We start from the raw sequence: 57671 nt of genomic DNA on the forward strand, positions 1-57671 counted from the left end.
CAAATATCAATATCTGAATCATCTGCCATATCTTCTAAAATTTCATCTAACCATTCTTTGGGTTACTTCACAAAGAAGAATCTGGTTTGTGATGACTACTATAAAGAATACGCAATGAAAAAAGTCAAAACTGGGGTTTGGTCTCCCGATACTAAACGTGGGAACGATGCTAACTGGAAAAACCACCTCTCTCCTGTTTTCGGTCACCTTCCAATGGCGAAGCTAAACCGGAATACTTATGAACTTTGGATTGCTGAAAAACTTGAAAGTCATGCATGTTCCAGTGTCAAAGCGTATCACAATACTTTTATGAATATGCTTAATGATGCTGTCATTTTGGGAGTAATAGATAGGAATAGATTACTTAGAGTTCATATTGGAGAATCAAAAATAGAGCCCAAAAACAAACATTTTAGTTTTGAAGCATACAAGAAGTGGATGTCCTCTGCTGAAAAAAACCTTTCAAAATACGATTTCACCTTTGTGTATCTCAGTGTTTTTGGGTTAAGACGTGGGGAAATTCTAGGTTTAAAGAAAAGTTCAGTATATGCACATTCTGATATGAGGACGAAACTAGATATTAGTGATAGTAGAACCAATGAACAACCAAACGGTAAAGGTTCCACAAAGACCGGTAAAAGCAGATGGATAACGTTAGATGATCGAGGTACTAAGTTGATCGAATACGCTATTGAAGAAGCCGCTGAAATAAAAAAAGACTTTGGCAGAATACTTCATCAAGACGATTATCTTTACATGAATCCACGAACCGCAAATCCTTACGATGTTGGGCAGTTGAATAGGTTATTCACTCAAATTAATGAGATTACTGGACTACATGCCTACCCACATTTATTAAGACACTATTTTACTTCTCAAGCTGTGATCGTAGGAGTACCAAAAGAACAGGCTGCAGCTGTTTTAGGGCACACAACGATTCATATGTCTGAGAAATACACTCATATAGAGGACGAAGTTTCAGACAACGTCATCAACTTGGTGGAAGATCGCTTAAAATTCGACTAAAAAGAAACGCTGAAATTGCAGTAATCTCAGCGTCACAAGCGAACATGCGTTGTCGTCGGGAAGTTTTTAAAAACCTGCCAAAATATCCCGACATATTCCCGACAAACTCTCTTTTCTTATCGTTTATTGTCCTTTTTAGATAAAAATTTTATCATAAAAATACTGCTATTAGAGGATTGAAAACTATCCGGAGCTAAAGAAAAGCCTAAAAGAGCTTATTTAACAAACATTGCATCGCCAAAGCTGAAGAAACGATACCGTTCTTCAATCGCATGATGGTAAGCAGCTAATGTTTCTTCGCGTCCCGCAAATGCACTCACTAACATTACTAAAGTTGATTTAGGTAAATGAAAGTTCGTCGAAAAGGCTTGGACAATTTTAAACTCATATCCCGGCGTAATAAAGATATCGGTCCAACCGCTGTCGGCCCTAATCTCGCCATCGAATTTCGTTCCGATTGTTTCCAAAGTACGGATCGAAGTGGTTCCAACCGCAATGATTTTCCCGCCAGCAGCACGAACATCATTCAATTGAGACGCCGCTTCTTCCGTCAAACGATAGAATTCACTATGCATTTGATGTTCGGAAATATTGTCTACACTGACAGGGCGGAAAGTTCCCAGTCCAACATGCAATGTCAAATAGACCAACTTCACACCCTTTGCTGCGATTCTTTCTAGTAGTTCGGGGGTAAAATGCAAACCTGCAGTCGGAGCTGCTGCCGAACCGTTCTCTTTTGCATAAACAGTTTGATAACGTTCTGGATCTTCCAAGCGCTCTTTGATATAAGGCGGCAACGGCATTTCACCTAGTGATTCCAAATTCTCTAAGAAAATACCTTCATAAGTAAATTCCACGATTCGTCCGCCGTGTTCCAGTTCCTCCTTAACTTCTGCTCGCAAACGACCATCACCAAAGACGATCTGAGTACCGACTTTCGCCCGACGTGCAGGCTTGATCAAGGTCTCCCATTCATCTCCCTGTGTGTTGTTCAGCAGCAAGACTTCTAGATGTCCTCCCGTTTCAGGCTTTTCTCCATACAAACGAGCCGGTAAAACGCGTGTGTCATTCATGACTAGAGCGTCCCCAGGATTCAACTCCTCAATAATCTCATCAAAATGCTTATCTGAAATATGACCCGTTTCTCGATCTAAGACTAGCAATCGTGAACTGTCGCGCTTTTCTAGAGGGGTCTGGGCAATTAATTCTTCTGGTAAATCAAAATCAAAATCTTCTGTGGTTAACATAGCTTCTCCTCTTTTCCTCCGCTATTCTATCACGGAGCATTCCCATTGAAAAGTACAGCGGCGTTTCCTTTCTCATGAATGGATTAAAAAAAATGATCCCATTTGAAAAGAATTCTTTCGATTATTAAAAAATTGTTTTTTTATTCTCTCATTCAATCTTCCTTTATGATAAACAAGCCATGTAAACGCGTCAAAGAAAACGTTATTTAATGATCAAAAATAATGATTTCCATCGCGATGTATTGACCAAAACAAATCAGTCTATTTGTTTTTAATCGTTCTTTGTTGCATACTTAAATTATAAGTATGTTAAATTTTTTACATTCAAGATGCCGTTTTGCTAGTTTCAGGATGCACCTTTCGCCGCATATTTTTACAAGATTCGTTGGATTATATGCAATCGATTTTGAGAATAAATTTTGTAAAATCCTTTCTCATTTTCGCAGGTGCAGACCTTGTTCAGCCGAGAGAACATTTCAGCATACGGATTGGAATCAGGAATAATTTTTCATTAGAACGACTAGTTTTTTAATATGAAGAAGGAGTGAAAAAATGATTGAATTTGACCACGTTTCCAAAATATACAATGGAAATAAAGTAGCAGTTGAAGATATTACACTCTCTTTTGATAAGGGAGAATTCATTTGCCTAATCGGAACCAGCGGTAGCGGAAAAACTACGACAATGCGGATGATTAACCGCATGATCGATCCCACAAAAGGCACAATCACTATCAATGGTGAAGATATCCAAAAGAAAAACCCGGTTGAATTACGCCGTCAGATCGGTTACGTCATCCAAAATATTGGTTTAATGCCGCATATGACGATTCGTGACAACATTACTCTCGTACAACGTTTGTTGAAAGTAGACAAAGAAGAGCAAAACAAGACGGCCGAAAAAATGATTGACTTAGTTGAATTACCGCGCGATATGCTGGATCGTTATCCCCATGAATTATCAGGTGGACAACAGCAACGTATCGGGGTTGTTCGTGCGCTCGCTGCGGACCAAGACGTCATCTTGATGGACGAACCTTTCGGTGCCTTAGATCCGATAACCCGTGATTCTTTACAAGACCTTGTGAAGGACTTGCAAGAACGTCTAGGAAAGACGATCGTTTTCGTTACTCACGACATGGATGAAGCGCTGAAATTGGCCAACCGGATCGCTATCATGGACAACGGAAAAGTGATCCAATTTGATACGCCGGAAAATATTTTGCAGCATCCAGCCAATGAATTTGTAGAAGAACTTTTAGGTGAAGATCGATTGCTGCAAGCAAAACCAGATACCACAACAGTGGGTGAAATCATGATGCATACTGCCGTCTCTATTACACCAGAGAAGAGTTTGCAAAATGCGATTCGTTTGATGCGGGAAAAACGGGTAGATACCTTATTGATCGTCGATGAAGACAATGTTTTAAAAGGCTTTGTTGATGTTGAAACAATCGACCGCGAACGCCGTCATGGCAAGGCCACCAGTATCGGCGATATTATCAATCCAAATGTTTTCTATGTGAAAGAATCCGCACTGGTCCGTGATAGTTTGCAACGGATCCTAAAACGCGGCGTAAAATATGTTCCCGTCGTAAATGACAGCAAACATTTAGTCGGCATCCTAACGAGGGTATCGCTCGTGGATATCATCTATGATGTTCTTTGGGGTGAAGAAGATACTTTCGGAGATGCGGCTGAAAGCATAACAAGTGAGGAGGCGTAATTATGCAAGCATTCATCAATGAATATGGTGGGCAAATGCTGACAAAAAGCGCTGAACATTTGTATATTTCTGCTATTGCGTTAGGACTTGGAATTTTAGTCGCCGTCCCTTTAGGAATTGTCTTAACTCGGCTGCCTAAAATCTCAGGACTCGTGATCGGGATCGCCAGCGTGTTACAAACTGTCCCATCACTCGCTTTACTAGCATTAATGATTCCATTCTTCGGTGTCGGAAAACTTCCTGCGATCATCGCTCTGTTTATTTATTCTTTATTGCCGATTTTACGTAATACGTTTATCGGGATGAAAAATGTCGATCGCAATTATCGTGATGTCGCTAAGGGTATGGGAATGACCAATCTGCAATCCATTTTTACGGTGGAATTACCGATCGCGGTCCCAACAATCATGGCGGGGATTCGTTTAGCTGCCGTGTATGTTATCGCGTGGGCTACTTTAGCTTCTTATATCGGCGCAGGTGGTTTAGGTGATTTAATCTTCAGCGGGCTGAACAACTTCCAACCGCCGTTGATTATTGCCGGAACTGTGCCGGTCATTTTGATGGCTTTAATTGTCGATCTGTTATTAGGTCTCCTAGAAGATCACATGACCCCTGCAGCTTTAAGGAAGGAGGAGTAATGCATGAAAAAATTAAAAACATTCGCCTTACTCGGTCTTTCACTCCTATTTCTAAGTAGCTGCTCCTTTCCTGGTTTAGCTTCTAACGATAGCGAAAACACGATTGGGATCACCGGCGGAATTACTTCTGAGACACAAATTTTAGCGAACTTGGTTTCTGGAATGATCAAGCATTATACCGATCTAGATACTACGATTATTAATAATTTGGCCACAACAACGATCAATCATCAAGCGATGATGAACAAAGACGCTTCCATTTCAGCAGCTCGTTATACCGGAACAGACTTAACAACTACCTTAGGCTTGCCAGCGGAAAAAGATCCGAAAAAAGCCTTTGATACGGTTAAAACAGAATTCGAAAAACGATATCATCAAACTTGGTTTTCTTCTTACGGCTTTGACAATACCTATGTTTTCTTAGTTCGTAAAGACACGGCTGAAAAATACAACTTGAAAAAAGTCAGCGATTTGAAAAAACATGCCGGCGAATTGAAGGCCGGGGTCGATACTGCTTGGATCACTCGAGAAGGCGATGGCTATGATGGTTTTAAAGAGACCTATGGTTTTGAGTTTTCTTCGATTTTACCGATGCAGATTGGTCTCGTTTACGATGCCGTTGAAGCAGGCAAAATGGATATTGTTTTAGGCTACTCAACAGATGGACGGATTGCCAGCTACGACTTGGTTATGCTGGAAGATGACTTGCATTTCTTCCCGCCTTACGATGCAGCGGCGATCGCCACCGATGAGGTATTAGCGAAAAATCCAAAAATTCGGACAGCTTTAAAACGTCTGGAAGGAACAATCAATACTAGAGAAATGCAAAAACTAAACTATCGTGCAGATAATGATTTAGTGGAACCTTCTGTTATTGCTGAAGATTTCCTAAAACAACACAACTATTTCGAGAAGGAGTGAAGCAACAATGGAAAACATGAATACGTTCCAACAATTTATTGACTATTTCCAAACCAATGGTGCCTATGTTTTCAGTCAGTTTGTGCGCCACTTCCTGATTTCGATCTATGGGGTATTGTTTGCGGCAATCGTCGGAATTCCAATAGGCATTTTTATTTCTAAACATTACAAGTTGGCTAATTGGGTGATCCGGATCGCTAATGTGATCCAAACAATCCCTTCACTAGCTATGATCTCAATTTTGATGATCGGATTAGGTCTCGGAGTAAACGTCGTAATCTTGACCGTCTTCTTATACTCGCTACTGCCAATCATCAAAAACACCTACACCGGGATGCGCCAAGTCGATAAAAACGCCTTGGATGTCGGAACTGGTATGGGAATGACTTCTTGGCAGCGGCTTTATATGATTGAATTGCCGCTTTCTGTTTCAGTTATTATGGCTGGGATTCGAAACGCTTTAGTGGTCGCTATCGGGATCACTGCTATCGGGGCTTTCGTCGGCGCTGGCGGCTTGGGTGATATCATCATCCGCGGTACCAACGCGACAGATGGAACATCCTTGATCTTGGCAGGTGCATTACCAACTGCCTTGATGGCTATTTTGACTGACTGGATTTTAAGTATCGTTGAACGAAAACTGGACCCAGCAACTAAAACAAGTAAGTAAAAAAAAGCGACGCCGCTTGAAGAATTTTTCTTCGAGCGGCGTCGCTTTTTCTATTCGTCTAACTATTCAACAATTCGTAGCCAACTTCTTCGTCACAGATCAAGACATTGATTAATTTCCCATTGATTGCACCCAACGTTGCCGTTGCCCGTTTTTTCGAACATACAGCGCCGATACTGATCGGTGCTAAGCGCAGCGAATCTAATCCGCTGGAAATCGGGAACTGATTACGGTATTGAATTTCTTTTCCTTCAATATCAAAGGCCCGGCCAATCATCGTTCCCACGGCTCCTTCAGCCACTAGATCATTCAGATCACGATTATCTAAGATTCCCGAAGAAACTAGCGTATTTCGTGTCGTCTCAATGTTGCCGACTCCGCTAAATGCGACATCGATTTTTCGCCCTAGCGAAATATTCAAATCGATTTGCGGTTGAGCCAGCAGCTCTTCTTGCAACTTCCGTGAATTAACGAATGCTGGCGCATTGAAAAATTCATGCCGACCATTTAATTTTTGGGCTAAACGAAAAACCAATTCATTGCCGTCCATCACCGTACGATTTGGACCTAAACTTCCCGTCAACTGAACAACATGAACATTTTTTAAATCATGTGCTGGAAAGTTTTTTACCATTTTTTCAACGGTCGCGCCCCATGAGATCCCTAGTATTTTATCATCAGATAATGCACTGCTGATATAATCTGCCGAAGCTTTCCCCACATTGTCTAAATCATAATCATATTCGCCTAACCCTTTGACAACGATGACCTCTAGCAAATCAAACTTTTCTTTTAGTTGCATCATCAATGTATTGTTGCGCTCAAAAGGTGCTTCGATTGAGATTTTAACAATTTGTTTTTCTCTTGCTTCCTCCAGCATTCTGGAAATCGATGGACGTGATACCCCAATTATTTTCGCAATATCGTTTTGGTTCATCCTATCTAAATAGTACAGTTCTGCTACTTTTAATAATTTAGAAATATCATTCGCCATTTTTTCCTCCTAGTTCAAATACTGGACTGACATCCTATAAGCCTATAATAAAGTCATCAATAATTTCTAACGCTTTCACTACGCCGTCTTCATCATTGGTCGGGCAGTGCCACCTAGCCGCCCGTTTTAATTCACTCGTTGCATTTCCCATTGCGATGGATTGGGAAAATAATTCAAAAGATGAGAGGTCGTTCCCATTATCCCCAACTACAAATACCTCATTTGCAGATAGGCCATAATAACGAGCCAACTCAGCCAAAGAATTCCCCTTGCTCACATTTTTCTTAGAAAATTCAATCATGGTCGGGTATCCTTGAACACACGAATATTGTTGCGAAAAACGTTGTTCTATTTGACTTTTATTCTGTTTTATTATATCTGGGTTATCACAAATAAGCAATTTTGAATATTTTTCATTCTGTGCATTTTTTTCGATTGGACAAACCGTCAGCTGATTGTTTGTCAAAAAACAAAATTCTAAGGTTCCAAGATTTATCGTAGGAAACGAAGTCTGCGCTCCTTGTTCATTTACCGCTATGCAAGTCAGACCTACCTCTTGACAGAAGGCGGTTAATTCTTGATACTCCGAAAAATCAAGCAGCTCTTCTACTAGTTTCTCACCGCCCACATTTTGCACTAATGCACCATTAGCAACAACATGATAACCATCGGCTATCCCAACCGCTTGAGCGTGTGGACTTACCCCCGACATTGGACGTCCTGAACAAAAAGCGAATGTATAGTTTTTGCTTTCTGCTCTTTGGCGGATCGCTTCAGCTACATTACGGGTCAACCTTCCACTAGAATTCAGTGCTGTTCCGTCAAGATCTAAAGCCACTAAAATCATCAGAATTTCCTTTCAAAAAAAGACTGGACAAGCTATCCAGCCTTTCAGTTATTATTTTCCCATCTCTTTTAACGCTTTCAAGGCAGCGTCTAAAAATGTTTCTTCATCAAGTCCGGTTAATAATCCAACCGAATTAATTTGAGGAATTCCTTCCGCATCCGCAGGATCAATTGGGCTGGTAAAAGCGATAATATCAATATCACCATTAGAGACCGCACCTTTGACCATACCAGGATTTACTTCTTGGATTTCTACTTCGTACCCATGTTCCTCCAGTAATTCTACAATTCGTTCACCAACCATAGCCGAACTTACCGTACCTGAACCGCATACAGATAAAACTTTAATTTCTGTCATCTCTAAACCTCCTATTTTTAAGTACCATTTATCCTTGCACTCACAATTTTTTTAGTGCCTCAAAAAATTCGCGAGCATCCATAAGTCCTTTTATCCATTATAGTATAACGCTTTCATCTATTGTTGATTTTTAAAATTTAATTTTACTGGTCACGGCTAAAACTTCTTCCGGACTTTTAGCTCGGCAGATCGCATCCAAATCTTCTTTAGTTTTAAAAACACTCATCAATTGACGTAAAAGCGCCAATTGCTTCTTCGGATGTTCCATCGCTAACGGGAAGAAGATATTGCTTTGCAATTTAATCTCCGGACTTCCCATCATAGAAACTTCTATTGGTTCTTTCGTTACAACGACACCCATCCCCGGGCGCAAAACATGTTCCGGGTCCGTATGAGGAATCGCGATATTATGACCATCCGCTGCTAAACCAGTTGGAAAGACTTTCTCTCTGGCAATCACCGCATCCACATAAGATGGTTTTACGATCTGGGCTTTTTCAAATTCAGCTCCGATCAATTGAATGACTTCTTCAAATGAATGAAGATCTTGATCAAGCAAGACACAATTTTTTTCAACAAGATTTTTCTCTTCCATCGCTACCCCTCACTTTATTGTTTGTTCGGCTGCAGAACAACCTTTATTTCATTGCCAGCCATCACCTGTTCGATGGCATCTTCCCATTGCTCTAATGGATAGATCTTAGTGATCAAGCGTTCAGCATCGATCTGACCTTTTTTCATCAGATCCAAAGTCAAATGCCAGGTAGAAGGCTTTTGCGACCTTGAACCAATGACGTTCATTTCTCTTTGCACAATCGAGTTCATGTCTAACTCATTCAGATTTTTTGCAAAGACGCCCATCTGTACCAATGTGCCCTTTTGCTTCAAATAATCAAAAACACCTTTGATCGCCGGAGCTGCACCTGAACACTCAAAACAATAATCCGCACCTTTTCCATTGGTAAACTCTTTGATAATTCCGGCGGCATCTTCCTTCAGCGAATCAATTATTCGATCGGCCCCTAACTCGCGCGCTGTCTCTAATCGACCAGCATCTTGAGTAATTCCAATAACGATTACTTTTGCTCCGACACTTTTCAATACTTGACTTAAGCATAACCCAATCGGACCAGGTCCTACAATAACTGCCACGTCATTTTTTTCCACCTGAACTTTTTCCATACTAGCGTGAACACCGCAGGCAATCGGTTCCGTAATCGAAGCAGCTAATAAACTGATCTTATCATCCAGAACATGAACACTTTCTTCACGAGTTAATACATATTCAGCAAAGCTGCCATTCACTTGACTCCCTAAACCTTTACGATTCAAGCAAAGGTTGTATTCCTTATTTTGACAAGGTTCACATTCTCCGCAAGTCGCGAATGTCGTTTCACTGGTGACCAACGCCCCTTTTTGTACTTTCGTGACATTCTCTCCAATAGCCTCAACCACTCCAGAAAACTCATGACCCAGTACCAAAGGAGTCTTCAATCGGTCATATTCGCCTTTAAATCCGTGAATATCTGTTCCGCAGATCCCAGTATAAATTACTTTAATCAAAACCTCCTGATCTCTTGGAACAGGTTTTTCAATCTCTAACAATTTCATTTTGTTATAGCCAGGTTCTGTTTTGACTAACGCCTTCATGCAACCACCTTTTCTTTTGGAGCATCCTTTTTTTCGCCTTCCAAGAAGTTCCAAACAGCTTGTTTATTTTTCTTGAATAATACATACATCGCTAGGTAGAGAACAACCACGATTCCCATCAACAGATAATTGCCGGATAAGAACGCTAGGAAGATCAACGCCATTACTGGGTTGTATAGAATCCCGAAGCTCGTAATCATCATCGCACCTTCCGGAATATTCACCCCAACCTGAGCAGCAACTTCAGTAAAGTACGGAGCTGTTAAAGTACAAACATATAGGCCAATTGTGAACCAAATAACTCCCGAGATCACACCTTTAAAGATATTACCTTTTGAAATACAAATAATCATTTCGACCATATAAGGCAAAGCAATCAAATCAACTAGCGGCAATGTTTCGTTACCCGGTAAAATCATTGCCAATAGCACCATGATTGGAATCAAGATCAGACCTGTCATCAAGGTGGCTGGTTCACCATAGCCGACCGCATCATTCACTGACAACATCCATTCACGATTCTTATCACTGCCTTTTGCCGTCTTTTTACTCGCATTTGTCAGACTAGTAAATGCCGAAGCAAAGATACTCGCAACCCGCGGGAAAATCGCCATAACAGCGGATACCGCAAGTCCCATTGTCAGCACACTGCCCCAGCCATCCAACGTATTTAATGTATTCAAGTTCCCCATGATCCCAATCAACAAACCAAGAAATAGTCCTAAAGTGATAGGTTCACCTAAGAATCCGAGTTTCTTTTTCAATGTTGCCGGATCCCAATTGATTTTTCCAGCACCTAACTTATCTAAGATCCAATTCATTACAATCGCATAAGGTACCGAGCAGACATGGTGAGGTGCCGTTAAGGTCGTCCCAGGCAGATTGTAATAATTCGCCCAGCGTTTTGCGATCACTTCTCCAAACAGCATGACATACAAGTTCTGAACAATCATACACGCCATTGCTAAGGCCATATTACTGGTAATCAAGTAGATCATCGAACCCCAAACCATGAAAGAATAGTTATTCCACATATCACTTGGCATAAATACATCGGTCCATTTTAATAAGAATAATGCCACTTGCAAAGCCAAACCTACTACTAAAAAGATGACCCCTACTTGAGTAGAGTAGGCAATAACTGAAGTTGCTTGCCAACCTGTATCAAAAACTGGCAGCTTCACTCCTGTCTGCTCAACCATGTTATTGATAACTGGTGTAACGATTGGAACAAACGAATTGACGATCAAATTGAATCCAGTCAATCCGATCCCCGCATTCAAAGCAGACTGAAACGCCTTTTTCGGTTTGACCTTCAAAAACAAGGCCACGATGAACAACATCACTGGCACAACGACGGCGGCACCAAATGAACTCAAGATATTTTGTAACAACTCCACAATAATTCCTCCTTTTTCTCATGAACTTTATTTCACTATCAAGAACTTATGAAAAGTATCGCATGGGTTTTTGCTTATGTCAATACTTTTATTGAAAACGATTACACCTATAAAAATAGCCAAATTCAATTACAAAAGAAACACAACAGCCACAAAACATATTGACAATTGTTCTTTATGATGAAATAATGTAAAAAATGATATTGGAGGTAGAATTATGCTTGAACAACTAAAAGAGACTGTTTGCAAAGACAATAAAGCGCTTCCTAAAAATGGATTGGTTTTGTGGACGAGCGGAAATGTCAGTGCAAAAGATCCCGAAACAGAATATGTGGTCATCAAACCCAGCGGTATTCATTTTGATGACTTGACTCCGGACAATATGATCGTCGTAGATTTAGCTGGAAATATCATTGAAGGAGAGTTGACTCCTTCAGTCGATACGGAATCCCATCTATATGTATACAATCATTGTCCAGAAGTTCTAGGAATCACTCACACCCACTCTCCTTATGCCACCGCCTTTTCGATTGCCGGAGAACCGCTTCCTATATATACGACGACTTCTGCCGCCGTTTTCGGCAGAGAAATCCCGCTCTCAAAGGTGGCCGCCGTTGGAGAAAAAGCGATCGGGGCTGAGATCGTCCGTTGTTACAGAGAAACCAGCTGCCCAGCCATTTTATTGCGAAATCACGGCGTCTTCACTGTTGGAAAGTCTGCAACGAATTCGTTGAAAAATGCGGTCATTCTTGAAGAAACGGCTCAAAGTGTTTATTTTGCTAGAATGCTGAATGCTGGTATCCAACCGTTAGATACATCATACACAGATGAGGTATTTGATTTTTATCAAAATAATTATGGTCAAAAATAATTGCTAAATTTGAAAGGAGTTTTACCATGGCAAACAATTATACGATTGCTGACGTAGAAAAAGCTGCAAAAAATATCCGTAAACACGTACTAAAATTAACCCTTGAAAGAAATGGCTGCTACTTGTCTCAAGCCTGTTCTTCAGCGGAACTTTTCGCTACTCTTTACTTGCGTGTCCTAAACTTAAGTGAGAGTAAAGCCCCACGCCTACCTGAGAAATTTCCGGGAACCCCTTCGAAGGATAATATGGATTACATTCAAGGTGCGGAATATCATGGATCCTTAAAAGCCCCCTTCGATCGTTTCTTCATTTCTCCGGCACACTATGCAGCTCCTGTATATGCTGCCTTGATTGAAGCGGATCGCTTAGATGAAGAAGCTTTAAAAATGTTCAATCGTGATGGGTACTCCATGGAAATGATTGGCGCAAATCATACTCCCGGTTTTGAAAACGCTGCCGGAACACTTGACCAAGCAATTAGTGTCGCTGGCGGAACCGCCCATGCACGAAAACTTCGTGGTGAAGACGGTCGCGTATTCGTTATGATGTCTGATGGTGAAATGGAGGAAGGACAATTATGGGAAGCACTCCAAGCCGCCGCTTTCTACCAATTAGACAATTTGGTTTTACTTGTTGATATCAACGGACAACAAGTGGAAGGCGAAACCAAAAAAGTGATGAATATCGAACCATTAGCCGATCGCTTCACTGCATTTGGCGCAACAGCCGTCTCTGTGAACGGTCATGATATCCAAGCCATCGAAGAAGCAGCCAAACAAGGCGAAAAGAATAAGCCGTTAGCCATCCTTTGCTACACCGACCCAACACAAGGAATCCCTTATTTGAACGAAAGAAGACCAAACCTGCATTTTGTTCGTTTAAAGCAAGGCGAAGAATTCGATAAATATACTAAGTTCTACAACGAAATGTAAAAAAGATGCATGTACGTTAATTGTATGATTTTTTCTTTGAAACATTCATACCTAATTATGAGGAAGGAGTTTTATTATGAAAATTGAATCGGATGTTCATTCAAAAAATATGATCAAATTTGCACAGGAAAACGAAGATGTTTTGGTCTTATCCGCCGATCTAGGCACTTCTTGCGAGGTAAAAGAATTTCCCAAAGTCTTTCCCGAAAAATATTTATCCATGGGGATCGCTGAACAGAATATGCTAAGCTGGGCTGCCGGGCTGGCTCGCGAAGGCTTCCGTCCGTTTCTGCACACTTTCGCGGTTTTCCTTTATCGCAGACCATTAGATCAATTAGAAATGTCGATCGCCTATCCTAACCTGCCTGTTTCGTTATTGGGCTTCGTACCTGGAATTACGACGCCCGGCGGTGTGACACACCAATCGATCGAAGATGTAGGAATCTTGCGAACAATTCCCAATATGACGATTTTCGATTGCGGCGACGCGACAGATGTTGAATCTGCTTTGAACATTTGTAAAGAAGTTAATGGACCGATTTACGTTAGAATGCTTCGTGGTCAAATGCCTAGACTTTTCTCCCCCGATAAACCGACAGAGTTTAACAAAGGACGAGTAATTTCTGAAGGCGATGATGTCGCTTTATTCTCCAGCAGTATTTGTACAGAAGAAGCGATGCGAGCAACACAATGGCTTGAAAAGCAAGGAATCTCTGTACAGCACGTTCATGTCACAACGTTAAAACCATTCACTGACCCTTTGATAGCTGAATCAATCGAAAAAGTGAAGCACGGAGTCGTTACCATGGAAAACCATGTGACCATCGGCGGCTTAGGGACTGCTGTGGGTGAAGTAATGCTAGAAAATCAACTGCATAAACAATTGATCAAGGTTGGGATAAATGACGAATGGACTCACGGTGCGTCAAAACCTTACCTATTGAAGAAATACGGTTTGGATGCAGCCTCTTTGATCAGAGCAGTCGAAAAAATCTTGGATAAAGATCTTGGTTTCAAAGAAGAAGAATTAGAAGAGATTCGTTTAGAAGATTACGATCGCGTATAACTCAAAAAGCGTTCCTGAGAAATAAAAATTCTCAGGAACGCTTTTTTTAAATAAGAAATTCGCTCTCTCCAGTTTCCAGATATTCTGCGATTGTTTTAGCCAGTAAAAAGGGCGAGTTCGGAATGGCATCTACAGTATCGCCGGCAAGATGAGACGTAATCACCAAATTATCTAACTTCAATAACGGATCATCTAACTGCATCGGTTCCTCCCACACAACATCAATTGCCGCTCCAGCAATCTTCCTTTTCCTTAACGCTTCAACAAACGCCGCTTTAGCAAGAATCCCTGGCCGAGCAGTGTTAATCAGATAGGCACTAGGCTTCATCAGCGCCAATAATTTCTCATCCACTAGATTTTCCGTCTCTGGCGTTACCCGCATATGCAGTGAAACAATATCCGCCTTCGCAAATAACTCATCTATAGAAACAAAAGTTAATTTAAGTCCTGATTTTATCACCTGCTTCTCATCAATAAATGGATCGTAAGCAATCACCTTTATCCCTAAATTATTAAGTCGCTGGGCAACCATCTTACCAATATGACCTAATCCAACTAACCCGACAGTTTGATCAGAAAGAGTGGTCCGATACGCATCATTCGGGAAATTTTTAGGCCACTCCCCCTGCATGACTGCCGCGTGAGAAAGGGCGATGTTTCTAGTGACCGTATAGATTAAACCGATAGTATAATCCGCAACCGGTTCGGCGTTCCGAATGACATGAATGACTGGAATTCCCTTTTTCTGTGCTGAGTTTATATCAATATGTTCGACCCCGCCGCGACAAGTACCAATCAGCTTTAAATTTTTCGCGCTTTCCAGCATCTTACGCGAAATCGGCGCGAGATGCACAAACAAGTACTCTGCATCGCCTAATTCCTCCATGATCCCTTCAGGAATAGCTACTGCTTCAGGCCCATTTTGTTCAATCACTTTCAATTTTCGTTGAAATTCTTCTGGCGAGTCATCCGCATACCACTCCAATGAAATAATTTCTACGGGTTCTGGAATGCCCATCGATACGACAGATTCCCTTAAAGTATTGACTGAGACAAAAGCATCCCCAACCACAATTACCTTACTCATTTTTCCACTCCCTCACTATTTCTCAAATCAACTTATTGTCCATAACTTGGAAAACGTTTGTGCACCTTAGCCATATCCGCCTCAGCTAATATCACCGGATCGCCTAAAAGCGAAGCTCCCACGTGGAGTCCTGCCAAACGTTCAATTTCACTCGCCACTGAAAAAGCCTCTTTTAATGTCGGTCCGCATGTCAGCAGCCCATGATTTGCTAGAAAGCAGGCATAGCGATCAATCATCGCTTCAAAGGCATACTCTGCCAACTCCTCTGTACCAAACGTTGCATATTTTGAGCAACGAACATCATTACCTCCCGCAACCGCTATCATATAATTGGTCGCTGGCAGATCTTTCCGACAGGTGGCAAGGATCGAACTAAATGTCGAATGGGCATGGACTACTGCACGAATCTCATTTCCGCGTTTTTGATAATTGATCAAATGCATTTGCCACTCACTGGATGGTTTACGCTTTCCTTCAATGATTTCCCCCGCAAGATTCAGTAATACGACATCCTCCTCAGTCATCTCAAAATAATCGATCCCACTCGGTGTAATTGCCATCAATTGCTTTTCCGGATCATAGATACTAATATTTCCTCCAGTTCCCGCCGTCAGCCCTGTCGAGATTAACTTCTTGCCATACTCAACCAGCAACGCTTTTTCCTTATCCATCATTTCAAATAACTCCTTTCTGAAATTATGTTCTTTAATAAGAAATATTTCTCTACAAAAAGACTATCACGCTTATGTATATTCGTCAATCGAGATCATAGGTTCTTATTACAGAAATTATTATCATTACATTGAATTTGATTTTAATTTATCTAAAATACTTATTTCGTCTAAAATTTCTATTCTCTGCTTTTCCCAATCGAATACTCCGTGGTATCATTTACTGAAAGTTGTTGTTCTGATAGGATCAAAAACAATCCAGACACAACTGGAAGATCTAATTACTTTTTTAAAATGAAGAATGAACTTAGGGAGATAAAATGAAGGGGTTAGTTTGTAAGTATTGCGGCGGGAATCATTTTACCAAAACCGCTGAAGGTTACGAGTGTGATTATTGCCATGCCGTATATGAAACGGATAGCGTTCCAGAAATAAAAGAGCCACGATCGACTAAAAAAAATGTGATCATTATTGCACTGGCTAGTATTTTTATACTTGTTTTTGCTAGTAGTTTTTTTATATTGCATTCAAACGAAAAGATAGCGACAAAAACAAGTCCATCCATCACTACTAAAGCGGGCAATTCAAACTCTGCTTATTCTGTCAGTCAATTAAAAAATCCAGAACGCAATGTACGAATTGCGGAACTCACTTTGAATCAAGAGGAGATCAAGCTGGCTAAGGTTTCCGCTAAAGAATATGGCGGTGAGGACCGCGAAGCGTTTGAGAGGCGGATTGCGAATGCGCAAAAAGAGCACGATTCGTTAAAAAAGAAGCGTCCAAAAACCGCCCCGAAAGCGGATATGATCATCGAAAATCCGAATTCCGAATTTGCCGTAACAACCTATTATCGCGAGGCAGGATTCTTAGCGGCCTATGGCCCAGAATTTGATCAATACTCTAGTGCAGATATTTTACGGATTTGGGGACAGCCGGATGAGATCATTACTGATACTGAACAGATCGGAGAAAACCTCGCAATCAAATCAGAAGAAAAAGGCGATGTTGTTTCCTATGAAACGAAAGTTCTGAGGGAGCAATGGCAGCAAGGAAAAATGACTTGGAGAGAAGTTAGAGCTTTTATCGCGTTAAACATCGATAATAGATACGCCGCTTATACGAAGGAATTCGTTTACGAAAAACAGGGGAAACCAAATGTCTATTTTAAAGAAGATCGCGTTGGCTATGTAACGCCGATAGTGAAATACGTCTCCTTTACTCGATTGCCAGAAAAGTATCCGCGCGCCGGACTGGGCAAATTCCCAGACGACTTCCCCGAAAACTATGGATCGGATGGACTTTATCATGAAAAATAAAGAATGTATGAACTGCGGCAGCACTAAATTTCATCAAGTCGAAAATGGCTGGAAATGCGATTATTGCGGCACGCTTTATTTGAACCCGCAAAAAGAGACTCAAACAAATAAGAGCAGTGGTCAACCTGCGCCGTCAAAAAAAAGAAAGCGGGTCATGATTAGTTTAGTTATCGCAATTCTTTTTATTATAGGGCCATTAAGCTACCTGTCGTTCAAAAGTAACAATGCGAATACGACTTCTTATGAACCAATCAAACCGGGTACAAATAATTCAGCAACAAAAGATTATCCAGGGGAATGGACCCAAGAAATCTATGACAGTATAAAAGTTGCAACGGAAGAGTATGATGCCGATAGTGAAAAATACTCTTTTGAGGGTGGATCAAGTTACGAAGAATTGGAAAAACTAGTGGGTAAACCCGATACGGTGACCAGCTGGGAAAAAGAAAACTATGGTATGCCGCCAAGGGCCATGGCCACTTGGAATAAAAACAAAGACGGGGATTATGCTGGAAATTCGATCAGCATCACTTATGAAAAGAAAACGATGATGATCACTGATAAAAACCATTAATGATCATTGGCTGATATATAAAATCCAATTTTCGCAAATGAACTGCAAAAAAATGGACCAAGCCTCCTTTATCGGGGCTTGGTCCATTTCATTTACTCTATTCTTCAAATTGCGAGTTATATAAGGAAGCATAAAGACCATTTTGAGCCAGTAACTCTTCGTGGCTGCCTTGTTCTTTGATGTCTCCGCCTTGCATATAAAGAATCTTATCTGCGTCTTTGATCGTTGACAGACGGTGAGCGATGACGAACGAGGTACGGCCTTTCATCAGGTTGTTCATAGCTTCTTGAATCAACCCTTCTGTCCGTGTATCCACAGATGAAGTCGCTTCATCCAAAATCAAGATCGGTTTATCCGCTAAAATCGCACGAGCGATCGTCAGCAATTGTTTTTGACCTTGAGAGATATTGGATGATTCTTCGTTCAATTCCATATCGTAACCACCAGGCAATGTCTTGATAAAGTGATCCACGTGTGCGGCTTTCGCTGCAGCGTATACTTCTTCATCCGTAGCATCCAAACGGCCATAGCGCAGGTTATCCATAATCGTACCTTTGAACAGCCAAGTGTCTTGCAAGACCATCCCGATATTTTTACGTAGATCGGCACGGTTGAAATCCTTAATGTTATGACCGTCAATTTTGATTGCACCAGAATTAACATCATAGAAACGCATCAACAATTTCACCATTGTCGTTTTACCTGCACCAGTTGGTCCAACAATCGCAACTGTCTGACCAGGATCAACATGAGAAGTAAAATCTTGGATGACAATCTTATCTGGTGTATAGCCGAATTGAACATGGTCGAAATCAACCATACCTTTAGCTTTATCGATTTGGACAGGATTTTCAGCTAATTGATCTTCTTCGTCTTCAGCTAAGAATTCAAAGACCCGTTCTGCTGCTGCTGCCATTGATTGCAGCATATTTGATACTTGCGCAAGCTGCGCAATTGGTTGTGTCAAGTTACGAACATATTGGATGAAGGCTTGGATATCCCCAACAGTAATCGTGCCATTGTAGGCCATGATCCCACCAAAAATCGCAACGCCGACATACCCTAGGTTTCCGACAAAGTTCATAATTGGCTGCATCAAGCCTGAAAGGAACTGTGATTTCCAAGCAGATTTGAATAATACATCGTTTTGTTCTTTAAATTCTTTCAACGAGTTCTCTTCGTCATTGAATAAACGGACGATAGTATAACCGCCGATTGTTTCTTCGACTTTCCCGTTGATTACACCAAGATATTCTTGTTGTGTCTTGAAGTATTTTTGCGAATTTTTCACAACGATCATAATCAATAAGAATGAGATTGGTACGATCAAGATCGCGATACCAGTCATCTTCACTGAGATCGACAGCATCATCACGATAACTCCGATGATGGTGAATGTCGACGTGATTAATTGCGTCAAACTTTGGTTCAGTGATTGTCCTAACGTATCCACATCGTTAGTGATACGTGATAGAACTTCCCCTGTTGTACGGCTCTCAAAATAATTCATTGGCATGCGGTCGATTTTTTCAGAGATCTCTTTACGCATCCGATAAGTGATCTTTTGCGAGATCGTCGACATGATCCAACCTTGAATGATCCCAAATAAGGAAGCAACCACATACAGTCCTAACATGAAGAGCAGGATGCCGCCGATTTTATCAAAATCGATCCCGCCGGTTCCTTGATACTTTTTGATTAATCCATTAAATAATTCGGTAATCGCCTTTGATAAGATCTTTGGTCCCCAAATATTGAAGATCGTTGAAGCAATCGCAAAGACCATTACAAAGAATACCGCGATTTTGTAGGCACCTAGATACGAAACTAATTTTTTAAGTGTTCCTTTGAAATCCTTAGCTTTTTCTACTGGTGCGCCCACTCGTCCAGGTCCGCCACCACGAGGGCGATTTTGTTTTTGTTCTTCTGCCATTCTTTTCGCTCCTCCTAATCCGCTTCTTCTATGCCTAATTCAGCATTGCTTAATTGTGACTGGGCAATTTCTTGATAGACAGTTGATGATTCCATCAAATCTTCGTGACGACCTTGCGCTACGACGCGTCCTTCATCTAAGACGATAATGTTATCCGCATGCAGGATCGTAGAGATTTTTTGTGCCACGATGATTTGCGTTACGTCTTTGACATTTTCTGCCAAAGCTTTTCGCAATGTAACATCCGTCTTGTTATCAAGAGCAGAGAAGGAATCATCGAAGATTAAAATCTTAGGATCTTTCGCTAATGCACGAGCGATGGACAGACGTTGTTTTTGCCCGCCGGAAACATTCGTTCCGCCTTGAGAAATCTCACGGTCAAATCCTTTGTCATTGGCATTGATAAATTCTTCCGCTTGCGCGATTTCAGCGGCTTTTTTCATTTGTTCATCAGAGATGCTGGCATCGCCAAATTTAATATTCGAGGCGATATCTCCTGAAAATAGTACCCCTTTTTGTGGTACGAATCCCATAATTTCGTGTAATTTATGCAGGCTCATTTCACGAATATCGACGCCATCAATCGTGATACGTCCACCAGTCACATCAAAGAGACGAGGAATCAAATTCACGATCGTTGACTTCCCTGAACCCGTCGAACCGATTAACGCCGTCGTCTGACCTGGCTTAGCCGTGAAATTGATATGATGCAGCACATCCGCATCAGCGTCTCCATAACGGAATTGCACACCTTCAAATTTCACTATACCCTTGAAGTCATGGTCATCTTTTGGCTGTTCTGGATCTTTAATCGTTGGTTCGGTACTAAGCACTTCATCCACACGACCAGCAGCCACATTTGATCGAGGTAAAATAATCGATACCATCGACAACATCATGAAGGCCATAACGATCTGCATCGTGTACGTGATGAACGCCATCATATCACCAACTTGCAATTGGCCGTTATTCATATTGTGTCCGCCGACCCACACGATCAAGACTGAAATACCGTTCATCAAAAGCATCATGATTGGCATCATCAATGACATCGCACGGTTAACAAACATTTGTGTCTTCATTAAATTCGTATTGGCTACATCGAAACGTTCTTCTTCGTATTTTTCACGAGAAAACGCACGGATAACAGGTAGTCCTGTAATAATTTCGCGAGAAACCAAGTTCACTCGATCGACTAAGTTTTGCAGAGCTTTAAATTTCGGCATTGTTGTTAGTAATAACGTTAAGACTAGAACTAAAACGGCTGCTACCGCCACACCGACGATCCAACCCATACCGGTTCCTGTCTTGTAGACCCGATAAACCCCGCCGATACCTAAGATCGGAGCGTACAGAACCATTCGCATGATCATAACGATCCCCATTTGGATCTGTTGAATATCATTTGTATTCCGTGTAATTAACGAAGCCGGAGAGAATTTTTCCATTTCATTATTTGAAAAGGCTAATGTCCGTTCGTATTGTCCTACACGAAGGTTTTTACCAACGGTCGCTGCCACTAATGAAGCAATCAAACCAACGATGATCGCTGCCACTGCTGATAAAAGTGTCAACCCGATCATTTTAGTTCCCGTCTTGATCATATAATCCGTTTGAATTTGCTTCGTATTCACATTCAAGGCTTTGTATTCCGCCAGAGTCAATTGAATTCCTACAGTCTTCAATGAATCTGAGCCTAAGTCACCTAAGCTTTCTTTCGTTGCTTTACGAGCGGCTTCAACTTTGGCTGGGATCGCATCGTTCTTCGCTTTGATCGACTCACCCAGTTTTTGAGCTTCCGCACCTTTTGCTTGGGCTTGGGCAGCTAGTTCTTGTGCTTCTGCGCCTTTAGCCGCTGCAGTCGCACCATCCGTTGCAGTTGCGGCTTCTTGTCCTGCCGCCTGGGCTTGTTCACCTAGCGCTTTTGCTTCTTTTCCTAAGGCTTGTGCCTGAGCAGCTTCTTTGGAAATCGCTGTGTAATCATTGATCACTTCTTTCGCTTCTTTTGAATTGCTTGAGTCCTTTGAGCGAGTGGAAGCAATCATCATCATTGGCAGATTAAAGATTTTTGCTAATTTCTCTTTTGTCATGCCTTTTTGAAGGTCTAATTTATAAATATCAACTTTTTTACCATCAACGGTTTGAGTTGCTTCTTTATAATTATCTTTGATTGTCTGCTTCTCTTTATCGGTCATGAAAATCTCAATCCCTTGAAGCGTTGATTTTCTAATTTTGTCCGGAGTCGACTGTTCAAGTCCTCCTTGTTGGATACCAACATCGACGATATCCGATGTTAAGCTTGGCAAGCTCAGGTCGCTAGACGCTTGCACGATTAGAAGTAAAAATACGGCGAGAATCGCATACCAGTATTTACCAAGATATTTAAAAATCTTCACTATTGATCACTTTCCCCTTCCATAGATAATTTTTTAGAGTAGTCGACAAACTTAGCAGTTAATTCGAGGTATTTTTTGGTGTCATCTTCACCCATAAGTTCAAACACTCGAATGATTTTATTGCGCATTTCTTGCTTCTCAGCTTTCGCTGCTTTTCTTCCGCTGTCGGTTAAACTAACATTAATTCGTCGACGATCATCGGGATCCATCGTTCGACTAATTAGTCCGCGTTTTTCTAAGTTTCCCAACACAGCTGCGATCCGAGCGGTGGATAAATTCAACGTCTCAGCCAACTGTTTCGGATTGGTCGGCTCACCTAATCGATCAAGCACCTTAATGACGATATTAGCACCTTTGCTGCTCTTTTCGATCTTGCTGAACGCACCGTGGCGGTTTTGAACCAGCAGCTGCATAAGCTCGCGTTCTGCTTCTTCTGCGAATGTCATAAGACTTCTCCTTTTCTTAAAAATAATTTCTCTCTCATTAATACCTAATAGTGTTAGTAATTAATGCTGTTTGATATTACCTCTAATAAAAAGGAAAATCAACCCTTTTTACTCAAAAAAAAGATGAATACGTTTTAAATTATGATACTTTGACTTTTTTTTAAAAAGTAGCGGATCAGACTAAAAAAAAGAATGTGCCAAAATAACAGGCACATTCTCTAATCCAAAGAAATACTTGTCGCTATTTCTTCAAATGATAATTGTAAGTACTAATAATGATATCGTCACGATACGACAAACGGAAACGTAAGCGTAAAGCTGTTTGGTTATGCAAGGAACGTTTCCACGTTCTGTTTGGTACAAACTCTGGAATCAAAACAGTCGTCGTGTAATTATGTTGTTTCGCATTTTTACTGATGCGGTCTACATAACGGCTGACTGGATTTACGATCGAACGATACGGCGAACGAACGACTGAAAAACGTACGTCTGGGAATTTCTCCCGGAACTCATGACGAATCTCCCGTTCTTTTTCTTCGTTTTCTTCTAAAGAAACATGCATCGCGATCACATAGTCCCCGATTGAACGTGCATAGTTAATCGCACCAATATTTACTTGGGTCACATTACCAACTAAAACGATAACTGTGTTTCCGTCATAATCATGTAATTCTACATCATCTACCAAGCGCAGTTGTTCTGCAACATTCTTATAATGTTCATGAACCTTGTAGAACGCATAAATCAAAATCGGCATAATGATAAAGAACGGCCAAATATCCGGCAATCGGTAAACAAATAGAATCACGACAATGGCAAACGAGATCAACGCGCCAATGATATTCGCAATAGATTTTCTGATCCAATGATGCCCTTCTTTGCGCCATTTCAAAACCATCCCAGTTTGCGACAAAGTAAATGGAATGAATACACCCACTGAGTACAATGGAATCAAACGTTCAGTGGAACCTTGGAAGATCAAAAGTAATACGATCGAACCTAACGCCAATGTGATGATCCCGTTAGAGTAACCTAACCGATCTCCACGATCTTGGTAACGGTGCGGCAAAAATTTATCTTTTGCCAAATTGTAGGCCAACACTGGAAAGGCAGAAAACCCAGTATTTGCGGCTACCGCTAAAATCAACGCCGTCACGAATTGCAATACATAGTACATAATCCCTTTACCAAAGACGGCTTCCCCAACTTGTGATAAAACCGTTACTTCAGTCGTTGGTACAATTCCCAGCCAAAAGTTTAAAAATGTAATTCCTGTGAAGAAGAAGCCTAAAATCAACCCCATCATGGCTAAGGTGCCTGCTGCATTTTTTGCCCGCGGTTTCTTAAAGAAGGGAACCGCATTACTAATAGCTTCTACACCTGTTAATGAAGATGAGCCAGAAGAAAAGGCCCGTAATAGAAGCGCCATAGTGACGCCGGGTACTACTGTTCCAACTTGAGCCGTGGAATGCAGTGGTTCCATCCCCGTCACTATTTTCACGAGACCAACAACGATCAAAATGGTAATCACAGCAATAAAGCTGTAGACCGGAACCATCAGAAGTCCCGCACTCTCCCGCAAACCGCGTAAATTCATCAACATCAATAATAGAACAATAATAACGGAAATCAGGACGCGATGATTATACAAGGCCGGGATCGCAGAAGCAATCGCTTCAGCACCAGCGGATACAGATACCGCCACAGTCAGCATGTAATCGACCAGAAGCGAGCCGCCGGCAATCAAACCAGCATTTTTGCCTAGATTCTCACTACTAACGACATAGGCGCCGCCGCCATGAGGATAGGCATGAATAATTTGACGATAAGACAGAATCAATGATGCTAATAAAACTAAAACGACTATCGCAATCGGTAATGAATACCAAATCGCCGCAGCTGATAAGGTGACTAGAACAACAACGATCTGTTCTGTCCCATAAGCCACAGAAGATAACGCATCTGAGGAAAGCAGCGCCAGAGCCGCGAAACGCGACAAGTTTTGATCGTCATTTTCAGACGACTTTAAAGGCCGGCCAACCAGCAAGCGTTTAAGATAATTCACTAGACTCACTCCTTTAAATAAAATGCAAACAAGCGAAATATTACTCGCACTCAAACCAAATGTCAATGTTTTTTTCAACGACTTTTCATAACCTAAGTAAAACATGAAAACAGGCAAAACAACAGTAATACGCTGTTGCCTTGCCTGTCATATTTTATCAGCTGAATGCTGTTCAATTCCTTATTTACCTAACCCGCTAAAACAGAGAAAGTAAACAACTTTTACGCAATGCCTAAGCTCATTTTATGAAAATGAAATTTCTTAAAACGAGTTAGTCAAAGTCGCTAGTATTCGACTATTCAAAATTAATGGAAAATCTTGCTTTCGTGAGCGACTTTTGTCAGTTTCGTCAAATGTGGTTGCAGCACAGGATAAGCCCATGTTCCTAAAATACCAAATACGATGAAAAGAACAATCATGATAATGATATCTTGGGTCGCATTTGGCCAATAGATTCCCCCCGCGCTCTCACGTAATAGATTAACTGCGTGAGTAAACGGCAGCCAAGGATTGACTGCTTGGAAGAACTTGCCTGAAACTTGGATCGGATAATTCCCGCCCCCGCCGGATATCGAAAGTACGAGAATGATAATCGCGATTCCTTTTCCGACCGTTCCAAAGAGCGCGACTAGTACGTAAACGATCATCATGAAGGCCAGAGCAACCAAGACTGCAAAGAGCACACTGTATACCGGATTCTTCACATAGACACCTAATAAGAACATATTTCCTAGCGTTACGATCAAGGCCTGACCGACACTCACTACCAAATAGGTCAACATTCGGGCACCGAATTGTTCACGCTTCGTGTATTTGCCGCGATCCTTTTTATCAAGGGCGAACTCGGTTGTTGTGACACTTGAGAATAATACCGCACCAACCCAGAGACACAACGCTGTGTAGAATGGTGTACTAGCCGAACCGTTATTCGCGATCGGATACATCGTATTGGTCTGTAGATCCACCGGATTCGTAAAGAAATCACTTTCCTTTTGCGCATCCAATTTCAGCAGCTTCAAGACCTGACCGAAATCAATCGTCTCTTCACCCTTGCCGATGGCATTCGCGGCTTTTTGGATCCCGCTGCGTAATGATGGCCAGTCGTTTTTAATCAAGTCAGTTGCCAGATTTAAGGCACTCTCAACTTCCGGCATTTTATCATTAACTACTTTTAGACCGCCAGTTAAATCCTTTTTCACACCTGGCCAGTCATTTTGCATAAAGTTAGCAGCCAGAGTCAATTTTTGTTCGACAACGGGCAATTCATTGTTATAAAGATCAACACCTGTATTAATACCATTGACGATCTCATTCATGTGTCCATTTAATAAAACATTGGCGTCATGAACTTCTTGTCTGATCGCCGGCATTTGTTTTTGATATTTCTCCAAGAAGGTAATCGCATTGCTGACGGTTCCTTCTGTCGAATTCAATAATGAAGCAAAATCGATTTGCTGCGCTTGATTCAAGACCCCTTGAGCAGTCGTAATCGTATTGATTAATTTATCAAGGATTGTGCTGACCGTTTGACCGATTTGTTTAGCATTGATGCCGTTGACAAACCCAGCTATTCTTTCTGCAGCATCGTTTATCTCGCGCAAATATTTTTTTGCATTTTCAGGAGTACTATTTTGAACTAAATCATTTAGATGTCCAAAACGATTACTTAGTTCACCTAAAGAATTTTTCAGATCTCCCAATTGACCAATGATCGTACTTAAGTTTTGACTTGCCTCCGTATTGCCATTATCGTCAGCAGTTTTCTTTAAATCAGTCAAAAATTGATTAAGTTTATCGATGGCTGTTTGTTGATCTGCTAAATTACTTTGGAAATCACTGATGATTGAAGCGATATGTGCTTTTTCATCTGGTGTTAGTTCTTCCTTATCTAATAAAGCAGATAGATCTCCAGTAATCGACTGTGTGGTTGAGGCCACTTGACCGATCGATTCCAGCGTCACCTGAACACTGCTTGAAATACTTGGTACGGCAGTCTTCAACTTTTCAGCGCCGTCCTTCGTAGTGTTCGCCAGATCGTCCGCTTGATTTCCCAGCTTTTGAATATCTGGCAGAATCGTTTGGACTTGACGGATAATGTTCAACCCTTGTTTGGCTTCATTGATTCCGTCGTTCATCGTTTTTTCGATCTCCGAAAAATCATTATCCACTTGTGCAAGCTGATTTCCAGCCTGCTGAATCTCAGGGATTTTTTGTTGCAAGGTCAAAATGACACTAGCCTGTCTTTTGATCTCAGGCATCTTTTGATTCAAGGTAATCAATTTTTGGCCCATTTCATCAACTTGCGGCAAATAAGTTTGTATCTCATTGGCCTTTGCCAATTTTTCTTTCAGCTCAGGCAATTTACCTTGAACTTGTACGACTTCTTGCGTGTATTTATCAATCTCGCCTAAATTATCATTGGTCGTCAAAATCAAGTTTTTGACTTTGTTAATGCTAAGCAAGTTGGCATCAATATCGTAGCCGATCTCGTTAAAGACCTTCAACAGCGTCGAGCTTGCCGTCTTGATAAATTCTTGACTGATCTCTTGCTGGATCGAGCCAGCCCCCTTATCGGTGATCTTAGGCGCAATGGCGTTGATTTTTTGGTTCAAGTAATACTCGATCTTCGGCTTTTGAATCTCCCCAGAAGTAAAACTCAATAAGTCCTTAGAGAATTCTTTTGGTAAATAGATACCCGCATAATATTTACCCGACTTCACACCTTCAACAACTTGTTCCTTTGAGTCGACAAACCGCCAGCCCAACTGTTTATTCTCGTGAAGATTCTTAACGACTTCCTTACCGATCTCAACGTCTTTATCTTGAAACTTCGCTCCAGTATCAGCACTGTAGACCGCAATCGGCAACTCACCAGTGTTTGAATAAGGATCCCATAATGCTTTGATGTTGAACCATGCATAAAGGGATGGAATGATGACCAATGCAGCCATCAGAAAAATGGCGATCGGATTTTTAAAAACTCGTCGCCAATCTAATTTGAAAAGACTCCATGTATGTTTAAGAGATTGAAAAACTTTCATTGATTTCACCTACTATTTTTTCTCGCTGAACTACTGTAGCACGGAATTTCGGCTAATTTCAATTCTAGTGGGCGTCTGAAATCACCTTTTTTGACATTCCTAACGATTTGTCACAATTGTATCCCTTTTCACCCATGAAATACTAAAGAAATGCTTAAAGACTAAGGTTCTTTATCTTTATAAACCGATCCAAGAGTTGGTCCGTCAGCTCCTCGATTTGATCTAAATCACCTTTTTCTTCTGATATATTTAAGATGGGGGTTACTTCCAAGTCTCGTAAACGAATCGGCTGGACTCGATTACCTTCTTGCCGCAGCGTTACCTCTGGATGAGGTATTTTATCGCCGCATGGTCCTGCCGCTAGATAGGCCATTTGATACCCATCCTCACTTGGCCGCACGCGATAATAGCCGTCAGCTAAATCTTCGGTTCCTTCGTAGTTTGCTTTTACTAATAACCATTTTTGTTGGTCCATGTTATTCCGCCTTTTTAATGATGATTTTTCCGGCTAACGGGTGCCCCTCCAATGTCTCGTGACCCGCAACCACACTCTCTAAAGTAAATGGCAGCACTTCGGCAACGGTTAACTGAATTTTGTCTGCTAAATCTGTCAACGCCGTCAATGCTTCAACATCGGAATAATCTTTTGAAGGACCGAAAGATAAATAATTTCCCGTTTTCTTTTGTTCACTAGGCAAATCATTCAATGCGACGAAATTTCCACCAGTTTTCATAATCTGCATACCGGCTTCACCAGCACGTCCGCCTTTTGTCGCGTCGATCACGGTATCCGCTTGATCAGCAAAGATCGCTCCCGCGTCTTCTTCATCGTAAGCAGCGAATTGATCCGCTCCGATTTGACGAACCAGCGCTTCGTTCCGTTTAGATGCCGAAGCCAAAACCGTTTTTCCTTGAACCTTTAAGAATTGAACTAGCAGTGAGCCGACAGCTCCCGAAGCACCTTGGATCATAACCGTCTCACCGATCTTATCTCCTACTAAATGAGTCACTAGATTGTAGGTTGTCAACCAAGGGGTCACTGCTCCAGCCGCTACTTCCCACGACATTGATTTTGGTTTCTTCACGAGTTTCTTTTCAGGGACGACTATTTCTTCGCCGTACGTTCCACCTACTGCGTGAACGATTACTTCATCGCCGACTTTTACATGCGTCACATCACTGCCGACTTCCGTCACAACTCCTGCACCATCATTTCCTAATACATAAGGAAACTTTAGCGTACGAAAATCACGGATCGCTCCTTGGCGTAAGGCAACATCGTAAGGATTAATTGCAAAGGCCGCTAACGCTACTCGAACATGGGTATCATCGACTGGACGAGGTTCCGCCTCGATTTCGGTCAACACATCTTTCGCTGTTCCATAATCTTTTATCGCAAAACGTTTCATCTTCATACATCCTCTCTAATGGCTATCATTGGTTGGAAACGAATTCCAGAGACTGTTTCTTCTTGGCCTTGAAGTCGGAAGCCTAACTTTTCATAAGCAGGTACAGCGTACGGAGAAGAATTGACAGTCAGCTTTTTCGGTTTCAGTTCTAAAAGCATTGTCTGATACATCTGCTTCGCGATTCCTTGTCGATGATAAGCTTCGTCTACAAAAAGCAGTGCAATGTGTTCAGGCAAGCGGACGGCTAATACGCCTACAATCTTTTGATTAACTTTTCCGCACCAAAGCTGCACTTGATTTGCACGAACTTCTTTTTCAAGCTCTTCATCCAAATAGGTCATAAAATGCGTAATGCCTTCCTCAGAATAATCCGGTGCCTCAAAAGTCGTGAACACTTTTTTGATCAATTCCTTAACATCAGATAATTCTGACAACACCAATCGTGAAATTTCACTCTTCATAGCCTCGCTTCCTCTCCAAACCTTTCTTTCATTGTAGCGATTATCCGTCACTTGTTCCAACAAAAAGGCATGTCTCACATAAGTAAGACACGCCTTTTACATAGTTGCTAATCCAATTCAACTTTTCCTGTATACAATTGATAATACATTCCATGCTCAGTCAATAAGCTCTCATGATCACCGCGCTCGATGATTCGACCGTGATCCATCACCATGATGACATCGGAATTTTGAATCGTCGATAACCGATGGGCGATAACAAAAACAGTTCGACCTTCCATCAGGCGATCCATTCCCGATTGGACAATTCCTTCTGTTCGAGTATCAATACTGGAAGTCGCTTCGTCCAAGATCATCACCGGTGGATCAGCGATCGCCGCACGGGCGATTGCCAGCAACTGCCGCTGCCCCTGAGACAGGCCTTCCCCATCGCCAGTAATCACAGTATCGTATTTATCTGGTAAATGCCGGATAAAGGTGTCCGCATTCGACAATTTCGCCGCTTGATAAACTTCTTCATCCGTTGCACTTAAGTTCCCGTAACGAATATTCTCTTTAACCGTCCCGGTAAATAAATGTGTATCTTGTAAAACAATTCCCAAAGAAGAGCGTAAAGAATTCTTTTTGATTTTCTTTACATTGACTCCGTCATAACGGATTTTTCCTTCTTGAATATCATAAAAGCGGTTGATCAGATTAGTTATGGTCGTCTTACCAGCACCTGTTGCGCCGACAAAGGCAACTTTTTGACCCGGCTCCGCATATAGATTGATATCATGCAATACTAGCTGATCATCGTTGTAGCCAAAATTAACGTCTTCAAACCGGACATCGCCGGTTAATCGAACATAAGAAGTCGTCCCATCTTCGTGGGGATGTTTCCATGCCCAAATCCCAGTCCGTTCATTGGTCTCAATTAATTCACCGTTAACTTCTTTCACATTCACCAGCGTCACATAACCTTCGTCAACCTCCGATTCTTCATCTAATAATTGGAAAATTCGATCGGCACCGGCTAAGGCCATGATAACAAAATTGATTTGCTGAGAAATTTGACTGATTGGACCATTCAATGATCGACTCAATTGCAGGAATGAAGCAATCATTCCGACTGTCAACGCGGAAACGCCGTAAACAGCGAATAACCCTCCGATAATTGCCACTAGAACGTATTGAATATTCAACAAATTCATCATGATCGGCATCAACGTGTTCGCCGTAGCATTGGCCTTCGTCGCACTTTCTTGCAGCTGGTCATTGATCACGTCAAATTCTTTCATTGCGGCTTTTTCGTGATTGAAGATCTTCACCACTTTTTGGCCGTGCATCATTTCTTCAATATATCCATTGACCTTCCCTAAGGAACGCTGCTGCTCGCCAAAATATCTGCCGCTGCGATTCGTGATAAAGCGCAGCATCACAAACATCAATGAAACGGAGACAATCACAAAACACGTCAAAGGAATGCTTAAAGAGAACATTGCGATGAATACAGAAACAAAGGTTACAAATGCCATCATCAAGTTTGGGATACTTTGCGAAATCATTTGACGTAGTGTGTCGGTATCATTCGTAAAGTGACTCATGATATCCCCGTCAGCATTCGAATCAAAATACCCTAAAGGCAAGGTTTCTAAATGCTCAAACATCTGATCGCGAATTTTCTTCTGCGTTCCCTCTGAAACCTTCACCATGATTAAGTTATATGAAAGTGTCCCAATAATCCCAACAACATAAATCATCGCCATCGTCAAAATCGCCTTCAGCAATCCCGTAAAATTTGGATTGCTTTGTCCGATCAGCGGTGTGACATAATCATCGATCACGACTTGTAAGAACAATGATCCTCGTACATTGGCAAAAGCACTAAGCAGGATCATGAAAAAGACAATTATCAATTGAACCTTGTGTTCCTTGGCCATAATTTTTAACAAGCGCTTGATCGTTTTTATTGGACTGGATTTGGTTGCAGGTCTTTTATTCATCATGATCACCAAATCCTTTCTGTTGTGAATCAAAGACTTCTTGATAAATCACATTAGTTGCCAAAAGGTCATCGTGAGTTCCGATACCATTTATTTTCCCGTCATCTAACACAATAATCCGGTCAGCGTCCTGAATAGAGCTGATTCGCTGAGAGATGATAAAGGTTGTCGTTCCTGGAATTTCCTCCGTTAACCCTTCACGAATGGCCCGATCCGTTTTCGTATCTACCGCACTAGTGGAATCATCCAAGATCAAAATTTTTGGCTTTTTCAATAGCGCACGAGCAATGGTCAAACGTTGTTTCTGTCCACCAGAAACATTATTCCCACCTTCAGAAATCATCGTGTCATATTTATTAGGAAACTCTTGAATGAAGGAATCCGCTTGCGCGATCGTCGCTGCATGAACGACTTCCTCTTCCGTTGCTTTATCATCACCCCACCGTAAGTTGTCCTTGATGGTGCCGCTGAATAAGACATTGTTTTGCAGAACCATCCCGACTTGATCCCTTAACGTTTCCAGATCATAGCTGCGTACATCATGTCCGCCAACTTTGATCTCTCCGTGAGTGACATCATAAAGTCGAGGAATTAATTGGACCAGACTAGATTTTGAGCTCCCAGTACCGCCGACAATCCCGATTACCTCACCAGAATCAATCTTTAGATCAATGTTTTCTAAGACCAATTTATCCATGTCGTCTTTATAACTGAAACAAACATTTTTAAACTCCACCGAGCCATCTGGCACTTCCGTTAATGGCGCGTCCCCATTTTTCAGATCACTTTCTTCATTAAGTACTTCCGTGATCCGTTCAGCAGATGTTCGCGCGATCATCAATTGAACAAAGGTCATAGACATCATCATCAAGCTCATTAAAATTTGCATCGTGTAATTGAACATACTGACCAATTCACCCGTCGTCAAACTGCCTTTATTTACGATCAATTCTGCACCCAACCACGAAAGCAGCAACATACAAGTATAGACCGCAATTTGTAAAAGGGGCATATTGAAGGCAACGATCCGCTGTGCTTTAGTAAAATTGTCAAAGACCATTTTAGATACACGACTGAATTTTTCTTCTTCATAATCTTCTCGAACATAAGATTTTACGACACGGATACCTTGAAGATTTTCGTGCACAACATTGTTCAACCGATCGTACGTCCGAAAAACTTTTTCAAACAAAGGATGAGCAAAGCGAATAATCAGACCAAGTCCTACGATCATAATCGGTACAATCACTAAATAGATCATCGATAACTCCCGATTAATATGAAAGGTCATTACTAAAGAAAAAATCAAAATCAAGGGGGATCGCACTAAAATTCGAATCGTCATTTGATAAGCATTTTGTACGTTCGTTACATCCGTCGTTAAACGAGTGATCAAACTTGAACTTGAAAATCGATCAATATTCGAAAAAGAAAAACTTTGAATCCGTTCAAACAGATTATGACGTAGATTTTTAGCAAAACCTGCCGAAGCGATCGCAGCTGTTCGCCCCCCTAACGTCCCCATCCCCAGCGCAAACAGGGCACACAAAAAGAGCAGTCCGCCATAGCGCAAGATCGTATTCGTATCACTTTTTTCGATCCCGTTATCGATTAAACCAGCCATGATTAGCGGCATAATCACGTCCATCAAAACTTCTCCCATCGTAAATAGAGGAGTTTGCAAGCTCTGCTTCTTATATTCACCGACATTCGCCAGTAATTTTTTTAACATATAGTCACGTCCTTTCATTAACAATAGCTCCCTATAGTATAGAGAGTTTTGCTCAAAACTTCTAATAAATTCACCCTTTTTTCATAAAAAAGGAATTGCCCTAAATTCAGGACAATTCTTTATTCACAGTAAAAATAGGAAAATTTTGCTAAATCTGTCTACTGGCTATTTATGATTGACCATGTACGCCGTTCATCAAAATGACGCGCTTCATTCTGAGCCTGCTCCACTAGTTTCTCCGGATAATCCATCACTTTTAATAAAGCAATCGCATTCCGAGTAACTGCCGGACCCTGTTTTAACAGATAATCAAAAGTGATTCCCTGCTCCTCTGTCACCGCCTCTTCAAAATGAACATTTTCGCATTGGTTTTTCAATATCTCAGTCAATTCAATATCATGAGTCGCTACAAAACTGAGACTCGGATATTCCGCTAACCAAGTCACTACACTAGACGAAGCCGCAATCCGTTCAATCGTATTCGTTCCCTTTAATATCTCATCGATAAAACAATAGCAGCGTTCCCCTTGCTCCACTTGATCCAATAGCCGTTTAATTGACTTGATCTCAGCCACAAAATAACTATCGCCAGCAAAAATATCATCCTCAACCGCCATTGACGTCAGAACGTGCCCTGGCTGCATCGTAAATTCTTCAGCAATCGCCGTGTTGATTGTCTGAGACAGAATCGCACTGATCGCAATACTTTTAACATAAGTAGATTTTCCCGAAGCATTCGAACCAGTAACAAGCGTATTCTGCTGCCAATCAACAGGATTGACTACAGAGTATTCAACCAGTGGATGATAAATAGCTTCGGCCTGAATTCCCCCAGTTGAAAAACCCGGCTGACAGCTTACAGGAAAATAGGTTCTAAAATTTAAGATCGCCGCAGCAACCTCCATTTCACCCAATACTTTCCACAAATTGATCGCTTCTTGGCTGTATTTGCTCAATCGAGTGATTACAAAATTATAGGCAATAAAAGGAATCATAAACGCCAGATTGAGATATTCAAAAATAATATCCGCCTCACTAGTACTTTTCACTCGGAAAGAAAACCCCCACTTCGCAATTGATTTCAATGGAACAACATTTTGAATGATTTCGGCTTGCCGCGGAGTAGCTATCTTACTCAAATTATTAGCGAGTGATACTGATTGAACCAAATAGCGCATACTCTCCAGCTCAGTCTCCAATTTCACTTTCTTAGTCATATAAAAAATGACATTGAATAGAATCGAACCAAGCATCAGCAAGATCCCTGACGGACCGATGATCAAACTAATCACCAAACTAATGAGCGGCAATGTCCCTAATAAGACAAACAGCCATAAATTCCCTAATTTTTCTTTTTTGCCATTCGCGATATACTGCTTGGTAAAATTATTGTCTCTTTTCCCCAAACCGGCAAAATGATATTGGATTTTTTCTCTAATCTCAGGATTTTCCTGATAAAACTGAATCAATTCTTCCAGATACGCCGCGTGATCAAAATTATAGTTTCGCAAACGCTGATACAACGCTTCAGAGCCAATACTGGAATACGTACCATTGATCAACTCAAAAATGGCTTGCATATCTAAATCGTACCAAGTTAAATCATCAATCTCACTATCCCAATCATGAAATTGTTTTTCAATCTGCCAAGCCGCTTTCAAGCTTTCCTCTTTATCGAGGCGAGTCTGATGCGGAATTTTTCCCCACTGGCTTCGAACAAATTGTCGTAATTTAATCTTAGAAAAAATATCTGCAGCAATGAAAAAAGCGAACGCTATCAAAATTATTCCGATTACTAAAACTCTTGAGCTCATTCTCTTCTCCTAGTCCTACTAATTATTCTTTTACTAACCGATTAAAAATTGCTATTAACAGTGTAACGAAATAATTAAGTAATTGAAACCAAGATCAAAAAAAAAGAAGACCGTAAAAAGTCTTCTAACGAATATCTTTTACAAATGAACCGATTGATGAAAGGTCGCTCTCTGTTAAAAAATCATCGACGATTTTCAAATTACCAAAAGAATAATTTTTGATTGGATAATTTGCGATAACCAAATCATATTCCTTAAAACTCTCATCGCATTCAAATTCCAATGCTGAACCTCCGTATATCCCAGTCACTACTCTAAAATGGAATCGACTTTGGATCAGTTCTGCAAGCATTTCTGCGTGACTTTTCCCGGAATCACTCACTACCAATATTTTCACCTTTGTTGAATGAACATCCAATGAATGAGGCAGCCCTTCCCATTCTTTGAATAAGACCGTAAGAACGGAAAAGTAAAAAGAGCTGAACCACGGATCACCAGTTGTTCGCTCTATGCGTAACAGCAATTGATGAACAGACTTAGTGAAGTATGGATAGTGTGATTTCGCGTTGCGGGAAAAATACGCCGCTGAATCAAATAAGATCGATGGTGCATATGGATAAACTTGGTAAGACGCATGAATTCGTAACAATTTCTGTAAAATATTTTTTCGTTGTTCTTCTACCAATGACAGGTCAAAAATACTCTCCAGTTCGCCAAGAAAATTATCTAAATATCCCAAGATCATTTGACAGCTTGGTTCAAAGCGAGTAATAAAACACGTGCAAAATAAGCTGTTAGCAACCTCATAATACCAATGCTCCGTCACGACATATTTTGAATCCTGAACAGTTCGGTCAGCCGCTGGACGTAAAGTTAAAATCTTTTCTATCAGCGCTGGATTTAAATCCAATTTTTCATCGTCCGTCAGAACAAATCCCTGCGAGGTACGTACGATAATAACGGTCAGCAAATAGCCGCTCTCCAAAATTTCACGATCATTATAGGAAATCTCGAAAGAATCATTGGCATACTTGATAAAATCAATTATCCGGCCACGCTCTAAGTCGAAAGGCCATTCATTCAAACCATATTTCTCTAGAAACAATTGTACATAAAAGACACGCACCCAGCGTTCCTTTTTAGCAGTGATACGAAAGGGCCTTCGCTCCAATACTAGCCCTTTTTCTTCCAAAACCTTATCAATTTGCTTAATCATCCGATAAAAAGTCGCCTCGCTGATGAACAGTTCATTGATCCAATAGTCCATATCTTCATTCGGCTGAAAAAAAATCCGCTCCAAAAAAATAAATGCCTCAGATTCCTCCATCAAATTTCGGGCCAATTGGCGCGTTCTATTATGGAGTGCATTATTCAGCCGCAAGCCATTCGTACGAGAAAACTCTACTCCAACGTGTTCACCCCAATAATCATTGATCGCCTCAACATCAGATAGGATCGTCTTCACCGAGCAATCTAATAGATCAGCAACCATTTCTGGATTTTGCCACCCGATTAAGTCCCGTAAAACACCAATGATGGCTAAACGTCGTTGTGTTGTATTTTTAAGTAATCTCCGCACAAAAGTACCCTCCTAACCCATTCGTCACTAATCTTCAATCTAGTTAATCATTTTTATTTTTTTAGATTATAACATTCTTTGGTCAGTATATCATAAAATAACTCTATAAAAGCGGAAAAATATTGATATTTATTTAACTAAAATTCACAAATAACAATCTGTTTTAACAATTACGTTATTTTTATTTTCAATTTTCTACTCATGTTTTATCATTTAATCAAAGTAGAAAAAGGGGTGTTTTCCTTGAAATCATCAAGAAGAAAGTCATTCATTTTTTTTGTTGTTATTGTATGTCTACTATTATTCTTTGGACCCATTATTTTTTCTTCTATCTCTGGCGCCCAGACACAAACTGAAAAAAAAGCGCAACAAGAGAACCTCGTTACTATCCACGGTGAAGACACTCTTACCATTACAACTACTGATTCATTCAGTCCAGAACAGTACTATAAAGCAGTTGATAATAAATTCCAACCAGTCCAAATGAAATACACGGACGTCCATGCTGATCAACCAGGACGATACGCTTTAACCTTAACTGCGAAAAAAAAGAAGGATTCCGTCAAACGAACAGTTCTTATCATTGTGAAAGAAAAGAAGCCTCGTGAAAAAGAAAAAACTGAAAATAAAACACCTGCCTCTTCAACTTCAAAAGAGACTGCAGCAAAATCAACCAATAATTCAGTGACACCACCTCCGGCAAATCCGAGTCCTCCAGTAGAAAATCCACCCGCTGCAGCAGAAGGTACCGTGGAAACAACGCCGCAGCAGGAGCCCGCTCAGGTTGCTCAAGAGACTCCGCAAGTACCTCCAGAAGCCGCTAAACCCGCAGCTGAAGCGCCTGCTCCGCAACCCGCCACTCAACCAAATCAAATCATTTTTCTCGGTCATTCCTTACCTTACCAAAACGGTGGGCAAGGCAGCGGACAAGGCATCATCAATGGCGGCTCCCTCGCAGCGACCTGGGGCGGTAATCCGATTCAATCCGGCACCGACAATCAAAACACTCATTTTATCGGACATAATCCCGGGATCTTTTCACCCGTGTTGTCTCTCAATCCCAGTGATGCTATTACGGTCACTGACAGTGCAGGCAATCCAACAACTTATATCGTAAACGGTTTGGTCCAAGTCGACGATAGCGGTGTAAACATCGCCTCCGGTCAAGATAATTGGGATCAGATCACTTCTGCTGGCGGCGGTGAACGAATTACCTTACAAACTTGTATTGGTGATTCAGTTAATCTAATCGTTTACGCACAAGCATAATTAAAACAGGCTGACACGTTAAACGCATCAGCCTGTTTTATTCAATCTTTTTTCTAAAACGTAACGAACAACATGAGCAATGAGCATCGTTCCAAAAACAAGTGCAGTGACAATTTTGATACCCATTGGGACATAACCTGAAGGTCCTGGTACACCAACCATCCCACCAATCATCATCAAGCATAATCCGCCTAAATTATAGGTAATCAGCAATAATTTATTGATCTTGTGAATCCTCTCCATGATCCTCCCCACCTTCTGAAATGCGCATCCCTAAGAACGCGACTTTATCTCTAATATTTTGCGAATCAGCTAGATAGTCCCATAGACTAGGTTTACCTAGCCCTAACAAAGCATCCACACTTTTGCTATAAATTCGGCTAAGATTGATCAACTGATCATAATCCGGTGCACTTTTATTCAATTCCCACTTAGAAACAGTTTGAGGTGTAACATGTAAAAGTTCTGCAATTTGTTTTTGACTCATCTTTTTCTTTTGTCGAAAATATCTGAGCTGCTCGCCAATCTCAACCACTGTTTTCCCCTCACATCATCAGTCTTTCTACAAATATATTATACAATGGAAAATGGCCGGTTTACTACAAATCATTGGTAGACAATTCGTTGAACACATGAAAAAAGGACGCAACGAATCGTTGCATCCTTGGTATAACAATAAATAAATTCAGCTTTATGTAAGATTCGGTGTGATTGCAGACATCGTTTCGATGCCAACGCTGATACGTAAAGCAGCATCAACCTCGGCCATCAGACAACGATCTAAGTGACAGACCTTTTCTTTCAAACGAGATTTATCGATTGTGCGAATCTGCTCTAATAAAATCACTGAATCCCGTTCGATTCCGGTACCATTTGATTTGATTCCAATATGTGTTGGTAATTTGGGCTTCGCCATTTTTGCCGTGATTGCTGCAATGATGATCGTTGGGCTAAAATGATTACCCAAATTATTTTGGATCACCAATACCGGACGGATTCCTCCCTGTTCAGAACCAATAACTGGCGATAAATCTGCAAAATAGATATCACCACGCTTAACCATAGTATTCTCCTTACTCCTTTTTATGTAGCCATTTTTCAAACGAAAAATGCCCCCGTTGTTCTTGCCGTATATCATTCCTCTATACTCTTACTGCCTTGTTCCTATTACTACCATACGTGTCTTGTCTCACCGGAGCATACTGCAAAAAGAGGAACTGACATCCTTACTCCTTTTAATGTAGCCATTTTCAAATGAAAAATGCCCCTGATGTTCTTGCCGTATATCATTCCTCTATACTCTTACTGCCTTGTTCCTATTACTACCATACGTGTCTTGTCTCACCGGAGCATACTGCAAAAAGAGGAACTGACATCCTTACTCCTTTTTATGTAGTCATTTTTCAAACGAAAAATGCCCCGTTGTTCTTGCCGTATATCATTCCTCTAAACTCTTACTGCCTTATTCAAAAAAACAAAAATACTTCTTGATCGCACTTACTCTTGATAAATCCTTGGAACACGTTCGGAAAGCATACAGCATACTTCATAATGAATCGTTCCTAAATGATCTGCTACATCTTGCATCGTAATCTCTTGACCATTGTTTTTACCGATCAGCGTGACTTTCGTTCCAACTTTAAAATCTCGCGGCAAGCGGATCATTAATTGATCCATGCAAACACGGCCGACAATTTCGCAGAATTCACCATCAACTAATAATGAAAAGCCTTGCATCTTTCGCAGCCAACCATCCGCATACCCAATCGGAATAGTACCAATCCATTCTTTTTTGGGTGTATCGTAAGTTTTTCCATACCCTACACCTTCACCTGAGGCTAGTTCTTTGACTTGAATCAACTCGGATACTAATTCCATCGCTGGTTTCAATGGATAGGTTTCAGACAATTCATGACCCGAAGGATTTAAGCCATACATCCCGACACCGTAACGAATCATATTACCCGGCATTTCTTGGTCGTGCCACAAAGCGGTCGCACTATTACTTGAGTGCACGTAACGAGGTAAGTGATCCAGTGCTGCAATCACCTCATTAAAACGTTCCGCTTGTTTGTGCCAATAAGAAGTATCTTTTTCATCTGCTGTAGCAAAATGAGTAAATAGACCTTCCCAAATCATATTGGGTGACGCCTCTATGATTTCTGCCGCTTCTTTCACTTCTTCTGGTGTTAGAAAACCAATCCGTCCCATACCGGTATCTGCTTTAATATGGATTTTGATCGGAGCAGTCGTTTCCTCTAAGTCTTTTAATACTTCTTGTGACTCAATCAGCCAGTCCTTTGTTGCCACGGTGATCGATAAATCATAATCAACAACTAGTGACAAATAACTTGGAAAAACGACACTCAACACTAATATTGGTTCCGTTATACCTGCTTCTCTTAACTCGATTGCCTCGTCTAATGTTGCTACACAAAAACCAGTAGCCCCAACAGATAAAGCCATTTGTGCGGTAGCTATCGCACCATGTCCGTACCCGTCTGCTTTGACTACAGCGAATAATTCAAACCCCTCTGGCAAACGGTCAATCTCATTTCTAATGTTCTCTCTCAATGCTTTCCTATGTATGATAGCTCTTGTAGGTCGATGATACGTTACAACCATAAACTCAGTGTCCTTCTTTCTATTCCTCTAGCAATACTTGCGCGATTGCTAGTTCCTCTGTGTGGGTCAAGCTGACAAAGACCTTGCCCTGATGAGGTGATTTTGTAAAGGCGGGTGCACCATTATCATCTCTTAAAATTTCTAAATCCTGAAAACTTACTTTTCCGATACCGGTCCCCCAAGCTTTAGAAAAAGCTTCTTTACATGCATACCGTCCTGCTAGAAATTCTACCTGACGATGCGAAGAATGGCTAGTAAAAAGGGTCTGCTCAGCCGGAGTTAATATTCGTTCTACGAAATGCGGCCGCCTTTCAATGATCTTGGCGACCCTCTCAAGCTCTGTCGCATCGATTCCGATTCCTTTGATCATGTTCTCAACCCTTTCAAGTAACATCTTTATTTTACCAAAGACTTAGTTAAATGCTATGACTTTTTTTTAAGAATCCGTGTGAAATCATTCATATCAAGCAAAAAGCCATCAATCAAAAAGATTGATGGCTTTGAAAGTGATTAAAAATTAATCGTTTGAGTTCGTACGGATTACAAAGCCGCGTTTTTTATCGTTGCTGCGGTTTGTATTTTTATTGTTGCTGCGTTGTTTGTTTCCACCGTAATTTTTGTTTTTATTGCTGCTGCTGTTACGATCGCGATCTTTACGGTAATTATCTTTACCGCGTCCGCCGCCACGGTTATTACCACCACCGCGTTTGCCGCCACCGCCGCCACGATTGAAGCCGCCTTTTTTATTTGAAGGCAATGGGCGTTCTGGTGTGATTTTTACCGGTACAGAGTCTGCAGGATCTTTAGCCGTTGTTTTCAATAACAATGCGACTAATTCTTCTGGAGAGTAAGCTGCCAGTAGTTCTTGCGCTGACTCACTGTATTTTTCTAAACTATCCGAATTTTCTTCCATTTGGCTTTGGATTTGTTCCATTGCCGCACCTAATTGGCCTTTGAAAGCTTCTTTTTCGGTTGGTGGACGCATTGGATTCATGCGTTTTTTCGTCAAGTTCTCGATCACATGTAAATAGCCCATTTCGTTTGGTGTAACGAAAGTTACTGACATACCGCCTTTACCAGCACGCCCTGTACGACCGATACGGTGAACATAGCTTTCTGGATCTTGTGGAATATCATAGTTATAAACATGAGTTACTCCTGAAATATCTAACCCGCGGGCAGCTACATCTGTCGCAACTAAGATATCAAGATCCCCACGTTTAAATGAACGTAATACACTCATCCGTTTTTGTTGTGATAAATCACCATGGATACCTTCAGCTTTGTAACCGCGAGCTTCTAATCCACGTGCTAATTCATCAACACGACGTTTGGTACGACCAAAAACGATTGCTAAATCTGGTGTTTGAACATCAAACAAACGAGTCATAACATCAAATTTTTCATAATCTTTTGCACGAACATAATATTGATCAATCAAATCAGCCGTCATTTCTTTGGCTTTGATTTTCACATGCTCTGGTGCTTTCATGAACTTAACGCCGATTTTTTTAATTGCATCAGGCATTGTTGCTGAAAACAATAATGTTTGGCGTTGTTCAGGGACTTTACTGATGATTTTTTCAATATCTTCTAAGAAGCCCATATTTAGCATTTCATCTGCTTCATCTAAGACAAGCGTTTCAACGGTTTCTAATTTTAAGGTGTGGCGATTGATATGATCCAGCATCCGTCCAGGTGTTCCTACAACGATATGCGGACGATCTTTCAATCCACGAATTTGACGGCCAATATCTGCTCCGCCATAAACAGCTTGCACGCGAATTTTTTTATCGCGGCCTAAGCGAAATAGTTCTTCTTGTGTTTGGATTGCTAATTCACGCGTTGGCGCAATAACTAATCCTTGTAAAATATTTTTCGTTGAGTCGATCTTGTTTAACATCGGCAACCCAAAAGCGGCTGTTTTACCAGTCCCTGTTTGTGCTTGTCCAATCACGTCTTTTCCTTCTAAAGCTAATGGAATCGTTTGTGCTTGGATCGGTGTTGCTTCTTCAAAACCTGCGCGTTCTACCGCAATCAATAGTTCTGGTGATAAATTTAGTTCTTTGAATTTCAAATGATATCCTCCTAATGTCTGTTGACCTTATCATTTAGAGCGTATGGTTTGGTATCTGCGTTTAGTCTGCAACTGTCCCTTTAGTTGCCGTCCTTGGCGATACTACCGAAAAACCGCTCCGCGAAGTCAGGCGGAAGGATCATCTCTCACAAAAAGTGGCTGAGACATTGTTCAACTGAAAAATGTCCCAACCGCTTCTCAAAAATAATTGGTAAGCCAACGAAACTCTCGTTAGCGAATCTTTAATTTATTGGATGACGCATTCAATCATTACTTCATTTCTCGGCAATGGCTTATTTTAGCACATGATTTCATTTTCTGCAAGTTTTCACTACGACTGCAATGCTTCAACAACTTCGGTCAACCCCATACCGTTGCTGCCTTTTAAAACAATACTGTCATCTGCATGTAAACTGTTTTTGATTGTATCCACCATTTTCTGCTTATCATTTTTACTAAAATAATGAACTGCTAATGTCGGATAGCGATCCGCTAAAGCAACTTTCAAACCTTTCATTTCATCACCGTATAGAAAAATCTCATGAAAGTCTTGATCATTGATATGCTCTACCATACTAGTATGCAGCGAAAATGAATCTGCCCCTAACTCCAACATATCTGCCAAAACAGCCAATCGCCGTCCTTCTGTCGGTAATTTCGCAAAGGTATCTAGTACTAAGCCCATCGCTGTCGGATTGGCATTGTAAACATCGCTCAAGATATCTGCACCATTACTGGCTTTTAACCACTGCGTTCGATTTTGTGTCACCTGTACGTAAGCCAGGCCTTGGAAAATTTCATCATTCTCTAAACCAAACCAACGGCCAATCGCCATAGCAATCAAGGCATTTTGGACATTGTAACTGCCAGGTAATGGAATTTGATAACCATTATCATCAACAGAAAAGACGGTTGCACCTTTATCCTCATTTAGGATCGTAGCAGATAACTCTCCCTTTTGAATCCCAACCGTTTCTACCGTTTGCGACAATGAATGTGTCCGTTCTTCCAATAACGGCTCATCCGCAGGGATAACCAACAAGCCATTAGTCGCAAGCCCGGTTGTTATCTCCATTTTTGCATCCGCAATTTTTTCCCGTGATCCTAAGTTTTCAATATGGGCTTCGCCAACAATCGTAATTGCCGCAACATCGGGTTCAGCCAATTCAGATAAAATACTGATTTCACCAGCATGATCCATGCCCATTTCCAGAATCAACTTTTCTGTTCCTTCTGGCATATGTAAAATTGTATAAGGCAGACCGATATCATTGTTATAGTTGCCTTGGGTTTTATAGGTCCGAAACTTTTGGCTAAGGACAGATTCAGTCATATCCTTTGTTGTCGTTTTACCATTTGAGCCTGTAATCGCAATAACATCTGGATTTTCTTCTAGCAGATAATAGCTTGCTAACGCTTGAAAAGCTAATAATGTATCCTTCACCAGAACCACGGCGATTCCCTCAGGTGCTTTTTCTGCCTCTTGACTCCATAATGTCGCAGTCGCGCCATTTTCAATTGCTTTTGCTACAAACTCATGGCCATCATTTGTTCCCTGCAATGGAACAAACAAATCGCCAGCCTTGATTTTTCGTGAATCGAATTCGACACCAGTAACGGTCACCTCATTTTCCGTCAATACTTCACCTTGAACGGCCCTGCTGATGATTGTCGTTGTAAAATTCATGGTGTTCCTCCCAAATTTTTGTTTCTGACTACAAGAAAGACTTCGCAAACTGGCCGGTGCGGCGATAAACTTTTTTAAAGCATTAATTAAATCCTTATACAGGAAGCAACTATGCTTTAGCCAAGTTTACTAGCACTTGATGGACTACTTCTTGAAAGAAGCCAGTTTGGTGAGTCGGACAATAATACTTCTAATTCAAATACTGCTTTGAAAAAATTTATATCTCCACACATTTAAAAGGAACTTGAAACATCATCCAAACGGAATCCTGTCTCAAGTCCTGTTTGTGATTAAACAGTTGCCTAATTATTCAAAGGCGGCTTGTTGTTCATAACGTTTCGTACCTAATTGGATCAATTCTTCGATCAAATCACCGTACTTCAAGCCCATATTTTCCCATAACAATGGATACATACTGAATTCAGTAAATCCCGGCATCGTATTCAATTCATTCAAAAATAACTCATTCTTATTCGTTAAGAAAAAGTCGCAACGGCTAAGTCCTGATCCGCCTAACATTGTGTAGGCTAATTTCGCATAATCCCGTGCTTTTTGCATTACCTCTTCAGGAATTTCAGCGGGAATTGCCATTTGAATCGTATTATCAATGTATTTCGCATTGTAATCGTAAAAAGCAACTTCTTTCACGACTTCACCAGGTAACGTTGTACGCACATCATCGTTTCCTAAAACAGCAACTTCAATCTCACGAGCATCAATTCCTTGTTCGACTAAAGCACGAGAATCATAACGATAAGCTTCTTGTAACGCATTTTGTAATTCCTCACGATTTTCTGCTCGTGAAATACCAACACTTGAACCCATGTTAGCTGGTTTAATAAACATTGGATACAATAAAGTACCCTCACATTTATCAAAGATTTGCTTAGGATTTTCTTTCCATTGGTTTTTCAAAACGGGCACATAAGGAACTTGTGGAATTCCGGCGGCTTGTAAGATATATTTCGTCATGATCTTATCCATCGCACAGGCACTCGTTACAACTCCTGCTCCCACATAAGGCATATCCAATGTCTCTAAGAAGCCTTGAATCGTTCCATCTTCACCGTTTGGTCCATGCAAGACTGGGAAAACGATCGCATTGTCTTCTTTGATATCCCCGGGTGCAATCACCTTGCCGCTAAAGCCTTCGACTTCATGACCAGTTGGGTCCCACGTCAAGCGCAACGTTTCATCTGTTTCTGGCGCCTCCGTTAACAAGGGGCCTTTGACCCATTGACCGGTTTTATCAATATAGATAAGTTGTACTTGATAGTAGTCAAAATAAACCGCAGAAATAACTGAAAAGGCCGACAAAATTGCTACATCATGCTCTGGACTTTTCCCACCATAAAGTAAAATAATTTTCAACTGAGTATCCTCCATTACTTTCTGATCCCTAACATTTTAGCACAAAAATCAAAATCCCCAAAAAGAAATTTTACAAGTATTACAAAGCTTATCATTTAGATTACAGTAATGACTGTTGAATCAAGCTTTCCAGAACACTCCTAAAATGTTCCCGATCTTCATTTGTAAAAGGTTTAGGGCCTTTTGTGCGTTGTTTTGCCTGTCGCATCTTACTACCGATAAAACGTTGTGTCAATAAAGCATCGATATTCATCTGCGTATATTCCAATCCCGACTGGTGTAACACATGAGCGGCCTTAGCCAACGTCAAAGAAGCCAATCCATAGTCTTGCGTAATCAAAAAATCATCCGGCTGAATAACAGAAACAATTTTGAAATCTGCCGAATCCGCACCGCGATCAACATAAATAAATTCCACAAAATCAGGATATTCTTTTTTTGAATAATGATCGATACTAGTTACGATGACTACCGGCAGCCCATATTTCTCGGCAACCGCAATCGTGGTATCTTTTACTGGCGAACCATCGCCATCAATGATCAAACGCATGTTTTCCAATCCTTCCAATCAGCCCAATACCAACCAACAAAATGATGATTGAGGCAAATTTTACTATGTCCATTGTTGCAAGGATCTCTGTCGTATGCAAGCTGCGCAGCAAAAAAATATCCTTGTCAGGCAAATCCTTTATCTGTAATGCAATCAGCATTAAGAACATCAAAATAAACTGATGCGTAATACTCCCTTTATTGGAAGTCGAATATTTTGCCGTAATCCGCTGCTGCTTATCAATACTTTCTGTTTGATAATACAAACGATTCAACCACGAACTTGTCCCTTTCTGAAAAAACGTTAAAACAAAAATAGCTAATGGGAACAAAACGCGCACACTCAACAATAATAATCCCACTGTTAAGCCAATCAGCTGAACTATCAAATCATTTTTAAACGATTTCCGAACTTTTCCAGCCAAAACTAGAGAACCAATGACACCTAAAAGATACGGTAAAAATAAATACAGCCCTTGAGATGCTGCTCCTTTGTATACAGCAACATAAAACGCACCAAAAAGAAAAATAAAATTACCTAGCATTCCATTGAGAAAGGTCAGAGCATTTTGCCAGAGCGGCAGCTTCCATCGGTCTTTTACTTGATGCACAATCACTACAGCAAACATAAAAATGCCTGAGAATAAAATAATCGCCCCGTTTAACATGGATTCATCAAATAATAAACGTCCGCTGCGCAATAAGAACAGCGCAATAAAAAATAGAATAAACCACGTTAGCTCAGAAAACGAAAAGACATGTTTGGTTAATTCCTTAAAATCCATTTCATAATGAGGATAATGCTTCACGGTATGATACGCACACACAAAATAAAGTGTGACTATACTCGGTACAATCACCGCTTGTAAAGGCAAAGCGATCATCGTTCCAAAAAACAATGGTAACAGAACAATCAGCGCGACTAAATAGCGACGGCTGCTCATAGATTGGAACCCTTTCGATTTTTCAAAAAGATTGACACTCGTATTGGCCGGAGGCAACCAAGCCGCACTCACCCCTAAAAACAGACTGCCAAACAAATAGAAGGTAAAATTTAGTGCCCCCATTAACGTCAGAAATGAACCGATTCCTCCGACTAAAAGTGCGACCATTAACAAAGTATACTGATCGATCGAACGATACAGTCCGCGAATCAAGAAAATCCCAGTCACTCTAAACGTATAGAATAGAACAAAAGGCAAGACTGTGACGGACATCCGCGGATCAATCAAATGCATAAATAATAAATAGGGAATGACAATCATTGTATTTGATAATACGAATGGAGTTGTCTGAGTAAATTGTCGTAAAAAATTTTTAATTGCTTCCATAAAAAATATCCTTCCACTAATAAGAGATCAACGTTAAAGCTTTGCGAAACTCTTCGATTAAGTGCTCCTCTTTGTATGCGGCAAATTCTGCTTGATGCTTATTCAACACACTGCGCATCTTCATAGGAATAAAATTTTCCGCCAGTTGATTATCTAACACAAAATCTCGCGTGATTCTCCATTCATAATAATAGCCTAAGGGCCGACAACTATAGATCGTGTCGTGAATCCTTTGATCTTCAAATCGTCGATGCGTGTGTCCAAACACAACCTGCTGAACATTCGGATACTGATCCAATAACTTTCCCAGTTCCTGTGAACCTAAAAAAGCATTCAGTTTATTCCAAATTTGATACTTGCCGCTTAGATGAACAATAAATTCTTCTTTAGGTACGAAATGTGTCACCAGAATAACTTGATAGTTTTTTCGTGCCAAATCATCCAAAACAATGCGTAATTGTCGTAAAATTTCTCGATCCACCGTTTGATCATCCGAAAAACGTTCAATAATTCGATCAAACCAATAGATGTTTTTAATCGAGCGGATTTGCTGCGAGTCATCTAATTCAGAAAAACCATAATCATACCATCCATTAAATCCTAATAATACTGTTTGTTGATTCAATGGCAAATAACGCAAGTTTAGAAAATGGCTGTCAGGATAATGTTCAATCATCTGTTCCCCTTTGACATTGCCCATTTCGTGATTTCCTAAATTAAAAGTAGTCGGTATTCCACGTTGACGGAAAAATTGATTGACTGACAATGTCTGATCGATCTTATTTGCAGTATCCCCAGCAAAATGCAGACGCGTCACCTCATGTTCACGCAATAATGTGAAAAGCTTAGTTAATTCTATCTCACCTAGATGATTAATATCTGCGTGCAGATCCGTGATCACAGCTAGTTTTCCCATCTCACCGCCTCCTTCCCGTCTACTTTACACAACTCATCGTAATAATGCGAGTCAAATGCTGATAGTCTTACAAGGAAATTTCACGTCTGTGCTATACTTAATTTATAGATATTATTGAAGGAGGGGTTCTTGATGGTCACTTATCAAAATCTACAAACCGATTTATTGCAAGCGCTTGATCTGCACATCGATATTTTAAAAGAGGTTGATGACATTGAAACCGAAGAGTTACCCGGCTTTTTATTTATGATGCGAAGTTTGGGATTCATGCTTGATCGCGCAGCATTAGTTTTGGCTAGTAACAATGACGAGGAAATGTACTATATGATGTTTCAATACTACAGCCTTTTGAAAGAACTAAAATTTAATCTGGCGATGAACTTTCCTCATACTCAGATTCAAGGCGATCCATTGATTGATATGGTCAATCACTTTCCAAACAATTACGAAAAAGAAATGAAAGCCTGGTGGGAAGAAAAAACCGGTCTGACAGTGGAAGAAACGAAGCAAACAATCGAATTAAATGATTAGACAATCCAGCTTCTTTTTACTCGTCCTGCATGTTCCACAAAATCAATTTAATAAAAACGAATAAAAATTTTAGTCCTGCTAATACACAAACCATTCAATTTTTGGGAGGTGATCAAATGCGCATCGCTGTTTTTTGTGGTGCCCACCATGGGTCTGATCCTGCTTATCAAGCTGCCGCAAAAAATTTAGGCCATTGGATTGTTGAAAATAATTACGAGCTTGTCTACGGCGGCAGCAAACTCGGTCTGATGGGTGTAGTCGCTGATAGTGTTCTGAACGAAGGGGGAACAGTGATTGGGATCATGCCAGAATTTTTACACGATCTCGAACGTGTCCACACGCATCTGACAAAGATGATCACCGTAGCTGATTTGGATGAACGCAAAAAAGCCATGATACAATACGCGGATGTCTGCATTGCTCTACCTGGCGGAGTCGGTACTCTAGAGGAAATAAGTGAGGCTTATTCATGGGCGCGTGTCGGACAAAATAATAGTCCCTGTATTTTATTTAACGTCAAAAACTATTATCAACTGTTACAAGAATTCTTTGATCAGATGGTCGAACAAGGTTTTTTATCAAAAGAAGATCGTCAGTTAGTTTTGTTTTCTGAGTCTCTATCTGAAATGGATACATTTATTCACGATTATTACAAAAAATAGACGCCGCTGAACCATTCAGCGGCGTCTTATTTTTAGATGTCCATTTCAGGATACAAAAAGCGCAGTACATCCATTGTTAAGCGATGACTCTTGCCGACATATGGATAGATATGCATGTGCATCATCGGATTGAAGTTCGCTTCGATGATTCCATAGTCCTCCTGTGTTTCATACGGTTTTTCTTTGTCTGGAATAATCAAATCAATACCGCTGATGCTAGCACCTAATACTTTCACAGCATCGATCGCCAATTGTTTGTAGCTTTCGTGGATTTCATCAGTCACATCAATTGAATCTCCACCGGTTGATACATTTGAATTTTCTCGCAAGAAAACTTGCTGCTCTTTCTCAGGTACACTATCGATTCGCAGTCCTTGCTCCTTCAACATTAACTGTTCCAAATCCCCTAATTGGATTTTTTCCAGTGGTGAACGGTGATTGGTTCCACGTAAAGGATTTGCATTTTTTTCGGCAACTAACTCCTCGATTGTTCGTTTACCATCACCGATAACATTTGCCGGAATTCGCAGTAAAACAGCCTTCACTTGATGATCGATCACAAAGAAACGATATTCAGTTCCTGGCATAAACTCTTCGATAATCACTTCAGCATCTTCATCAAAAGCGATCGCTAGCCCCGCATTGAAATCGATCATGGAAGTCTCACCTTTAAAGATCGTAATTCCTAAACCATAGTTCGTCGATTTTGGTTTGATAACAAAAGCCTTTTGAGCAAATCGCGGATAAGCTTTTTTGGCGGCCTCCATCGAACCAAATGTTTCGCCCACTGGCACACGAAAACCGGCTCTTGCCAACACAATTTTAGTGACCGTTTTATTTGCCATCAATAATGGTGCAATGTACGTATCTTTACTGGTCATATTGCCATTTTTTACTAATTCTTGATGATCGGCATGTTCCAGCTTGACGAATTGATCCTGTCGATCCAGCACTTCTGTCTCAATTCCCTTTTGAATCGCATCGAACAAGAGATTTTGTGTAGACAATTCCATTTCTTGGAAACCTGCTAATTGGTAAGGATGTGCCCAAGCTTGATCATAAAACTTACGGCCCAATTCGGTGGCCACTGCAGCTTGTCCTTCGGTTTCATCTAGAGCAAGTATTCTCGCTGCTAAAGTTTTTTCTGGTTGATCCAGCCATGCCTGATATCGTTCTAACAATTCGCCGCCAGCTAGTTCCAGTTCATCAACCATTTGCAGCATTTCGCTAAAAATAGCTTGTCCTTCAGCTACATAGGCTGTAGTTTTTGCTGGGTGTTCTAGTGAAACTGCATCGCTAATCTGATTTCCTTCAGCTACCCATTCATCAGCTGGTAATTTTTCATCCGTCCATAATAAATAAAGCATGAATAAATGAATAAACTCGATTGTGTCCGCATCAATACCCACACGATCAAAAGGATTCAAATCAATATTTCGTAATTCAACGTAACGAATCCCTGTATGAAAAAGGTCTGCGACTTTTTTCCCACCCCGCATGCGGACCGGTGCGTAAAATTCTTTTTCTTCTGATAATCGACCCTGAGATACATTTTCTGCCAAGTCTTCACTATAACGGGACAATGTTTCGTAAGAGACTTGCACATCCGGCTTATTCACATAACCATAGTGACTGGTACGGATACTTCTCACCGGCTCTTTTGGTCGATCCTCTTCATCAAAATAGCGTGCTTCACTCAAAGGACTCGCACCAAATAAGTAGGTCAGCAACCAACGATAACGTAAAAAGTTGCGTGCGATTTTCATGTATAGACGTGTCTTAAAGTTCTCCATTGAGGCTTCTTCAGTTTGTGCTAAAAACAATTGTTTTACTAGATCCAAACCATATTCAAAGTTGAAATGGATACCGCTTACCATTTGTTTTCGTTTGCCATATTCCCGCGCCAAGTAACGACGATATAAAACATCTGCATGACGCTCCAATTTTGCTATTTGGATGTCTTCCTCTTTTTCTGGTAAGACAGGCGGCATAGAAAAAGGCCACATCATCTCATTTTTCGGCATACTTCGTTGCGCGACATCGTGGATTGCCTCTAAATAAGCCAATACTTCATCCACGGATTCAGTAACTGGCGTGATCAGTTCTAATTGTGTTTCTGAAAAATCTGTTTGGATATAAGGATGGAAACTTCGATTACCGACAGGTGCTGGATGATCCGTATGTACTAACTCACCTTCCAGTGTTACCCGTTGGCTTTCTTTTTCAATCCCATAACGTGCTTGCAGCAAAAAAGGCTTAACCTTTTCTTGTGCCATCATTTTTTTAGTATTCATTTGTTCATTGCCCTCCCATGCTACATTATATAGAAGAATATCCAGAAACAGAACGGAAATGCTTGAAAAAAGAGATAGTATTCAAGATGAAAATATGATTAAATAATAATAACAATACAATTAATCAAAGACGGTTGTCAGATACCTGTTTTATAAGAATGGAGGCCTCGTATATGCACAAAGAAAATCAATCGATGATAAATGATACCGATCATTTATGTCAAAAAACAGATTCCAAAGAAGTCGTGATGTTACGTCCACATCGTCAACACCAATTTCATTGCGACGAGGTCCATCGCATAATGGATCTCAATACGCGGCAAAATAATGTTAGTTTGCATGTGCCGCCCTTTTTTCAAGATATGCAAAAGAACTGTTGAGAAAATCTCAACAGTTCTATTTTATTCTTCCTTCAATAATCCTTTAAATAGACCAACCGCAAAATCATTCGCTTCAAATGCTTCTAAATCGTTTATTCCTTCACCCAATCCGACTAATTTCACCGGAAGATGCAGTTCATTCCGAATCGCTAAAACGATACCGCCTTTGGCCGTACCATCCAATTTAGTCAAAACCAACCCAGTTACGTCAGTCGTTTCCTTAAATTGACGCGCCTGTACTAAAGCATTTTGCCCTGTCGTTGCATCAACGACTAGCAGAACTTCATGGGGTGCCGTTGGAAATTCCCGCTGAATTACCCGTTTGATTTTCTCCAACTCATTCATTAAGTTAACTTTGTTTTGCAAACGCCCTGCTGTATCAATCAACAAAATGTCATAGTTCTCTTTTTTCGCTTTATCCACCGCATCAAAGACTACCGCCGCTGGATCTCCCCCAGCATTTCCGCGGACCACCTCCACGCCAGAGCGTTTCCCCCAGACAACTAGCTGATCGATCGCACCGGCACGGAAAGTATCGGCGGCTGCTAATAAAACCTTCTTGCCTTCATTTCTATATTGATTCGCCAATTTTCCGATGCTGGTGGTTTTACCTGTCCCATTCACACCAACAAACAAAATCACGCTCAATCCGTCATCTTGCAGGTTGATCTTATTATTTTCATCGACACCTTCTGCTTCATAAATGTCTACTAGTTTTTCAATAATGACATTTTGAATCTGAGAAGGTTTCTTGGCATTTTTCAACTTGACTTCTTGCCGGAGAGAATCTGTTAACTTAATCGCCGTATCAAAGCCAACATCCGCGCCAATCAGGGTTTCCTCTAATTCCTCAAAAAAGTCTTCATCAACACGGCGAAAACGTGCAAACAATTCGTTCATTCGATCGCCAAAAGATTTACGCGTTTTTTCTAACCCTTTATCGTATTTCTCCTGAACTGTCTCTGCTTCCGTTTGGGCGGTTTCTGCTAGTTCAGTGCTTTCCGACTCTGGCTTGATTTCCGAAATCTCTTCCACTTCTGTTATTACCGGTTCTTCAATAACTTGCTTTTGGTCATCCGGTATTTCTTCACTAGTTTCAGTCAAGTCATTTGGCTCTTCACTGGTTTTTGATTCAGGGCTTTCAGGTTCAGAGGTAAAGACTTCTTGTGGCGGAATATCCATTGTCTCAGCAGTTTGTTCAAGCGACTCTTCAATTGTCTCTTCGCTCTTCTCAGCCGCTGAATCTTCACTATCTGTTGTTTCATCAGCTTCTGTAGGAACTATGGTATCAGAAGATTCTTCCTCTTCAACAACAGTCTCTTGCTTTTCAGGTTCTTCGGCTTGTTCCCCAGTAAAGGCCTTTTTTATGCGGTCAAATAATCCCATTTAAAATCCCCCCTTAAATTCAATTAGTTTAATTCATCAAACACGAATTTTTGGATGGCATGCGCAACACCATCTGCTTGGTTCGTTCTAGTCACAAAATTAGCGGCAGATTTGATCCCATCCGTAGCATTTTCCATCGCTACACCCATACCTGCATAATTAATCATTGATAAATCGTTGGCTTCATCTCCCAACGCCATCATTTCATGTGCCTCGATTCCTAGGTGTTCACCTAAAACTGAAAGACCAAATGCTTTTGTCACACCTTTTGGCATAAATTCTAATAAATTGGGCCGTGTTTTAAAAATTTCAAACTTATCATATTCTTCAGATGGGATCAAAGGAATCTTATGATCTAAATAATCTGCATTCACTGCCGCGACCACTTTATTGTACAGTGTATCCTCTTTCAAAGAGTCTATCGTTTTGGGAACATAGGTCAATGCCTTGTTCAACGTGGGATAGATTGAAGGATGATCCGCTGCTGTTTCAAATTGAAAACATAGCGCATCCGATAAAACGTCCATCGGCAAATCAATTTCTTTTAACAACTCATGAATATGTTTGACATCTGCAAGCTCCATCGCTGTCTTACCTAGGATCCCACCTGTATTCGTTTGAATCAGCCCGCCGTTGAAAGTGATTGAGTAATCATCTGCATCAAGTAAATTCAGTTCTGCTAAATAATCTTTGATCGCGATCAGAGGGCGTCCCGTACAGATGACTATCTTCACGCCTCGAGCTTTGGCTTTTGCTAATATTGTTTTATTTGTATCAGAAATCGTCTTTGCATCTGTTAGTAATGTTCCATCTAAATCAATTGCAATTAGTTTTATCATTTCAGGAATTCCCCTTTCCTCACTTGAAATTTCCCGTCCTCTTTCACTTCTTCCAGGCGGACTGAAATAATTTTCGAAACACCGGATTCTTGCATCGTTACACCATAAAGAATATCTGCAGCTTCCATCGTGCCTTTACGGTGAGTGACCACAATAAATTGCGTGTCGTTTTGGAAAGCACTCAAATAACGTCCAAAACGTGCAACATTGGCTTCATCTAGTGCAGCTTCAACTTCATCTAAAACACAGAACGGTACAGGTCGTACTTGAATAATCGAAAATAACAGTGCGATGGCCGTCAGTGCTCGTTCCCCACCTGAAAGCAGCGACAAGCTTTGTAATTTTTTACCTGGCGGCTGTGCCTCAATCTCGATACCCGTATTTAACAAATCGTCAGGGTCCGTCAAAACCAATTCTGCACGACCGCCGCCAAACATATTTGGAAAAACGACATTGAACTTTTCACGAATCGCTTGGAAAGTCGTATAAAAACGTGTTTTGACTTCATCGTCCATTTCACCCATCGTTTCAAACAATTGTTCTTTAGCCGATAATAAATCATCTCGCTGTGTTGTTAGAAAATCATAGCGTTCCTCGACTTGTTGATATTGTTCAATGGCGTTCAAATTAACTGGACCTAATTTTTCAATTGCGTTCTTCAACCGGCCGACTTCTGTTTGAGCCGCTTGCTGATCAATCTCTGGATCTGCTTGAGCCTCTGCACCTTCAAAGGTCAGGCTGTACTCCTCTTGCAAGTAAGCCAATGCGTTGTCTAATTTCAGCTCATAACGATTTTTTTGAACATCCGCTTGTGATTGACGTGCCAACAATTGCTTTTGTTCGCGATTGGCTTCCGTCAAAGCGCCATCTGCATGATCCACTTTTTGCTGCAGACTTTGACGTGTTTCTTTCCATTCGGCCAACTGTCCTTGCAGGTGTTCTCGAGCGGTGGATAATTCCGTCAAACGCTGATTCAAACTCTCCTCGGATTCTTCGTGAACCGATGAATCGCTGGAAAGCGCCAGCAATTGATTTTCTAAACTTGTGATGTGACTGTGCAATTCATTGATTTGATTTTCTAGACTCAATACCTGCCGATCCAAATACAATAATCGTTCGTCTATCACTGCATAATCCGCCTGCAAGCGGCTCAATTCAGCATTAATATTAGCCCGTTTGACTTCCAACTGGTCACTTTCTTCATTCAGTTGTTGAATTTCACGATTAATGTTGTCCTGTTGTGTCTTCAACTCAACCTGCTGGAATTCTAATGTTTCCTTTTGCTCTTGATACTCCTTTAAAAAGCTGTCCAGCTCTTTAGCCTCATAAGAAAATAACGTTTGCTCTTTTTGTAAGCGAGTCAACTCACTGTTGACGCGTTCCTCACTACTCTGTGCTTCTTGATAAGCCAAACGAGTTTGTTCACCTTGAGTTCTCAATGTTTCCAAGGCCTCAGTTTGATCGGCAACTTTCGTTTGCAAGTCATGGACAAACTTTTCTTTTGCTTGCAGTGCCTGATTGATTTCTTCGTAGCGTTTCGTCCATTCAGCCAGTTCATGTCCTTGATTAAATAGATTCCCGCGATTACCTTGTTTCGTAGCACCGCCGGTCATAGAACCGCCGGCATTCATCACATCTCCAGCTAAAGAAACAACTCGTACTTGATAACGCAATTGCCGAGCAAGCTGATTCGCACTGTTTAGATCCTGCGCGATTACGATTGCACCTAGTAGGTTTTGCATGACTGGCGCAACATTCTCTGAGAAAGTCACCAGGTCACTTGCAATCCCTAAAAAGCCGCTTTCATCTTTGATTGCTTGATATTGATGAGCTCCTAAGCTGCGCGGCTTAATCGTCGTTAATGGTAAAAAAGTTCCTCTTCCACTGCGCTGCTTTTTCAAAAAGGTGATTCCTTCACGGGCATCTTTTTCATTTTCTACAATGATATGTTGAGCCGACGCTCCGAGCGCAGTCTCAATTGCTAAAGCATATTCCTGTGGAACGTCAATCAATTCTGCTACCGCACCGATGATCCCGTTTAATTGTTCTTTATGTTGCAAAACACTGCGGACACCTTGATAAAATCCGCTATAGTTTTCTTGAATATCTTGCAAACTTTTTTGTCTGGCACGTGCTTGCTGCACTTGGCTCATTAAGTCATACATCAATTGCTGCTCTTTTTGCAACTGCTGCTGTGCAGCGTTCTTATTTTCAACCAATTGACGGTAGCTTTCTTGCTCTTCCGTTAATTGACTTTCAAGTGTCTGGGTCTTGGATTGAGCGTTGGTCTGTTGATCTGTCAGTTCCTTTAACTGTTCATGTAAAGCTTCAAACCGCGTAAGGCTCTGTTGATTTTTTGCCGTTTCTTGCGTATATTGGCGTTCCAAATATTTTAGTTCATTACTGACATTGGCTGACTCTTGCATCAACTCAACATATGTACCACGCAGATCTTCCAACAATTCTTTCGGTGATTTCTTATATTTTTCGGCTTCACTCATTAAATGTTGGATTTTGGCTTCCAAATCGACCTTTTCCGCCTGTTTGGCAGTTTGTTGCGCTTGGACCTCGCGCACGCTTTCTTGTGCTTCAGCCAATTTCTTACGTTGCTCAGTCAAAGATTCTTGATACTCAGCACTGCTCCTTTGAGTATTTTTTGACCGTTCGCTTAATAATTCTTTCTGTCCTTCGGCTTGTTTCAAAGCCTCCGCTAAATGCAATAATTGCTGTTGACCTGTTTCTAACTGTTCATCCAATGAACCGCGTTTTTGCCGCAGGTCTCCCAGCTGCAACTCCGTTTGCTGGATAAATCGGCCCTTTTCATCGACCGTTTGAGATAACTCTTCAAAATCAACTTTAGCAGATTGCCAAGATTCGCGAGTATGCTTGATTCTGGCTACC

The 57671-nt window shown here is 41.0% G+C and carries 49 protein-coding genes (1 of these 49 running past the window's edge); 13 read left to right on the plus strand and 36 right to left on the minus strand.

What is annotated here, in order from left to right:
* The coding region (locus tag PGP85_RS09125; protein WP_270327205.1) for a tyrosine-type recombinase/integrase at window positions 1-1026 on the plus strand (1026 nt) is incomplete at its 5' end.
* Window positions 1027-1241: 215 nt separating this feature from the next.
* On the opposite strand, the gene queA is transcribed toward PGP85_RS09125, so the two are convergent.
* Window positions 1242-2273 carry a tRNA preQ1(34) S-adenosylmethionine ribosyltransferase-isomerase QueA gene (gene queA, locus PGP85_RS09130; protein ID WP_270327208.1) on the minus strand — a complete coding sequence of 344 codons (1032 nt, stop codon included), beginning with the start codon at window positions 2271-2273 and terminating at the stop codon, window positions 1242-1244.
* Between the two features lie 552 nt (window positions 2274-2825).
* Here queA and PGP85_RS09135 point away from each other — a divergent pair.
* Genes PGP85_RS09135 through PGP85_RS09150 form a run of 4 tightly spaced genes read left to right on the plus strand, consistent with a single transcriptional unit; the run spans window position 2826 to window position 6227 of the window.
* Entirely contained in the window at window positions 2826-3998 is a 1173-nt protein-coding gene (locus PGP85_RS09135; RefSeq protein ID WP_010742846.1) for a betaine/proline/choline family ABC transporter ATP-binding protein, read from the plus strand.
* Between the two features lie 2 nt (window positions 3999-4000).
* Window positions 4001-4636, plus strand: coding sequence for an ABC transporter permease (locus PGP85_RS09140; protein WP_010742845.1), 636 nt, complete (start codon window positions 4001-4003; stop codon window positions 4634-4636).
* 3 nt (window positions 4637-4639) lie between these two features.
* A complete protein-coding gene (locus PGP85_RS09145; RefSeq protein WP_010742844.1) occupies window positions 4640-5557 on the plus strand; it encodes an osmoprotectant ABC transporter substrate-binding protein in 918 nt (305 codons plus the stop codon).
* 7 nt (window positions 5558-5564) lie between these two features.
* Window positions 5565-6227: an ABC transporter permease gene (locus PGP85_RS09150; RefSeq protein ID WP_010742843.1), complete on the plus strand. Its 663-nt coding sequence runs from the start codon at window positions 5565-5567 to the stop codon at window positions 6225-6227.
* A 58-nt stretch (window positions 6228-6285) separates the two neighbouring features.
* Here the strand turns inward: PGP85_RS09150 and PGP85_RS09155 are convergent, their stop codons facing one another.
* From PGP85_RS09155 to PGP85_RS09180, 6 genes are all read right to left on the minus strand, one after another.
* A complete protein-coding gene (locus tag PGP85_RS09155) occupies window positions 6286-7221 on the minus strand; it encodes a sugar-binding transcriptional regulator (RefSeq protein WP_010742842.1) in 936 nt (311 codons plus the stop codon).
* A 34-nt stretch (window positions 7222-7255) separates the two neighbouring features.
* Window positions 7256-8068 carry a Cof-type HAD-IIB family hydrolase gene (locus PGP85_RS09160; RefSeq protein ID WP_090407933.1) on the minus strand — a complete coding sequence of 271 codons (813 nt, stop codon included), beginning with the start codon at window positions 8066-8068 and terminating at the stop codon, window positions 7256-7258.
* 51 nt (window positions 8069-8119) lie between these two features.
* Window positions 8120-8425 carry a PTS sugar transporter subunit IIB gene (locus PGP85_RS09165; RefSeq protein ID WP_010742840.1) on the minus strand — a complete coding sequence of 102 codons (306 nt, stop codon included), beginning with the start codon at window positions 8423-8425 and terminating at the stop codon, window positions 8120-8122.
* 130 nt (window positions 8426-8555) lie between these two features.
* Entirely contained in the window at window positions 8556-9020 is a 465-nt protein-coding gene (locus PGP85_RS09170; protein WP_090407930.1) for a PTS sugar transporter subunit IIA, read from the minus strand.
* 14 nt (window positions 9021-9034) lie between these two features.
* Window positions 9035-10075, minus strand: a complete 1041-nt coding sequence (locus PGP85_RS09175; protein ID WP_270327216.1) for a zinc-dependent alcohol dehydrogenase — start codon at window positions 10073-10075, stop codon at window positions 9035-9037.
* Window positions 10072-11475 carry a PTS galactitol transporter subunit IIC gene (locus PGP85_RS09180; RefSeq protein ID WP_010742837.1) on the minus strand — a complete coding sequence of 468 codons (1404 nt, stop codon included), beginning with the start codon at window positions 11473-11475 and terminating at the stop codon, window positions 10072-10074. Before PGP85_RS09180 ends, PGP85_RS09175 begins: the two co-directional genes overlap by 4 nt.
* A gap of 217 nt (window positions 11476-11692) precedes the next feature.
* Here PGP85_RS09180 and PGP85_RS09185 point away from each other — a divergent pair, with 217 nt between their 5' ends.
* From PGP85_RS09185 to PGP85_RS09195, 3 genes are all read left to right on the plus strand, one after another.
* The gene (locus PGP85_RS09185; RefSeq protein ID WP_010742836.1) at window positions 11693-12346 is read left to right on the plus strand and encodes an L-ribulose-5-phosphate 4-epimerase; all 654 of its coding nucleotides are present in this window, start codon (window positions 11693-11695) and stop codon (window positions 12344-12346) included.
* Between the two features lie 26 nt (window positions 12347-12372).
* The gene (locus tag PGP85_RS09190) at window positions 12373-13278 is read left to right on the plus strand and encodes a transketolase (RefSeq protein WP_090407921.1); all 906 of its coding nucleotides are present in this window, start codon (window positions 12373-12375) and stop codon (window positions 13276-13278) included.
* Between the two features lie 76 nt (window positions 13279-13354).
* The gene (locus tag PGP85_RS09195; protein WP_010742834.1) at window positions 13355-14344 is read left to right on the plus strand and encodes a transketolase family protein; all 990 of its coding nucleotides are present in this window, start codon (window positions 13355-13357) and stop codon (window positions 14342-14344) included.
* Window positions 14345-14390: 46 nt separating this feature from the next.
* Here the strand turns inward: PGP85_RS09195 and PGP85_RS09200 are convergent, their stop codons facing one another.
* Entirely contained in the window at window positions 14391-15431 is a 1041-nt protein-coding gene (locus PGP85_RS09200) for a 2-hydroxyacid dehydrogenase (RefSeq protein ID WP_270327218.1), read from the minus strand.
* A 32-nt stretch (window positions 15432-15463) separates the two neighbouring features.
* Window positions 15464-16105 (minus strand): L-fuculose-phosphate aldolase, encoded by a 642-nt coding sequence (locus PGP85_RS09205; protein WP_270327220.1) that lies wholly within the window; start codon window positions 16103-16105, stop codon window positions 15464-15466.
* A 317-nt stretch (window positions 16106-16422) separates the two neighbouring features.
* Here PGP85_RS09205 and PGP85_RS09210 point away from each other — a divergent pair, with 317 nt between their 5' ends.
* On the plus strand, window positions 16423-17418 hold the full coding sequence (locus tag PGP85_RS09210) for a DUF4947 domain-containing protein (RefSeq protein WP_270327222.1): 996 nt from the start codon (window positions 16423-16425) through the stop codon (window positions 17416-17418).
* Window positions 17408-17992 carry a hypothetical protein gene (locus tag PGP85_RS09215; protein ID WP_270327226.1) on the plus strand — a complete coding sequence of 195 codons (585 nt, stop codon included), beginning with the start codon at window positions 17408-17410 and terminating at the stop codon, window positions 17990-17992. The genes PGP85_RS09210 and PGP85_RS09215 overlap by 11 nt, the downstream gene beginning before the upstream one ends.
* Before the next feature lie 97 nt (window positions 17993-18089).
* Here the strand turns inward: PGP85_RS09215 and PGP85_RS09220 are convergent, their stop codons facing one another.
* The 12 genes from PGP85_RS09220 to PGP85_RS09275 all read right to left on the minus strand — a co-directional run bounded on the left by PGP85_RS09220 (window position 18090) and on the right by PGP85_RS09275 (window position 36853).
* The gene (locus PGP85_RS09220; RefSeq protein WP_010742829.1) at window positions 18090-19925 is read right to left on the minus strand and encodes an ABC transporter ATP-binding protein; all 1836 of its coding nucleotides are present in this window, start codon (window positions 19923-19925) and stop codon (window positions 18090-18092) included.
* Window positions 19926-19939: 14 nt separating this feature from the next.
* The gene (locus PGP85_RS09225) at window positions 19940-22321 is read right to left on the minus strand and encodes an ABC transporter ATP-binding protein (protein ID WP_251865402.1); all 2382 of its coding nucleotides are present in this window, start codon (window positions 22319-22321) and stop codon (window positions 19940-19942) included.
* Complete coding sequence (locus PGP85_RS09230) at window positions 22321-22767, minus strand: MarR family winged helix-turn-helix transcriptional regulator (RefSeq protein WP_090407902.1); 447 nt, start codon at window positions 22765-22767, stop codon at window positions 22321-22323. Before PGP85_RS09230 ends, PGP85_RS09225 begins: the two co-directional genes overlap by 1 nt.
* Window positions 22768-23008: 241 nt before the next feature.
* On the minus strand, window positions 23009-24832 hold the full coding sequence (locus tag PGP85_RS09235) for an APC family permease (RefSeq protein ID WP_010742826.1): 1824 nt from the start codon (window positions 24830-24832) through the stop codon (window positions 23009-23011).
* Window positions 24833-25137: 305 nt separating this feature from the next.
* Window positions 25138-27873: a YhgE/Pip domain-containing protein gene (locus tag PGP85_RS09240; protein ID WP_270327233.1), complete on the minus strand. Its 2736-nt coding sequence runs from the start codon at window positions 27871-27873 to the stop codon at window positions 25138-25140.
* Window positions 27874-28027: 154 nt separating this feature from the next.
* The gene (locus PGP85_RS09245) at window positions 28028-28348 is read right to left on the minus strand and encodes a hypothetical protein (RefSeq protein WP_270327235.1); all 321 of its coding nucleotides are present in this window, start codon (window positions 28346-28348) and stop codon (window positions 28028-28030) included.
* A 1-nt stretch (window position 28349) separates the two neighbouring features.
* Window positions 28350-29282 carry an NADP-dependent oxidoreductase gene (locus tag PGP85_RS09250; RefSeq protein WP_270327238.1) on the minus strand — a complete coding sequence of 311 codons (933 nt, stop codon included), beginning with the start codon at window positions 29280-29282 and terminating at the stop codon, window positions 28350-28352.
* 2 nt (window positions 29283-29284) lie between these two features.
* Window positions 29285-29743, minus strand: a complete 459-nt coding sequence (locus PGP85_RS09255; RefSeq protein WP_270327241.1) for a GNAT family N-acetyltransferase — start codon at window positions 29741-29743, stop codon at window positions 29285-29287.
* Window positions 29744-29850: 107 nt separating this feature from the next.
* Window positions 29851-31731, minus strand: a complete 1881-nt coding sequence (locus PGP85_RS09260; protein WP_270327242.1) for an ABC transporter ATP-binding protein — start codon at window positions 31729-31731, stop codon at window positions 29851-29853.
* Entirely contained in the window at window positions 31721-33460 is a 1740-nt protein-coding gene (locus tag PGP85_RS09265; protein WP_270327243.1) for an ABC transporter ATP-binding protein, read from the minus strand. Before PGP85_RS09265 ends, PGP85_RS09260 begins: the two co-directional genes overlap by 11 nt.
* A 158-nt stretch (window positions 33461-33618) precedes the next feature.
* A complete protein-coding gene (locus PGP85_RS09270; protein ID WP_270327245.1) occupies window positions 33619-35274 on the minus strand; it encodes a MutS-related protein in 1656 nt (551 codons plus the stop codon).
* Between the two features lie 124 nt (window positions 35275-35398).
* Window positions 35399-36853: a helix-turn-helix domain-containing protein gene (locus PGP85_RS09275; protein ID WP_270327246.1), complete on the minus strand. Its 1455-nt coding sequence runs from the start codon at window positions 36851-36853 to the stop codon at window positions 35399-35401.
* Window positions 36854-37087: 234 nt separating this feature from the next.
* Here PGP85_RS09275 and PGP85_RS09280 point away from each other — a divergent pair, with 234 nt between their 5' ends.
* Complete coding sequence (locus PGP85_RS09280; RefSeq protein ID WP_270327248.1) at window positions 37088-38122, plus strand: class F sortase; 1035 nt, start codon at window positions 37088-37090, stop codon at window positions 38120-38122.
* A gap of 27 nt (window positions 38123-38149) precedes the next feature.
* Here the strand turns inward: PGP85_RS09280 and PGP85_RS09285 are convergent, their stop codons facing one another.
* The 11 genes from PGP85_RS09285 to PGP85_RS09335 form a co-directional block, all read right to left on the minus strand.
* On the minus strand, window positions 38150-38365 hold the full coding sequence (locus tag PGP85_RS09285) for a hypothetical protein (protein ID WP_270327250.1): 216 nt from the start codon (window positions 38363-38365) through the stop codon (window positions 38150-38152).
* Entirely contained in the window at window positions 38340-38657 is a 318-nt protein-coding gene (locus PGP85_RS09290; RefSeq protein WP_270327252.1) for a helix-turn-helix domain-containing protein, read from the minus strand. The genes PGP85_RS09285 and PGP85_RS09290 overlap by 26 nt, the downstream gene beginning before the upstream one ends.
* Window positions 38658-38813: 156 nt before the next feature.
* Window positions 38814-39185, minus strand: coding sequence for a type II toxin-antitoxin system PemK/MazF family toxin (locus PGP85_RS09295; protein ID WP_010742814.1), 372 nt, complete (start codon window positions 39183-39185; stop codon window positions 38814-38816).
* A 434-nt stretch (window positions 39186-39619) separates the two neighbouring features.
* Entirely contained in the window at window positions 39620-40747 is a 1128-nt protein-coding gene (gene alr / locus PGP85_RS09300) for an alanine racemase (RefSeq protein WP_270327255.1), read from the minus strand.
* Window positions 40748-40766: 19 nt separating this feature from the next.
* Window positions 40767-41117 carry a holo-ACP synthase gene (gene acpS / locus PGP85_RS09305; RefSeq protein WP_010742812.1) on the minus strand — a complete coding sequence of 117 codons (351 nt, stop codon included), beginning with the start codon at window positions 41115-41117 and terminating at the stop codon, window positions 40767-40769.
* A 147-nt stretch (window positions 41118-41264) separates the two neighbouring features.
* Complete coding sequence (gene cshA / locus PGP85_RS09310; protein ID WP_090407866.1) at window positions 41265-42824, minus strand: degradosome RNA helicase CshA; 1560 nt, start codon at window positions 42822-42824, stop codon at window positions 41265-41267.
* A 331-nt stretch (window positions 42825-43155) separates the two neighbouring features.
* On the minus strand, window positions 43156-44511 hold the full coding sequence (locus PGP85_RS09315; RefSeq protein WP_010742810.1) for a UDP-N-acetylmuramoyl-tripeptide--D-alanyl-D-alanine ligase: 1356 nt from the start codon (window positions 44509-44511) through the stop codon (window positions 43156-43158).
* 306 nt (window positions 44512-44817) lie between these two features.
* Window positions 44818-45882, minus strand: a complete 1065-nt coding sequence (locus tag PGP85_RS09320) for a D-alanine--D-alanine ligase (protein ID WP_010742809.1) — start codon at window positions 45880-45882, stop codon at window positions 44818-44820.
* A gap of 100 nt (window positions 45883-45982) precedes the next feature.
* The gene (locus PGP85_RS09325) at window positions 45983-46432 is read right to left on the minus strand and encodes a YaiI/YqxD family protein (protein ID WP_010742808.1); all 450 of its coding nucleotides are present in this window, start codon (window positions 46430-46432) and stop codon (window positions 45983-45985) included.
* Complete coding sequence (locus PGP85_RS09330; RefSeq protein ID WP_270327258.1) at window positions 46416-47762, minus strand: hypothetical protein; 1347 nt, start codon at window positions 47760-47762, stop codon at window positions 46416-46418. The genes PGP85_RS09325 and PGP85_RS09330 overlap by 17 nt, the downstream gene beginning before the upstream one ends.
* A gap of 16 nt (window positions 47763-47778) precedes the next feature.
* Entirely contained in the window at window positions 47779-48678 is a 900-nt protein-coding gene (locus tag PGP85_RS09335; protein ID WP_270327260.1) for a metallophosphoesterase, read from the minus strand.
* A 132-nt stretch (window positions 48679-48810) separates the two neighbouring features.
* Here PGP85_RS09335 and PGP85_RS09340 point away from each other — a divergent pair, with 132 nt between their 5' ends.
* Together PGP85_RS09340 and PGP85_RS09345 are read left to right on the plus strand one after the other, a co-directional pair.
* On the plus strand, window positions 48811-49209 hold the full coding sequence (locus PGP85_RS09340) for a hypothetical protein (RefSeq protein WP_010742805.1): 399 nt from the start codon (window positions 48811-48813) through the stop codon (window positions 49207-49209).
* Window positions 49210-49325: 116 nt separating this feature from the next.
* Window positions 49326-49871, plus strand: coding sequence for an LOG family protein (locus tag PGP85_RS09345; RefSeq protein WP_270327263.1), 546 nt, complete (start codon window positions 49326-49328; stop codon window positions 49869-49871).
* A gap of 32 nt (window positions 49872-49903) precedes the next feature.
* On the opposite strand, the gene gshAB is transcribed toward PGP85_RS09345, so the two are convergent.
* The 4 genes from gshAB to smc all read right to left on the minus strand — a co-directional run.
* On the minus strand, window positions 49904-52165 hold the full coding sequence (gene gshAB, locus PGP85_RS09350; protein ID WP_270327265.1) for a bifunctional glutamate--cysteine ligase GshA/glutathione synthetase GshB: 2262 nt from the start codon (window positions 52163-52165) through the stop codon (window positions 49904-49906).
* A 401-nt stretch (window positions 52166-52566) separates the two neighbouring features.
* Window positions 52567-53931, minus strand: coding sequence for a signal recognition particle-docking protein FtsY (ftsY, locus tag PGP85_RS09355; protein WP_270327266.1), 1365 nt, complete (start codon window positions 53929-53931; stop codon window positions 52567-52569).
* A gap of 23 nt (window positions 53932-53954) precedes the next feature.
* Window positions 53955-54770: a Cof-type HAD-IIB family hydrolase gene (locus tag PGP85_RS09360; RefSeq protein WP_270327267.1), complete on the minus strand. Its 816-nt coding sequence runs from the start codon at window positions 54768-54770 to the stop codon at window positions 53955-53957.
* On the minus strand, window positions 54767-57671 hold the 3' portion of the coding sequence (gene smc / locus PGP85_RS09365) for a chromosome segregation protein SMC (protein WP_270327268.1). 689 nt of this gene lie beyond the right edge of the window; only the last 2905 of its 3594 coding nucleotides appear in the window; its start codon lies off the right edge, out of view — the gene reads right to left on this strand; the stop codon is at window positions 54767-54769. The genes PGP85_RS09360 and smc overlap by 4 nt, the downstream gene beginning before the upstream one ends.

The organism is Enterococcus malodoratus (genome assembly GCF_027659535.1).
Taxonomy (GTDB): domain Bacteria; phylum Bacillota; class Bacilli; order Lactobacillales; family Enterococcaceae; genus Enterococcus_A; species Enterococcus_A malodoratus.

Bases quoted from the DNA above. Each gene is read 5' to 3' on its own strand.
- gshAB (WP_270327265.1), bottom strand. From the start codon at position 52,165: ATGAATACTAAAAAAATGATGGCACAAGAAAAGGTTAAGCCTTTTTTG.
- PGP85_RS09170 (WP_090407930.1), bottom strand. From the start codon at position 9,020: ATGGAAGAGAAAAATCTTGTTGAAAAAAATTGTGTCTTGCTTGATCAA.
- queA (WP_270327208.1), bottom strand. From the start codon at position 2,273: ATGTTAACCACAGAAGATTTTGATTTTGATTTACCAGAAGAATTAATT.
- PGP85_RS09140 (WP_010742845.1), top strand. From the start codon at position 4,001: ATGCAAGCATTCATCAATGAATATGGTGGGCAAATGCTGACAAAAAGC.
- alr (WP_270327255.1), bottom strand. From the start codon at position 40,747: ATGGTTGTAACGTATCATCGACCTACAAGAGCTATCATACATAGGAAA.
- ftsY (WP_270327266.1), bottom strand. From the start codon at position 53,931: ATGGGATTATTTGACCGCATAAAAAAGGCCTTTACTGGGGAACAAGCC.
- PGP85_RS09315 (WP_010742810.1), bottom strand. From the start codon at position 44,511: ATGAATTTTACAACGACAATCATCAGCAGGGCCGTTCAAGGTGAAGTA.
- PGP85_RS09265 (WP_270327243.1), bottom strand. From the start codon at position 33,460: ATGTTAAAAAAATTACTGGCGAATGTCGGTGAATATAAGAAGCAGAGC.
- PGP85_RS09260 (WP_270327242.1), bottom strand. From the start codon at position 31,731: ATGATGAATAAAAGACCTGCAACCAAATCCAGTCCAATAAAAACGATC.
- PGP85_RS09150 (WP_010742843.1), top strand. From the start codon at position 5,565: ATGGAAAACATGAATACGTTCCAACAATTTATTGACTATTTCCAAACC.
- PGP85_RS09230 (WP_090407902.1), bottom strand. From the start codon at position 22,767: ATGACATTCGCAGAAGAAGCAGAACGCGAGCTTATGCAGCTGCTGGTT.
- PGP85_RS09335 (WP_270327260.1), bottom strand. From the start codon at position 48,678: ATGGGAAAACTAGCTGTGATCACGGATCTGCACGCAGATATTAATCAT.
- PGP85_RS09200 (WP_270327218.1), bottom strand. From the start codon at position 15,431: ATGAGTAAGGTAATTGTGGTTGGGGATGCTTTTGTCTCAGTCAATACT.
- PGP85_RS09205 (WP_270327220.1), bottom strand. From the start codon at position 16,105: ATGATGGATAAGGAAAAAGCGTTGCTGGTTGAGTATGGCAAGAAGTTA.
- acpS (WP_010742812.1), bottom strand. From the start codon at position 41,117: ATGATCAAAGGAATCGGAATCGATGCGACAGAGCTTGAGAGGGTCGCC.
- PGP85_RS09220 (WP_010742829.1), bottom strand. From the start codon at position 19,925: ATGGCAGAAGAACAAAAACAAAATCGCCCTCGTGGTGGCGGACCTGGA.
- PGP85_RS09240 (WP_270327233.1), bottom strand. From the start codon at position 27,873: ATGAAAGTTTTTCAATCTCTTAAACATACATGGAGTCTTTTCAAATTA.
- PGP85_RS09325 (WP_010742808.1), bottom strand. From the start codon at position 46,432: ATGCGTTTGATCATTGATGGCGATGGTTCGCCAGTAAAAGATACCACG.
- PGP85_RS09270 (WP_270327245.1), bottom strand. From the start codon at position 35,274: ATGAGCTCAAGAGTTTTAGTAATCGGAATAATTTTGATAGCGTTCGCT.
- PGP85_RS09145 (WP_010742844.1), top strand. From the start codon at position 4,640: ATGAAAAAATTAAAAACATTCGCCTTACTCGGTCTTTCACTCCTATTT.
- PGP85_RS09295 (WP_010742814.1), bottom strand. From the start codon at position 39,185: ATGGTTAAGCGTGGTGATATCTATTTTGCAGATTTATCGCCAGTTATT.
- PGP85_RS09185 (WP_010742836.1), top strand. From the start codon at position 11,693: ATGCTTGAACAACTAAAAGAGACTGTTTGCAAAGACAATAAAGCGCTT.
- PGP85_RS09250 (WP_270327238.1), bottom strand. From the start codon at position 29,282: ATGAAACGTTTTGCGATAAAAGATTATGGAACAGCGAAAGATGTGTTG.
- PGP85_RS09340 (WP_010742805.1), top strand. From the start codon at position 48,811: ATGGTCACTTATCAAAATCTACAAACCGATTTATTGCAAGCGCTTGAT.
- PGP85_RS09255 (WP_270327241.1), bottom strand. From the start codon at position 29,743: ATGAAGAGTGAAATTTCACGATTGGTGTTGTCAGAATTATCTGATGTT.
- PGP85_RS09195 (WP_010742834.1), top strand. From the start codon at position 13,355: ATGAAAATTGAATCGGATGTTCATTCAAAAAATATGATCAAATTTGCA.
- PGP85_RS09345 (WP_270327263.1), top strand. From the start codon at position 49,326: ATGCGCATCGCTGTTTTTTGTGGTGCCCACCATGGGTCTGATCCTGCT.
- PGP85_RS09360 (WP_270327267.1), bottom strand. From the start codon at position 54,770: ATGATAAAACTAATTGCAATTGATTTAGATGGAACATTACTAACAGAT.
- PGP85_RS09330 (WP_270327258.1), bottom strand. From the start codon at position 47,762: ATGGAAGCAATTAAAAATTTTTTACGACAATTTACTCAGACAACTCCA.
- PGP85_RS09155 (WP_010742842.1), bottom strand. From the start codon at position 7,221: ATGGCGAATGATATTTCTAAATTATTAAAAGTAGCAGAACTGTACTAT.
- PGP85_RS09175 (WP_270327216.1), bottom strand. From the start codon at position 10,075: ATGAAGGCGTTAGTCAAAACAGAACCTGGCTATAACAAAATGAAATTG.
- PGP85_RS09245 (WP_270327235.1), bottom strand. From the start codon at position 28,348: ATGGACCAACAAAAATGGTTATTAGTAAAAGCAAACTACGAAGGAACC.
- PGP85_RS09285 (WP_270327250.1), bottom strand. From the start codon at position 38,365: ATGGAGAGGATTCACAAGATCAATAAATTATTGCTGATTACCTATAAT.
- PGP85_RS09160 (WP_090407933.1), bottom strand. From the start codon at position 8,068: ATGATTTTAGTGGCTTTAGATCTTGACGGAACAGCACTGAATTCTAGT.
- PGP85_RS09135 (WP_010742846.1), top strand. From the start codon at position 2,826: ATGATTGAATTTGACCACGTTTCCAAAATATACAATGGAAATAAAGTA.
- PGP85_RS09215 (WP_270327226.1), top strand. From the start codon at position 17,408: ATGAAAAATAAAGAATGTATGAACTGCGGCAGCACTAAATTTCATCAA.
- PGP85_RS09190 (WP_090407921.1), top strand. From the start codon at position 12,373: ATGGCAAACAATTATACGATTGCTGACGTAGAAAAAGCTGCAAAAAAT.
- PGP85_RS09165 (WP_010742840.1), bottom strand. From the start codon at position 8,425: ATGACAGAAATTAAAGTTTTATCTGTATGCGGTTCAGGTACGGTAAGT.
- PGP85_RS09210 (WP_270327222.1), top strand. From the start codon at position 16,423: ATGAAGGGGTTAGTTTGTAAGTATTGCGGCGGGAATCATTTTACCAAA.